This window comes from Rhodoferax fermentans, from assembly GCF_002017865.1.
In the GTDB taxonomy this organism is placed as follows: Bacteria; Pseudomonadota; Gammaproteobacteria; order Burkholderiales; family Burkholderiaceae_C; genus Rhodoferax; species Rhodoferax fermentans.
Genome location: NZ_MTJN01000002.1, coordinates 2,051,435 through 2,108,199 on the forward strand (window position 1 = coordinate 2,051,435; position 56,765 = coordinate 2,108,199).

The 56,765-nt window shown below is 61.1% G+C and carries 53 protein-coding genes (1 of these 53 cut by a window edge); 30 read left to right on the forward strand and 23 right to left on the reverse strand.

All coding sequences use genetic code 11. The features are described 5' to 3' along the window. Positions 1-92 precede the first annotated feature (92 nt). The 4 genes from RF819_RS09750 to RF819_RS09765 all read left to right on the forward strand — a co-directional run bounded on the left by RF819_RS09750 (position 93) and on the right by RF819_RS09765 (position 4,338). Complete coding sequence (locus RF819_RS09750) at positions 93-488, forward strand: MbcA/ParS/Xre antitoxin family protein (protein WP_078364805.1); 396 nt, start codon at positions 93-95, stop codon at positions 486-488. Beyond that, on the forward strand, positions 488-1,201 hold the full coding sequence (locus RF819_RS09755; protein WP_078364806.1) for an RES family NAD+ phosphorylase: 714 nt from the start codon (positions 488-490) through the stop codon (positions 1,199-1,201). The genes RF819_RS09750 and RF819_RS09755 overlap by 1 nt, the downstream gene beginning before the upstream one ends. A 119-nt stretch (positions 1,202-1,320) precedes the next feature. After that, on the forward strand, positions 1,321-2,976 hold the full coding sequence (locus RF819_RS09760; RefSeq protein WP_078364807.1) for a B12-binding domain-containing radical SAM protein: 1,656 nt from the start codon (positions 1,321-1,323) through the stop codon (positions 2,974-2,976). A 93-nt stretch (positions 2,977-3,069) separates the two neighbouring features. After that, positions 3,070-4,338: an ATP-binding protein gene (locus RF819_RS09765; RefSeq protein ID WP_078364808.1), complete on the forward strand. Its 1,269-nt coding sequence runs from the start codon at positions 3,070-3,072 to the stop codon at positions 4,336-4,338. Positions 4,339-4,416: 78 nt separating this feature from the next. Here RF819_RS09765 and deoA read toward each other — a convergent pair whose 3' ends face one another. From deoA to deoC, 3 genes are read right to left on the reverse strand one after another with little or no spacing between them, the layout of a single operon-like run. Next, entirely contained in the window at positions 4,417-5,736 is a 1,320-nt protein-coding gene (deoA, locus tag RF819_RS09770; protein WP_078364809.1) for a thymidine phosphorylase, read from the reverse strand. A gap of 24 nt (positions 5,737-5,760) precedes the next feature. After that, the gene (locus RF819_RS09775; protein WP_078364810.1) at positions 5,761-6,384 is read right to left on the reverse strand and encodes a YbhB/YbcL family Raf kinase inhibitor-like protein; all 624 of its coding nucleotides are present in this window, start codon (positions 6,382-6,384) and stop codon (positions 5,761-5,763) included. 28 nt (positions 6,385-6,412) lie between these two features. Further along, on the reverse strand, positions 6,413-7,213 hold the full coding sequence (gene deoC, locus RF819_RS09780; RefSeq protein WP_078366878.1) for a deoxyribose-phosphate aldolase: 801 nt from the start codon (positions 7,211-7,213) through the stop codon (positions 6,413-6,415). Positions 7,214-7,317: 104 nt separating this feature from the next. Here deoC and RF819_RS09785 point away from each other — a divergent pair, with 104 nt between their 5' ends. From RF819_RS09785 to RF819_RS09810, 6 genes are all read left to right on the forward strand, one after another. Further along, positions 7,318-8,319, forward strand: coding sequence for a LacI family DNA-binding transcriptional regulator (locus RF819_RS09785; RefSeq protein ID WP_078364811.1), 1,002 nt, complete (start codon positions 7,318-7,320; stop codon positions 8,317-8,319). A gap of 74 nt (positions 8,320-8,393) precedes the next feature. Next, on the forward strand, positions 8,394-9,404 hold the full coding sequence (locus RF819_RS09790; protein ID WP_078364812.1) for an ABC transporter substrate-binding protein: 1,011 nt from the start codon (positions 8,394-8,396) through the stop codon (positions 9,402-9,404). Between the two features lie 21 nt (positions 9,405-9,425). Then, positions 9,426-10,235, forward strand: a complete 810-nt coding sequence (locus RF819_RS09795) for an ABC transporter permease subunit (RefSeq protein WP_143541662.1) — start codon at positions 9,426-9,428, stop codon at positions 10,233-10,235. A gap of 4 nt (positions 10,236-10,239) precedes the next feature. Continuing rightward, positions 10,240-11,034, forward strand: coding sequence for an ABC transporter permease (locus RF819_RS09800; RefSeq protein WP_078366879.1), 795 nt, complete (start codon positions 10,240-10,242; stop codon positions 11,032-11,034). 163 nt (positions 11,035-11,197) lie between these two features. Beyond that, positions 11,198-12,256: an ABC transporter ATP-binding protein gene (locus tag RF819_RS09805; protein WP_078364814.1), complete on the forward strand. Its 1,059-nt coding sequence runs from the start codon at positions 11,198-11,200 to the stop codon at positions 12,254-12,256. A 6-nt stretch (positions 12,257-12,262) separates the two neighbouring features. Further along, positions 12,263-13,087, forward strand: a complete 825-nt coding sequence (locus RF819_RS09810) for a phosphodiesterase (protein WP_078364815.1) — start codon at positions 12,263-12,265, stop codon at positions 13,085-13,087. Positions 13,088-13,114: 27 nt separating this feature from the next. On the opposite strand, the gene RF819_RS09815 is transcribed toward RF819_RS09810, so the two are convergent. Together RF819_RS09815 and RF819_RS09820 are read right to left on the reverse strand one after the other, a co-directional pair. Beyond that, entirely contained in the window at positions 13,115-14,317 is a 1,203-nt protein-coding gene (locus RF819_RS09815; RefSeq protein ID WP_158081254.1) for an MFS transporter, read from the reverse strand. Positions 14,318-14,360: 43 nt separating this feature from the next. After that, positions 14,361-14,933 (reverse strand): helix-turn-helix domain-containing protein, encoded by a 573-nt coding sequence (locus RF819_RS09820; protein ID WP_158081255.1) that lies wholly within the window; start codon positions 14,931-14,933, stop codon positions 14,361-14,363. A gap of 384 nt (positions 14,934-15,317) precedes the next feature. Between RF819_RS09820 and RF819_RS09825 the strand changes: the two genes are divergently transcribed. Then, positions 15,318-15,719, forward strand: coding sequence for a bacteriohemerythrin (locus RF819_RS09825; protein WP_158081256.1), 402 nt, complete (start codon positions 15,318-15,320; stop codon positions 15,717-15,719). Positions 15,720-15,764: 45 nt separating this feature from the next. Here the strand turns inward: RF819_RS09825 and RF819_RS09830 are convergent, their stop codons facing one another. Then, positions 15,765-16,394 carry a TetR/AcrR family transcriptional regulator gene (locus tag RF819_RS09830; protein WP_078364819.1) on the reverse strand — a complete coding sequence of 210 codons (630 nt, stop codon included), beginning with the start codon at positions 16,392-16,394 and terminating at the stop codon, positions 15,765-15,767. Between the two features lie 156 nt (positions 16,395-16,550). On the opposite strand from RF819_RS09830, the gene RF819_RS09835 reads away from it, so the two are divergent. The 4 genes from RF819_RS09835 to RF819_RS09850 all read left to right on the forward strand — a co-directional run bounded on the left by RF819_RS09835 (position 16,551) and on the right by RF819_RS09850 (position 20,007). Continuing rightward, positions 16,551-17,399, forward strand: coding sequence for a DUF6920 family protein (locus RF819_RS09835; RefSeq protein ID WP_078364820.1), 849 nt, complete (start codon positions 16,551-16,553; stop codon positions 17,397-17,399). 106 nt (positions 17,400-17,505) lie between these two features. Next, complete coding sequence (locus tag RF819_RS09840) at positions 17,506-18,174, forward strand: ceramidase domain-containing protein (protein WP_078364821.1); 669 nt, start codon at positions 17,506-17,508, stop codon at positions 18,172-18,174. 185 nt (positions 18,175-18,359) lie between these two features. Continuing rightward, complete coding sequence (gene acuI, locus RF819_RS09845; RefSeq protein ID WP_078364822.1) at positions 18,360-19,346, forward strand: acrylyl-CoA reductase (NADPH); 987 nt, start codon at positions 18,360-18,362, stop codon at positions 19,344-19,346. A gap of 43 nt (positions 19,347-19,389) precedes the next feature. Then, positions 19,390-20,007 carry a hypothetical protein gene (locus RF819_RS09850; protein WP_158081257.1) on the forward strand — a complete coding sequence of 206 codons (618 nt, stop codon included), beginning with the start codon at positions 19,390-19,392 and terminating at the stop codon, positions 20,005-20,007. Positions 20,008-20,009: 2 nt separating this feature from the next. On the opposite strand, the gene RF819_RS09855 is transcribed toward RF819_RS09850, so the two are convergent. From RF819_RS09855 to RF819_RS09875, 5 genes are all read right to left on the reverse strand, one after another. After that, positions 20,010-20,543 carry an SLOG cluster 4 domain-containing protein gene (locus RF819_RS09855; RefSeq protein ID WP_242473028.1) on the reverse strand — a complete coding sequence of 178 codons (534 nt, stop codon included), beginning with the start codon at positions 20,541-20,543 and terminating at the stop codon, positions 20,010-20,012. Continuing rightward, positions 20,540-21,334 carry a purine-nucleoside phosphorylase gene (locus RF819_RS09860; protein ID WP_078364824.1) on the reverse strand — a complete coding sequence of 265 codons (795 nt, stop codon included), beginning with the start codon at positions 21,332-21,334 and terminating at the stop codon, positions 20,540-20,542. Before RF819_RS09860 ends, RF819_RS09855 begins: the two co-directional genes overlap by 4 nt. After that, positions 21,331-21,771 (reverse strand): cytidine deaminase, encoded by a 441-nt coding sequence (cdd, locus tag RF819_RS09865; protein ID WP_078364825.1) that lies wholly within the window; start codon positions 21,769-21,771, stop codon positions 21,331-21,333. The genes RF819_RS09860 and cdd overlap by 4 nt, the downstream gene beginning before the upstream one ends. 63 nt (positions 21,772-21,834) lie before the next feature. Beyond that, entirely contained in the window at positions 21,835-23,385 is a 1,551-nt protein-coding gene (locus tag RF819_RS09870) for an acetolactate synthase large subunit (protein WP_078366881.1), read from the reverse strand. Positions 23,386-23,465: 80 nt separating this feature from the next. Beyond that, on the reverse strand, positions 23,466-24,416 hold the full coding sequence (locus RF819_RS09875) for a LysR substrate-binding domain-containing protein (protein ID WP_078364826.1): 951 nt from the start codon (positions 24,414-24,416) through the stop codon (positions 23,466-23,468). A gap of 217 nt (positions 24,417-24,633) precedes the next feature. Between RF819_RS09875 and RF819_RS09880 the strand changes: the two genes are divergently transcribed. Further along, positions 24,634-25,044, forward strand: coding sequence for a hypothetical protein (locus tag RF819_RS09880; protein WP_078364827.1), 411 nt, complete (start codon positions 24,634-24,636; stop codon positions 25,042-25,044). A gap of 17 nt (positions 25,045-25,061) precedes the next feature. Here the strand turns inward: RF819_RS09880 and RF819_RS09885 are convergent, their stop codons facing one another. The 4 genes from RF819_RS09885 to RF819_RS09900 all read right to left on the reverse strand — a co-directional run bounded on the left by RF819_RS09885 (position 25,062) and on the right by RF819_RS09900 (position 29,221). Further along, positions 25,062-25,934 (reverse strand): ABC transporter permease, encoded by an 873-nt coding sequence (locus tag RF819_RS09885; RefSeq protein WP_078364828.1) that lies wholly within the window; start codon positions 25,932-25,934, stop codon positions 25,062-25,064. A gap of 91 nt (positions 25,935-26,025) precedes the next feature. Beyond that, positions 26,026-26,922 (reverse strand): ABC transporter permease, encoded by an 897-nt coding sequence (locus tag RF819_RS09890; RefSeq protein ID WP_078364829.1) that lies wholly within the window; start codon positions 26,920-26,922, stop codon positions 26,026-26,028. Next, positions 26,903-28,057, reverse strand: a complete 1,155-nt coding sequence (locus RF819_RS09895; RefSeq protein WP_338109567.1) for an ABC transporter ATP-binding protein — start codon at positions 28,055-28,057, stop codon at positions 26,903-26,905. The genes RF819_RS09890 and RF819_RS09895 overlap by 20 nt, the downstream gene beginning before the upstream one ends. Positions 28,058-28,153: 96 nt before the next feature. Continuing rightward, positions 28,154-29,221: an extracellular solute-binding protein gene (locus RF819_RS09900; protein ID WP_078364831.1), complete on the reverse strand. Its 1,068-nt coding sequence runs from the start codon at positions 29,219-29,221 to the stop codon at positions 28,154-28,156. Between the two features lie 210 nt (positions 29,222-29,431). Between RF819_RS09900 and RF819_RS09905 the strand changes: the two genes are divergently transcribed. The 3 genes from RF819_RS09905 to RF819_RS09915 all read left to right on the forward strand — a co-directional run bounded on the left by RF819_RS09905 (position 29,432) and on the right by RF819_RS09915 (position 32,837). Beyond that, positions 29,432-30,262, forward strand: coding sequence for a TIGR00266 family protein (locus RF819_RS09905; RefSeq protein ID WP_078364832.1), 831 nt, complete (start codon positions 29,432-29,434; stop codon positions 30,260-30,262). Between the two features lie 77 nt (positions 30,263-30,339). Continuing rightward, on the forward strand, positions 30,340-30,957 hold the full coding sequence (locus RF819_RS09910; RefSeq protein WP_078364833.1) for a ParA family protein: 618 nt from the start codon (positions 30,340-30,342) through the stop codon (positions 30,955-30,957). Between the two features lie 227 nt (positions 30,958-31,184). After that, on the forward strand, positions 31,185-32,837 hold the full coding sequence (locus tag RF819_RS09915; RefSeq protein ID WP_078364834.1) for a phospholipase D-like domain-containing protein: 1,653 nt from the start codon (positions 31,185-31,187) through the stop codon (positions 32,835-32,837). A gap of 365 nt (positions 32,838-33,202) precedes the next feature. On the opposite strand, the gene RF819_RS09920 is transcribed toward RF819_RS09915, so the two are convergent. The 3 genes from RF819_RS09920 to RF819_RS09930 form a co-directional block, all read right to left on the reverse strand. Beyond that, the gene (locus RF819_RS09920; protein ID WP_078364835.1) at positions 33,203-33,991 is read right to left on the reverse strand and encodes a 5'-3' exonuclease; all 789 of its coding nucleotides are present in this window, start codon (positions 33,989-33,991) and stop codon (positions 33,203-33,205) included. 49 nt (positions 33,992-34,040) lie between these two features. Further along, positions 34,041-36,638 (reverse strand): DEAD/DEAH box helicase, encoded by a 2,598-nt coding sequence (locus RF819_RS09925; protein ID WP_244899892.1) that lies wholly within the window; start codon positions 36,636-36,638, stop codon positions 34,041-34,043. 393 nt (positions 36,639-37,031) lie between these two features. After that, the gene (locus RF819_RS09930) at positions 37,032-40,007 is read right to left on the reverse strand and encodes a DNA topoisomerase III (protein WP_078364837.1); all 2,976 of its coding nucleotides are present in this window, start codon (positions 40,005-40,007) and stop codon (positions 37,032-37,034) included. A 55-nt stretch (positions 40,008-40,062) separates the two neighbouring features. Between RF819_RS09930 and RF819_RS09935 the strand changes: the two genes are divergently transcribed. From RF819_RS09935 to RF819_RS09945, 3 genes are read left to right on the forward strand one after another with little or no spacing between them, the layout of a single operon-like run. Continuing rightward, entirely contained in the window at positions 40,063-40,557 is a 495-nt protein-coding gene (locus RF819_RS09935; protein ID WP_078364838.1) for an SET domain-containing protein, read from the forward strand. 9 nt (positions 40,558-40,566) lie between these two features. After that, positions 40,567-41,397, forward strand: coding sequence for a biotin--[acetyl-CoA-carboxylase] ligase (locus RF819_RS09940; RefSeq protein ID WP_078364839.1), 831 nt, complete (start codon positions 40,567-40,569; stop codon positions 41,395-41,397). 8 nt (positions 41,398-41,405) lie between these two features. After that, positions 41,406-42,155, forward strand: a complete 750-nt coding sequence (locus RF819_RS09945; protein ID WP_078364840.1) for a hypothetical protein — start codon at positions 41,406-41,408, stop codon at positions 42,153-42,155. A 9-nt stretch (positions 42,156-42,164) separates the two neighbouring features. Here RF819_RS09945 and RF819_RS09950 read toward each other — a convergent pair whose 3' ends face one another. From RF819_RS09950 to RF819_RS09960, 3 genes are all read right to left on the reverse strand, one after another. Then, positions 42,165-43,622: a sensor histidine kinase gene (locus RF819_RS09950; protein WP_078364841.1), complete on the reverse strand. Its 1,458-nt coding sequence runs from the start codon at positions 43,620-43,622 to the stop codon at positions 42,165-42,167. A 142-nt stretch (positions 43,623-43,764) separates the two neighbouring features. Then, complete coding sequence (locus tag RF819_RS09955) at positions 43,765-44,439, reverse strand: response regulator (RefSeq protein ID WP_078364842.1); 675 nt, start codon at positions 44,437-44,439, stop codon at positions 43,765-43,767. Positions 44,440-44,509: 70 nt separating this feature from the next. Beyond that, entirely contained in the window at positions 44,510-44,983 is a 474-nt protein-coding gene (locus RF819_RS09960; RefSeq protein WP_078364843.1) for a MarR family winged helix-turn-helix transcriptional regulator, read from the reverse strand. 152 nt (positions 44,984-45,135) lie between these two features. On the opposite strand from RF819_RS09960, the gene recA reads away from it, so the two are divergent. Both recA and recX read left to right on the forward strand, forming a co-directional pair. Further along, positions 45,136-46,218 carry a recombinase RecA gene (gene recA, locus RF819_RS09965; RefSeq protein ID WP_078364844.1) on the forward strand — a complete coding sequence of 361 codons (1,083 nt, stop codon included), beginning with the start codon at positions 45,136-45,138 and terminating at the stop codon, positions 46,216-46,218. A 50-nt stretch (positions 46,219-46,268) separates the two neighbouring features. After that, positions 46,269-46,718 (forward strand): recombination regulator RecX, encoded by a 450-nt coding sequence (gene recX / locus RF819_RS09970; RefSeq protein WP_078364845.1) that lies wholly within the window; start codon positions 46,269-46,271, stop codon positions 46,716-46,718. Positions 46,719-46,747: 29 nt separating this feature from the next. Here recX and argC read toward each other — a convergent pair whose 3' ends face one another. Further along, positions 46,748-47,683, reverse strand: a complete 936-nt coding sequence (argC, locus tag RF819_RS09975; protein WP_078364846.1) for an N-acetyl-gamma-glutamyl-phosphate reductase — start codon at positions 47,681-47,683, stop codon at positions 46,748-46,750. Positions 47,684-47,835: 152 nt separating this feature from the next. On the opposite strand from argC, the gene sucC reads away from it, so the two are divergent. The 5 genes from sucC (at position 47,836) to RF819_RS10000 (ending at position 54,093) form a co-directional block, all read left to right on the forward strand. Beyond that, a complete protein-coding gene (gene sucC, locus RF819_RS09980; RefSeq protein ID WP_078364847.1) occupies positions 47,836-49,005 on the forward strand; it encodes an ADP-forming succinate--CoA ligase subunit beta in 1,170 nt (389 codons plus the stop codon). Positions 49,006-49,023: 18 nt separating this feature from the next. Continuing rightward, positions 49,024-49,917, forward strand: a complete 894-nt coding sequence (gene sucD, locus RF819_RS09985; protein ID WP_078364848.1) for a succinate--CoA ligase subunit alpha — start codon at positions 49,024-49,026, stop codon at positions 49,915-49,917. 240 nt (positions 49,918-50,157) lie between these two features. Beyond that, entirely contained in the window at positions 50,158-50,946 is a 789-nt protein-coding gene (locus RF819_RS09990; RefSeq protein WP_078366882.1) for a Stp1/IreP family PP2C-type Ser/Thr phosphatase, read from the forward strand. 58 nt (positions 50,947-51,004) lie between these two features. Then, on the forward strand, positions 51,005-51,640 hold the full coding sequence (locus tag RF819_RS09995) for an FHA domain-containing protein (RefSeq protein WP_078364849.1): 636 nt from the start codon (positions 51,005-51,007) through the stop codon (positions 51,638-51,640). A gap of 77 nt (positions 51,641-51,717) precedes the next feature. Further along, complete coding sequence (locus RF819_RS10000) at positions 51,718-54,093, forward strand: GspE/PulE family protein (protein WP_078364850.1); 2,376 nt, start codon at positions 51,718-51,720, stop codon at positions 54,091-54,093. A 128-nt stretch (positions 54,094-54,221) separates the two neighbouring features. On the opposite strand, the gene RF819_RS10005 is transcribed toward RF819_RS10000, so the two are convergent. Continuing rightward, positions 54,222-56,342 carry an acetyl-CoA hydrolase/transferase C-terminal domain-containing protein gene (locus RF819_RS10005; RefSeq protein WP_078364851.1) on the reverse strand — a complete coding sequence of 707 codons (2,121 nt, stop codon included), beginning with the start codon at positions 56,340-56,342 and terminating at the stop codon, positions 54,222-54,224. A gap of 144 nt (positions 56,343-56,486) precedes the next feature. On the opposite strand from RF819_RS10005, the gene RF819_RS10010 reads away from it, so the two are divergent. Next, positions 56,487-56,765, forward strand: the 5' end (the start) of a protein-coding gene (locus tag RF819_RS10010) for a M48 family metallopeptidase (RefSeq protein WP_078364852.1). 567 nt of this gene lie beyond the right edge of the window; the window shows 279 of its 846 coding nt (coding positions 1-279); it begins with the start codon at positions 56,487-56,489; its stop codon lies off the right edge, out of view.

A 56,765-nucleotide genomic window follows, 5' to 3' on the forward strand; every position in this document is an offset into this window, starting at 1 on the left:
CCATATTTGGTAACTATTCACACGATTAGTGTTTTAATAGTTCAAAAATATTGCTTCAACCATCCAATGACTAGCCGCACAGGAGCCCCCACATGACCGCTGTACTTGAGCCGCAGCCCGCTGTCTCGCAAGACCGGGGTGCGTTGGCCAAAATGGTGATGACTTTGCTGGACCACTGGGCCTTGCCCACCGAGGACCAGGCGGCGCTGCTGGGCATTGCGACCAGCAACCGAGCGGCCTTGACGCGCTACCGCAAGGGCGAGGCCATCGGCACCAGCCGGGACCAGTTTGAGCGTGTGGGTCATCTGCTGGGCATCCACAAGAACCTGCGTTTGTTGTTCCCGCAAAACCGCGAGCTGGCTTACCGCTGGATGTCGACCCGCAACAAGGCGTTTGACAACCTGACGCCGGTGGAGGTGGTGAAAGCCTGGGGTTTTGCCGGTTTGCTGATGGTGCGCGCCTATCTGGACCGTGCCCGCGGGGTGTGATGGATTCGCTGTTTGCCCACCTCACGCTGGCCGATGTGCACCGCAGCGTGATCCGCAATGTTGTGTCCATCGGCACATCCCAAGACCTGTTTGATGACTTGACCAGCAGCCCGGCTGAGTGGGCGATGGCGCAGCAGGTTGAAGACGAGGTCAAACCCCCGCTCTATGTGTCCAGAACCCCGGTCATCCACCGGCCGTTTGAAGATGCCGCCTGGGCCAACGCGATTGGCTGGCCCTTCAAGCACTGGCAACGCAGCCGGTTTTCTGACGGCTCGTTTGGCGTCTGGTACGGCTGTGACTCCGCCGAGACCTCGGTTTACGAGACCGCTTACCACTGGTTCAACGGGCTGCTGAGTGATGCTGGGTTTGAAAAAGAAAAGGTGGTGGGTGAGCGCAAGCTGTATGACGTGAGCTGTGATGCGGCGCTGCTGGACTTGCGGCCTTTGACTGCCCAACACCCCGGCTTGATGCACCCAACCGACTACAGCGCCACCCAGTCGGTCGGTGCCAGATTACACCGCGAAGGCCATCCCGGCTTGGTGACCACATCGGTGCGTTATGCACCTGGCACCAACTACGCGGTTTTGAACCCTGCTGTGTTGTCCAACCCGCGGCTTCACTGCCAACTGACCTATCGGCTTGATGGCCAACACATCGTCGTCGAGAAGCAGCCTGGCGTGATGTGGATGGACGTGGCGACGGCGGCGCTTTGACGCGTGGCACTGATTTTTGCACCCTACCCTTGAGCTGAGCCAGGCATCAATGCACCCTGCACACACTATTGGTTTGATAGTTACCTGCCCTTGTTTTATGAGGGCTAGGGATCACTTTGATGTTTAAAGCTGGCGCTGCCCCGCGCATTGTTCTGGCCACACTGAACGCGCGCTACATCCACGCCTCGCTGGGCCTGCGTTACCTGCTGGCCAACTTGGACCAGCACGGTGGTCCGGGCTTGCGTGCCCTGACCCAGCTGCGCGAGTACACGATTTCCCGGCCAGCTCAAGAGGTGGTGGCCGACCTGCTGGCCACGCTGGGCGAAACCAATGGCGCGGTGCAGATCATTGGGTTTGGGGTGTACATCTGGAACGTGACGCAAACGCTGGCGGTGTTGCACCTTCTCAAAGCGGCGCGGCCAGACATCAAGGTCGTGCTGGGCGGCCCCGAGGTCAGCCACGAGACAACTCAGCAACCCATCACCACCCTGGCCGACTTTGTCATCACCGGCTGGGGCGATGTGAGTTTTGCCAAGCTCTGCCGCGCGCTGATCCACGGCCCGCAGCCTTTGATGAAGATCATCGCCGGTGAACAGCCCAACCTGGCCGACATCAACCTGCCCTACGGCGAATACAGCGAAACCGATCTGGCGCACCGCCTGTTGTATGTGGAGGCCTCGCGCGGCTGCCCGTTCAAGTGTGAGTTCTGCCTGAGTTCACTCGACAAAACCGCCTGGGCGTTTGAACTGGACCGGGTGCTGGCAGCGCTGGAGGTGCTGTACCAACGCGGTGCGCGCAACTTCAAGTTTGTCGACCGCACCTTCAACCTCAAGGTGGAGCACTCGGTACGCATCCTGCAGTTTTTTCTGGATCACCTGCCCGCCGCAGGTGCCCCGGCCAACGAGCAGCTGTTTTTGCACTTTGAGGTGATCCCCGACCACCTGCCCGAGCGGCTCAAGGCCATGCTGCGGCAGTTTCCACCGGGCGTGCTGCAGCTCGAAGTGGGGGTGCAGAGCTTCAACGCCGAGGTGCAACACACCATCTCGCGCCGCCAGGACAACGCCGCGTCTGAAGCCAACCTGCGCTGGCTGCTGACCCACAGCCACGCGCACCTGCACGCCGACCTGATTTTTGGCCTGCCGGGTGAGACGCTGTACAGTTTTGCGGATGGGTTCGACCGCCTGCTGGCGATTGGCCCGCACGAGATCCAGCTCGGTGTGCTCAAACGCCTGCGCGGCGCGCCGGTGGCGCGGCACAGCGACGAGCATGGCATGGTCTACGACCCCGAGCCGCCCTACACCGTGTTGCACACCGGCGTGGTCGATGCCAGCACCGTGCAACGCTTCACGCGCCTGGTGCGCTACTGGGACTTGCTGGCCAACTCGGGGCGTTTTGCCCAGACGCTGGTTTTGCTGTTGCAGACACCGCCCGCCGCCGATGTGATTGGGGCCTTGGGTGGCACCGAGGCAGAGCAGGCCGCCGCGCAAACCTCGCCGTTCTGGCGGTTCTGGCTGCTGTCAGACTGGTTGTGGCAGCGCCTGGGCAGCACCCACAAACTGACGCCTGAGCTGCTGGTGGACACGTTGTTTGCCTACTTGAGCCAGAGCCTGCCCCCCGAATCCGTGCGCCAGGCCCTGTTGGCCGACTACCTCGGCAGCGGCGCCCGTGCCAACCCGCAGGTTTTGCAAGGCCTGCTGCCGCGTCAGGCACCTGCCGCCGCCAAGGCAGCACGCACGCTGGCGGCGCGGCAGGAGCGGCACCAAACCCAGAGTTGATTCCGGATTTCACGGAGCTATATTCCGAAATTTACGCTTTAACATTCCGAATTTAACGGCACCAAATTCCAAATTTGACGCTACCATGTGCGTATGAATACGGCATCTCTCTACCCCCGTTTGATCGAAACGCGCATGGCTGAGGCCTTGGCGGACACACCGGTTGTTTTGCTGGCAGGGCCACGTCAAGTCGGTAAAACCACTCTGGTGCGCCAACAAGCCCTTGCCATGGGCATGCGCTACCTGACGCTGGACGATGACTTGACGCTGCTGTCAGCCCGGCAAGACCCGACGGGCATGGTTCGCAGCTTGGACTTGGCTGTCATCGATGAAATCCAACGCGCGCCACAACTGCTGCTGGCCATCAAAAAAAGTGTGGATGAGGACCGCAGGGCCGGGCGCTTTTTGTTGACGGGCTCTGCCAACCTGATGACGCTGCCTGCGGTAGCCGACTCGCTGGCTGGCCGGATGGAAACCTTGTCCCTGTTGCCACTGTCTCAAAGTGAGTTGCACGGGAATGCTGCCAACTGGATTGATGCGGCATTTGCTGGCCAGGTGCTGACGGCTTCAACGGTGATGGTGGGGGATACATTGGTTGAGACAGTTCTGCGCGGCGGTTACCCCGAAGCCTTGTCTCGCTCGACCGAGCGACGGCGCACGGCGTGGGCGCGTCAATACACCGACGCATTGATCCAGCGGGATGTCCTAGACGTGGCTGGTATCGACAAACTCGCCGAGTTGCCGCGCTTTTTGCGCTGCCTGGCGCAAGTGTCTGGGCAAATGTGCAATTACTCCCAACTGGGTGCGCAGGTGGGCCTGGACAGCAAAACGGCTGCACGCTACACGGGCGTGTTTGAGCAGATGTATTTGCTCAAACGGGTTGACGTGTGGGCCAGAAACCGACTCAAACGCGTCATCAAAACCCCCAAGCTTCAGTTTCTTGACGCTGGCTTGCTGGCCACGCTGGCCGAGCTCGGTTTTGCCGAGGCACACCACAACCGTGCCCGGTTTGGGCATGTTCTGGAGACCTTTGTCTACAGCGAATTGCTCAAACACACCACAACCGCTGAGGGTGACTATCGACTGCTTTATTACCGCGACCTCGATCAAGTGGAAGTGGATGTGGTGATCGAAAACGCTGCCGGGCAATTGGTGGGTGTGGAGGTGAAAGCGGCAGCCACAGTCGATGAGCGCGATTTGCGTGGCTTGAAAAAACTAGCCAGCGCGGCAGGAGACCAATTCAAGATGGGTATCTTGCTCTACGACGGCACAGAGACCCTGCCTTTGGGTGACGGACTGTGGGCCGCCCCCTTATCTACGTTATGGGGCCAAACAAGCCCATTAGGCAGGCAAGGCAGATAACGCTGAAATCCTCCGATTTTTAGTTATTTTTATAGCATTTATCCCAATAAAACATTGGGCTACGGGTCATTTCGACTATCAGACCGTGATGTATTTGACCAGCACCGGCGCCAGCTCCGGTGCCGTGTCGCCGATGTGAATCAGGCTCAGCAAGGAAGCTCGTGCCCGCTCGGCAGAAGCCACGTCCGCGGCATGCACCACAGCCAGTGGCTCACCCGCCTGCACGGCTTGGCCGATCTGTGCGAAGTCTGAGAAACCGACACGCGGGTCCACGGTGTCGCTGGCCAGGCGCCTGCCGCCGCCGAGTTCGACCACCGCCAGGCCAATGTCGCGGGTGGCCATGCCGGTGACAAAACCGCTGCGTGGCGCGGGTACGGCCAGCGTGACCGGGGCGCTGGCCAGGTAATGGGTCGGGCGGTCCACAAAGTCGGCCGGGCCGCCCAAGGCAGTCACCATGCGAGAAAACTGATCTAGCCCTCGTCCACTCTGTAAAGCTTGGTCTATTTTTTGTAGCGCTTCGGCCTCGTCTGTCGCCAGGCCGCCCATCAGCAGCAGCTCGGCACTCAGACGCCGGGTCACTTCCAGCTGGCGCGGCTCGGTCGCCTGACCTTTGAGGAAGGCCACGGCTTCAAGCACTTCGAGCGCGTTGCCAGCGGTGTGACCCAGCACCTGGTTCATGTCGGTGATCCAGGCGCGCGTGGGCAAACCGGCGCCGCCAGCCACCTGCACCAGCGACTCGGCCAGAGTGCTGGCCATGTCGAGCGAGTCGGCAAAGGCGCCGTTGCCCACCTTCACGTCCATCACCAGGCCCTGCAGTCCGGCGGCGAGTTTTTTGGACAGGATGCTGGCGGTGATCAGCGGCACCGATTCCACCGTGGCGGTCACGTCGCGGATGGCGTAGAGCCGCCGGTCTGCCGGGGCCAAGTCTGCCGTCTGGCCAATGATGGCGCAGCCTGCGGCCTGCAAGGCGTGATGTAACGTGGCCACGTCGGGCGTGGCGTTGTAGCCGGGAATGCTGCCCAGTTTGTCGAGGGTGCCGCCGGTGTGGCCCAGGCCACGGCCCGAGATCATCGGCACCACACCACCACAGGCCGCCACCAGGGGGGCGAGCATCAAGCTGATCTTGTCACCCACACCACCACTGGAATGTTTGTCCAGGATCGGGCCATTGAGCTTGGCACTGGACCAGTCCATCACCAGGCCGGAATGCGTCATGGCCTGGGTCAGCGCCACGGTCTCGTCACGGCGCATCCCTTTAAGGAACATGGCCATGGCCAGCGCGGCGGCCTGGCCTTCGCTCCAGGAGCCATCGACCAGGCCCTTCACAAAGCTGTCAATGTGGGGGCGTGCCAGCGTGTGGCCGTCGCGTTTGATGCGGATGATTTCCTGGGCAAGCATGGGGGTTCCTGTGGGCGTGGGTGTTTAGCGACCGTAGGTGGCGGTGAAGCTGGCTTTGTCGAGCAGCAGGGCGCCCAGACCTTTGTTGAGCACAAAGGAATACAGCGATGGGCTGCCGGTCTTGGGGATACCACCGGCCTCGGCCAGATCATCCACCGCCAGCGCGTAGAGGGTGAAGATGTAGCGGTGCGGTTTGTCGGCCTCGGGTGGGCAGGGGCCACCGTAGTTGCCGTTGCCACCGGTGGCGCCGGTGTCGAGGTAGTCGGTGGCACCGCCATAAGCCGGAGCAGGCAGCTTGGCCGCTGCATTGCCCGCGCCCTGGGGCAAAGAGGTCAACGTGGGTGGCAGGTTGTAGACCGTCCAGTGCCAGAAGCCCGCGCCGGTGGGTGCGTCGGGGTCAAACACCTGCAGCGCGAGAGACTTGGTGCCCGGCGGCACGTTCTGCCATTCGAGCGCGGGCGACACATTGGCACCCTTGCAGCCAAAACCGTTCAAAACAAATTTGTTGTCAAAGGTGCCCATCGCCAGGTCCGGGCTGGACAACATAAACGGCGCCCTTTGCGCACTGGCCGGCCCGCCAGCCAGCCCCATGACCAGAGCGAGGGCACAAGGAACACGGAAGAACAGTGTGGCGCAGGGCAAGTTCATGGTGGGTCTCCTGGTGGGGTTGAACAACTCAGTAACCGCTGCTGGGCACGGCGGCGGGTGTGGCCGTGGGGTTCAGCACCGATTCGATGTGGCCAAAGATGCTGCTGGCGCCAATGCGAAAACGCTTCGGCGTCAAAGCCTCGGCGCCCAGAATCTGCTGTGTCAATGCTTCGTAAAAAATAGCATCTTGCACCGTTCGGATGCCGCCTGAGGGTTTAAAACCCACTTTGTCTCTGGCAGCAGGGCTGGCTGCAATGGCGTTCAACATGATTTGCGCCGCCTCAGGTGTGGCGTGGGTCGCGGTTTTGCCGGTGCTGGTTTTGAGGAAGTCGGCGCCAGCGGCCAGGGCCAACTGGCAGGCGCGTTCGATCAGCGCCGGGGTTTTGAGTTCGCCGGTCTCCAGGATCACCTTGAGCACCAGGCCCGGGCAGGCCTGGCGCACAGCTGTGAGCAGCCGGGTGACCGCTGCCTCATCCCCTGCCATCAACGCCCGGTAGGGCAGCACCACATCCACCTCTTGCGCACCGGCCTGCACGATTTGCAAGGTGTCACGCACGGCGGCATCCACATCGGTGTGGCCATGTGGAAAGTTGGCCACCGCCGCCACACCAATGTGGGCTGGCAACTGCGCGCGGGCAAAAGCCGCCAGGCGCGGCCAGACACAGACGGCCGCCACCGAGCCCATCGGCCCCTGCGCGCGTTGGCAGAGCTGGGCAATGTCAGCTTCGGTGTCGCCATCGTTGAGGCTGGTGAGGTCCAGGCAGGCCAAGGTCAGGCGCGCGCTGGCGGGCAGGTCAAGTGACCAAGGGAGTGTTTGTGGGGTATTCATGGTGGGAATGATACGTTTGACCTGCCACGGGAGGTCACCCTGCCTGTCATCAAAATTTAACAAGCCTTCGGTCTAATGAAAACGTTTTCATAACGAAAGATCTTGTGAGCATCAGAGAACTCGCAGCGCAGACCGGCGTCTCCATTTCCACCGTATCGCGGGTGTTTAACCTGCCTGACAAGGTGAATGCCGACACGCGCGCCCATGTGCTCCAGATGGCACAAGCCATGGGTTACCTGCCCAACGGCAGTGCCCGCAGCCTGCGCACCCAGCGCAGCCGGGTGATTGGTGTGGTGTTGCCAACGTTATTGAACCCGGTGTTTGCCGAATGCCTGGACGGTATCGCCCAAGCCGCCAGCGACGCGGGTTACGCCATCCTGCCCATGACCACCAACTACCAGCTGGCGCAAGAAGAGCAAGCGGTGCAGCAGCTTTTTGCCAGCAATGTGGACGGTTTGGTGCTGGTGGTCTCCAACCCCGCCACCTGCAGTGCCCTGCAGCGCTTGCGCACCGCTGGCCTGCCCTATGTGCTGGCCTACAACCGGCATGTGGATCACCCGTGTGTGTCAGTGGACAGCGAACTGGCTGTGCGCCAGGTGGTGGCGCGGCTGGTCGCCCTGGGGCACCGGCGCATCACCTTGATCAGCGGCAAGTTGGCGGCCTCAGACCGCGCCCAGCAGCGCCAGCGTGGTTTTTTTGCGGGTATGGCCGAGCACGGGCTGGATGGCTCACAGTGGCTGGAGGTGCCGTTTGTTGAAACTGCAGTCACAGAAATTACCGCCTTGCTGCAAGGCAGCCAGCGCCCGACCGCGCTGGTGTGCTCCAACGACCTGATTGCCATCCGCAGCATCCGCGCAGCGACATTGGCGGGCCTGCGGGTGCCGCAAGACATCAGCATCACCGGTTTTGACGGCATTGCTTTGGGTGAGGACCTGACCCCCATGCTCAGCACGGTGACCCAGCCCAACGCGGACATTGGCCGCTGCAGTGTGAAGCTGCTGCTGCAGGCTTTTGCCGATGGCGTGCCACCCGCCCCCAGCGCCAGCCTGTTGCTGGAGCAAGGTTTTCGTACCGGTGAATCCTGCGCCCCGGCGCCCCTGCCTTAGTCCCTATTTCCAACAAAAAGAAGCTGTTCTCTGTTCCCGTTCCAACCTCTCTCTTTTTTCCCATCGGAGTTTTTATGCGTCAATCTTTGAAAAACCTCACCCGTGCTGCCTTGCTGGCGCTGGGTCTCGTGGGCGCCAGCGCTTTTGCGCAGAACGCCATTTGTTACAACTGCCCGCCCGAGTGGGCCGACTGGGCCAGCCAGATCAAGGCAATCAAGGCCAAGACCGGCGTCACCGTGCCGCCGGACAACAAAAACTCAGGCCAATCGCTGGCGCAACTGGTGGCTGAGAAAGCCAGCCCGGTGGCCGATGTGACCTACCTGGGTGTGACCTTTGCCATCCAGGCGCAAAAAGAGGGTGTGGTGGCCGCCTACAAACCCGCGGGTTGGGCCGATATTCCCGATGGCCTGAAAGACCCGCAAGGTCACTGGTTCACCATCCATTCCGGCACCATGGGTTTCATGGTGAATGTGGACGCGCTCAAGGGCAAAGCCGTGCCCAAATCCTGGGCTGACCTGCTCAAACCCGACTACAAAGGCCTGATTGGTTACCTGGACCCGGCCTCGGCATTTGTGGGCTACGTGGGCGCCGTGGCGGTGAACCAGGCGCGTGGTGGCACGCTGGACAACTTCGGCCCCGGCATCGACTACTTCAAGGCGCTGCAAAAGAACGAACCCATCGTTCCGAAACAAACCGCCTACGCCCGGGTGTTGTCGGGTGAAATCGCCATCCTGCTGGACTACGACTTCAACGCTTACCGTGCCAAGTACAAAGACCAGGCCAATGTGCAGTTCGTGATTCCTGCCGAAGGCACGTTGGCGGTGCCTTATGTCATGAGCCAGGTGGCCAACGCGCCGCATGTCGACAACGCCCACAAGGTGCTGGACTTTGTGTTGTCCGACGAAGGTCAGGCGATCTGGGCCAATGCTTATCTGCGCCCGGTACGTGCCACGGCCATGCCCAAAGACATCCAGGCCCGTTTCCTGCCCGCCAGCGACTACGCCCGCGCCAAAACCGTGGACTACGGCAAGATGGCCGCGGTGCAAAAGGGCTTCTCTGACCGCTACCTGAAAGACGTGCAGTAAGTCTGTTTGGAGGCGCCCCGCATGACTTCCCCCTCTCGCCTGCTGGGCGCCTGCGCGGCGCCGGCCGTGGCTTTTTTTGCGGCTTTCTGGCTGCTGCCGGTGGTGCGCCTGTTCGCCCTGCCGGCAGACAAGGGCTGGGCCACCTATTTCGCGGTACTAACCGACAGCCGTTACCTGCACAGCCTGCTCAACACGCTGGGCCTGTCGTTGGTCGTGACCTTGGCCACGCTGCTGCTGGGTGGCCTGGTGGGCATCACGCTGGCGCGCTCGCGTTTTGCGGCCAAGCCGCTGCTGCTGTCTTTGCTGACATTGCCGCTGTCGTTCCCTGGCGTGATCATTGGCTTTTTCATCATCCTGCTTGGCGGTCGCCAGGGCCTGGTGGCTGATCTGACCGAGTGGCTGGGCCTGGGCCGCACCACCTTTGCCTATGGGTTGACTGGGCTGTTTCTGGGTTATCTGTATTTCTCGCTGCCGCGCGCGATTGCCACCTACACCGCCGCCGCCAGCACCATGGATGGACAGCTGGAAGAGGCCGCACGTTCGCTGGGAGCGTCTCGCTGGCGTGTTGCCAAAGATGTATGGATTCCCGAGCTAACCCAGACCACCATTGCTTGTGGCGCTATTGTTTTTGCTACATCGATGGGGGCCTTTGGCACCGCCTTCACCTTGGCCAGCAAGTTTGAGGTGCTGCCCATCACGCTCTACAACGAATTCACCAACTACGCCAACTTCGCGCTGGCCGCCAGCCTGTCGATCACGCTGGGCATCATCACCTGGCTGAGCCTGTTCCTGGCACGTCATGCGGCTGGCCCGGCTGCCGCAGGTGCATAAAACCATGGCCCACCCAAGACAACTCCCTTTTTTGCTGCCAGCCATCACCGCGCTGGTCAGCGTTTTTATGCTCGCGCCCATCGCCTTGTCGGTGCTGGCCGGGCTGGTCAACAACTACAGCACCGGCCTGGCCAGCGGGCTGACGCTGCGCTGGATCAGCGAGGTGCTGGACGTCTACGGCAGCACCGTGAGCGCGTCGCTGCTGCTGGCGCTGCTCAGCGTGGTCGGGTGCCTGCTGCTGGGCGTGCCTTGCGCTTACGCCCTGGCGCGCAGCAGATCACGCTGGGCACGGCTATTTGAGGAGCTGCTGACCCTGCCGGTGGCCGTGCCGGGCCTGGCCACCGCGCTGGCGCTGATCCTGGCCTACGGGCAGCTGCGCGACTTCCGCCAAAGTTTTGTCTTCATCCTGGTCGGTCACCTGGTGTTCACACTGCCGTTCATGGTGCGCACCGTGGGCGCGGCGTTCCGTCGGCATGAGTTACTGGCGCTGGAAGAGGCCGCACGTTCGCTGGGCGCCAACTTTGGCCAGCGCTTCATGGGGGTGCTGGTGCCTGCCGTGTTACCGGCCATCGTGGCAGGTAGCCTGATGGTGTTCACCTTGTCGGTGGGTGAATTTAACCTGACCTGGATGCTGCACACCCCCCTCACCCGCACCCTGCCGGTGGGTTTGGCCGACAGTTATGCGTCCATGCGCATTGAAATTGGCTCGGCCTACACGCTCGTCTTTTTATTGGTCATCCTGCCCGTGCTGTGGGGTTTGCAATGGCTTGGGCATCTCATAGAAAAACGCAATGGATAACAACTCAACTCTTAACGATGAACACAACGCATCCCTGGCCAGAAACCCGTGGAACCGGCTTTGCCGGGCCACTGGGTTTGCCCCCTGCAAGGGGGGTGGCGAAGACATGCGTACTCGGCTTTCCAAACCGAGTACGGGGCAGTGCGTAGCCTGGGGTGTGCCAATGAAACTTGAACGCACGCGCGTCGATGTGATCGACTGCGCCAAAACCTATCCAGACGGCACCCGCGGCCTGTTTTCCACCACCTTGACCATTGAGCCCGGTGAAGTGCTGGCCTTGCTCGGCCCATCGGGCTGCGGCAAAACCACCTTGTTGCGTCTGATCGCGGGGCTGGAAACGCCAGACACGGGCAGCCGCATTGTGTTTGGCGGTGAAGAGGTGACGGCGCTGCCCATTGAGCGACGCAAAATTGGCATGGTGTTCCAGAGTTATGCGCTGTTTCCGCACATGTCGGTCGAGGCCAATATCGGCTACGGTTTGCGCATCCACGGTGCCTCGGCAGACGAGCAGCGCCGTACCGTGGGTGAGTTGGTGGACATGGTTCGCCTGGGCGGGCTGGAGAAAAAACGCCCGGCCGAACTCTCCGGTGGCCAGCGCCAGCGTGTGGCCCTGGCGCGGGCGGTGGCCATGCGCCCGCGTGTTTTGCTGCTTGACGAGCCGCTGAGTGCGCTGGATGCCAAACTCAAAGAGTCACTGCGCGATGAACTCTCCGACCTGCTGCGCCGTCTGCACATCACCGCCATCCACGTCACCCACGACCAGCAGGAAGCCTTGGCGATTGCTGATCGCCTGGCCGTCATGCAGGCCGGGCGCATTGTGCAGGTGGGTGATGGCGAGACCTTGTACCGCCGCCCAGGCCATCCCTTTGTCGCGGCTTTTTTGGGCCGTGTGAACACCCTCCAGCGGGACACCCACGCGCTGGCGCGCAACCTGCTGCCACTCGGTGGTCTGATGCTGAAGTGCCCACCGGCACGGGCGGGTCAGCCTGTGTTGCTGGTGCGCCCGGAAGACATCCAGGTCGGCCCGGTGTTGGCCGACACCGGCCAGGCCGTGGTGCAGCGCCGCAGTTTTTTGGGGGACAGGGTGCAGCTCACGCTGGCGCTGGCCGATCAGGCCTTGCTGCAGGCCGAAGTGTTGCGGGACCACCCCGCCAAGGTTGGCGACACCGTGGGTATCCACATTGATGCCAACCGTTTGATGACCTGCGAAGAAAGCGTCTAACACCGTATGAGCACTCTTTTATTACAGCTCTCTGACCTGCACATTCGCGAACCCGGCCGCCTGGCTTATGGGCGGCTGGACACCGCGCCCTATTTGAGACAAGCGGTTGACAGCATCTTGCGCCTGCCGCAGCGGCCAGATGCCGTGGTGCTGACGGGTGATTTGACGGACTTTGGTCGTGCCGATGAATACACCCACTTGCGCAGTCTGCTTGGGCGACTCACCCTGCCGCTTTACCTGATGCCCGGTAACCACGACAACCGTGAGCAGCTGCGCCAGAGTTTTCCCGAACACAGCTACTTGGGCAGTACCGGTTTTGTGCAGTACAGCGTGGCCGTGGGTGATCTGCAACTGATCGCCCTCGACACACAGGTGGAAGGTGCCAGCCACGGCGGCCTGTGTGCCCAGCGCCTGCACTGGCTGGCCAACACACTCGACCAGCACCGCGACCGCCCGGTGGTGATTGCCATGCACCACCCGCCGTTTGCCACGCTGATTGGCCACATGGACGACATTGGCCTGCTGCAAGGTGCAGCCGAACTGGAAGCCCTGGTGGCGCAGCACCCAAATGTGGAGCGCATCATTTGCGGCCACCTGCACCGCAGCATTCAGGTGCGTTTTGGCGGCACACTGGCCATGACCGCACCCTCACCAGCGCACCAGGTCTGTCTGGACCTGGCGCCCAACGCGGTCTCGGCTTGGACGCTGGAGCCACCCGGCTTTGCGCTGCATGCATTGAGCGACAGTGGGCAGCTGATCAGCCACCTGGTGGCCAGCGGCCACTTTGACGGGCCGTACCCATTTCACGATGGCGGGCAACTGATCGACTGACAAGCCCACTATGTGCGCACCAACCCGTCAAAGCAGCGCACTTTTCGCCCCACGGCTCATCAGCATCAGACCACAGCCCAGCAACGCAAAACACACCACGGGCAGCACCATGCCCGGCCCACCGAAGGTTGAGATCACCAGGGCAAACAGAGGCGGTCCCAGCGTGGAGCCCAGATTGCCCATCTGTGCCACGGCCCCATTGGCGCGCGCCTGCACGGTGGGTTCATGGCTCAGGTAGGGAATCAAGGCAAAGGATGAGCCGCCCGCCAGACCCACGGTGTAGGTCAGCAACACCGCAACCGGCGCCATGCTGAGCCCCGAAATCAGACAGATACCCAAAGCCAGGCCGACCAACGCCATCGCTGTAAAAGCCCCCAGCACAAGCCGCCTTGGCGCGACCAGAGATTGCGCCAGCCAGCCCGCAGAAAAGGTCCCGCTGATAGCGGCAAAGGGCAAGATGATCGCCACCCATGTGCGATCAGCCCCGGCGTACTGGGGCACAAAAGTCAGCAAGGCAATGGCGGTGCTGGTGTAGCAAAAAAAGCACAGGCCAGGCAGGGCCGTCACCCAGTGTTGGTAGAGGCGCAGGTGCAGCATGGGCAAAGCGGCCAAGGTTGGCCAGGGCTGATCCTGTGCGGCGTCTTTCGGCAGCATGATCAGTACCAGCACAAACATCATCGCCAGCCCGGCAGCATGCACCCCAAAAAGGCCACTCAACTGAAAGTGCGCCAACACCCAGCCACCGCCCGCAGCGGTCAACGCAAACGCCACGGAAACAAAAGTGCTCCATAAACCCATGACCAGCGAATGGTGCCGCCGTGCACTTTGGCGAATGATCAGCACCGGGGCGGCCACCACCACCGCCAACTGGGAAAAGCCCTCGAACAAGCGCGTCAGCCACAACAACGGAAACGGTGGCATCAGTGCTTGCAACAAGGCAAGCACTGCACCCAGCCCCAAGCCCCATAGCAAGAGGCGTCGGTAGCCGATGGCGGGGGCACACAACCCGACGGTGACCCCCAAGATCAGGCCCACCGTGCCCACTGTCGACAAAATCCAGCCCATGGCTGTGGCCGTGGTGGCGTAAGTGGCCTGCAGGGTCTGAAAGGCAAAGGAAATTTTGGAGAACTGCATCGCTGCCAGCACGCCACATAACCACAAGGTGATGACCCTGGGCCAATGGGTGGCTGATGAGGCAGCAGGGACGGAATCGGTCTTTGTGCTGGGCATGTGCCAATGTTCGCGTTGCGTCACGGGTGCGTCAACGCATAACTTATGCGTCACTTTGCACGGTGGTGCAGAGGCGCCCGGGCAAACCATTGGCCAGCCAAACACGCTCCCAGACCATGACGCTGCGGTGGATCTGCAGGCCCACGGTCTGCGCGGTACGCACATGCACCACCACCGGTGCAGGGGCCTCCTGCTCCCACCAGCCATTCGGCCCGAGCTGCTGCTCTGCCTGGGCGATGTCCTCGGTGGCAAATTGCCAGAGCGAGGTATGCAGCAGACCGGTTTCGGGAACACCCCACACTTGCTGACGGGATGGGGACGCCGCCAGCAATCGGTGATCGACATCGGTAATCAAATGTGTGGGCAAAGCGCAATGCCGAACCAGCCGCTGCAAGGCAGCATCCTGTGCCGGTGCCAGAGCCAAGGCATGCAACAAGGCCTGAATGGTCTTCTCTGACGGCGTGATGCTGCCCTGCTCCCAGCGCGACACCGTGGCTTGGTTCACGCCCGCCATGGCGGCTACGGCTTCCTGCTTCAAGGCTTTGATGCGACGCAACCGCTTGAGCCGCTTGCCAAACGATGGCAGGGACGCAATAACTTGAATGGCATGCGACATGGCCAACCCTTTCTCAGGCTTGTTTAGCATGAGCCGCTGCCAGCCTGTGGCAAGAGCTCAGAGATCGAAGGATGCCGCCTGAGGGCTTGAACCCAACTTTGTCTCTGACTGCCGGGTTGGATGCCATCGCTTGGAGCAACCGACCCTTGCGCGCGCTGGCGGGCAGGCCAAGTGAGCAAGGTGGATGTTGCTGTCGTGTTCATGGTGGGAATGATACGTTTGCACCGGACACACCAAGCGGGAGTGTTACGGCCATCGGTTGGCACTTACCCAAGATGGCCGGTCGTAGAATGTTTGCTCGCCGTGACAAATGTTCAAACACAGCAGGCATCACGCGAACCAATCCCTCTGTCAGGCCTTGGTAGTTGACGCAGGAGAAGAATCGTGAAAGACCTCGTTTGGGACAAGATACTCAGCGTGGGGGTCACCGAGATTGATGAAGACCATCACAAGCTGATCCACATCTTCAACATCCTCAACCACGCCATTTCAGACGGCGAATCCAAGGAGTACCTGGCGGCCACCTTGGACGAGCTGGTCTACTGCACAGTCTGGCATTTCAGCCACGAAGAGCGCCTGATGCTCAAACACCGTTATCCAGAAGCGCAAGACCACAAGGCCGAACACCAGGAACTGATCCAGAGCGCCAAGGAGCTGCAACAACTGCTGCTCCAACCAGGCGTCTCTTTCGCCGAGGAACATGTGTTGTTTCTGGAGCAATGGTTAACCAAACACATCCTCACGGCGGATGGGCGCCTGGGAACGTTTTTGTCGCGGGTGATGTAGGCGTCTTGCTGCGCCGCGCCAAGACTGGTTCGGGCCCGCCGCGCTTCAGGACGAATGGCGGCCCGGCGCCGCACCGTACAGTTTGCAGGTCAGCGCAAAGGCGCGTTCTGATCGGCGACCAATTTCTGTCTCGTCGCACGGCGGCATCCGGCCCAGCGCCTGCCTCAACTGCGCCTCACCAAACAGCAAGGCGACATAAGTCTGCGCCGCATCGTCCGGCAACACGTCGGGCGCAAAGGTCTGCGTCTGAACCAGACGCGCCATCAGGGCACAGATCAGGGGGTAGATGCTGCCCCGACCGACATCATCGATGGCCTGGGCCAGCACCCCGGTTTCGGCAGCGTCGATCACAGCGGCTCGGTTCATGATGATCGCGTGTTGGTCGGTGGTGAAACGCAGCAGGGTCGGCCCAAGCTCGGCCAATGCCTGCAGCGGATCGTGGCCCTCGCGCAGACCGAGTTCAAGTTGTTCCCGAACCACGCGGCCGTTCTCTTCGATGATGCCGCGAAACAACTCCTGCTTGTTGCGATACCAGGCATACAAGGTCTGGTTGGAGGCCTGCGCGCGCTTGGCGATCAGCAGCATGCTGGTCTTGCGATAGCCCAGTTCCTTGAGCAAGTCAAAGGCTGCGGCCTCAATCTGGGCACGGCGATCGCTGCGGTCGTTCTCGTTCATGGCAGGGGTTGAACCTTTCTGGCGCTTGATTCTGCTCTCTTGACAGCCGAGTGTACACACATGTACATTCTCAACACATCACGTGTACACGTGTGTACTACTACCCATTCGGCCCCATGGTACAGACCCATACCCTGCGTACAGAAAGAGATCACCATGAACAAGTTCATCAGGATCATCGGCCTCATATCCCTGGTATTTGTTTTGTCAGGCGTCACCTACGTCGCACTGCAGTCCAGCAGGACCGAAAGCGACATTGCCACATTCGAGGCACGTGTTGCGGCCATCGGTCAGCGCAGCCCGGCGCCCACCTATGACCCGGCACGGCTTCAAAGCCTGCCCGCGCCTGTGCAGCGTTATGTCAGGTTCACGTTCAAGGGCACAGCACCGGGATATGCCGTGGTGCGCCTGTCTGCATCCGGTGAGTTCCGCCGTCCACGCACGGAGGGTTTCAACGCCACCACGGCCCAGCAAGTGATTGCCACGGGTGTGCCCGCGCTGATGTTCTCGGCCACAACGCCGGTCATACCCGGCGTCTGGGCCCGGGCCTACGATTTTTTCGCCGAGGGCGAGATGGCGATGAAGGCCAAGATCCTGTCCACACTCACCGTCGTTGACGAGAAGCAGACGCCACAGCTCAACCAGATCTCCCTGCGCCGCTGGCTGCTGGAAAGTGCGCTGTATCCGGCTGCGCTGTTGCCGGGTGGTCCGGTGACCTGGGAGGCCATTGACGATCACAGCGCCCGCGCGGTGGTGGCGTGGCACAGCTTGCGAGCGTCGATGGTTGCCCACTTTGCCGACGATGGCCAGATGACGCACATGGTCGCCGAAGCGGATGGTGACCTCTCCACGCCCTACCATGGTTCAGGCGAGCACGTGGCCCGCTCCAACTATCGGCTGATCGGCCACCAGATGATCCCCATGGCGTTCACGATCTCCCGCATGGCGGGCGGCAAGCTCTATCCCTTCTGGAAGGGCCAGGTCGACAACATCACCTTCGAGTAGCGGTGACAACTCCGGGAGCTCTTTCGCGACAGCTGCAGGTGGCGCATTGGCTTTTTTGCCACAGCCTGTTCATGTTTCCTTGATCCAGCGTTGCTAGACTCAAGCCATGACCTCGTGGTTTGAATCTGTCGACATCTACTGCGAGCGGCTGGGCCCCGGCTTCTGGGCCGAACCGGCCAACGCGCTGTCCAACCTGGCCTTTGTCGCTGCAGGTCTGTGGTTCTATGGGCAAGCGCACCGGTTGCAGTCAGACAGGTGGGTCAAGGTCTTGGCGCTGTGGGTGGTGGCCATCGGCATCGGCTCGTTTCTGTTCCATACCTTTGCCAATCACATCACCGAACTGCTTGATGTGGTGCCCATTTGGAGCTTCGTTGCCGTCTACATCGTCTTTGCCTTGCGCCGCATGTTTGGCTTCTCCTGGGTCAGGGTGCTGCGGGTGCTGGCCGTCACCCTGGTTGTGGTTGGGGTGATGGTCAATCTGTTCATGGGCAACAACGATGGAGCCTTGAACGGGTCACTGCAATACCTGCCGGCCTTGATCGCATTGGTGGTGTTCAGCGTCGCACTGAAGTCCAGTCAGAAGGACGGTGCGGGTTATGTCGTGGCTGCCACGGCCACGTTTCTGGTGTCGCTGGCATTCAGAACCCTTGACCGCGATCTGTGCCCAAGCTGGTCCCTGGGCACGCATTTTCTCTGGCATGTGTTCAACGCACTGATGCTTGCTTTCCTGCTGGCAGCGGCACTTCGGCATCGCCGCGCCGGTTTGGGTGGCTGAGGACATGGCCCCAGAATCACCCGAAAAGCTGTTCATTGCAGCGAACCGGGCAAGCCCCAACTGGCACACGCCTGATCGACCCGTTGACCGTCATGGCACGGCAATGGCTGACAGCGGAGAACCACCGCCTGTCCAAGCCCGTGCCTGCACAATAGCGCCCTATCTCGACACAAGGAAAGCACAGCATGTTCAAAGGCATTCTCATCACCAAAGGCGACGCGGGCTATTTGGCTCAGCTTCAGTCCATCGACGATTCGGTGTTGCCCGAAGGTGATGTCCAGGTGCAGGTGGCCTGGTCCACCCTCAATTACAAGGATGGCCTGGCCATCACCGGCAAGTCGCCCGTGGTGCGTCGTTTCCCAATGGTTCCGGGCATCGACTTTGCAGGCACCGTCACCCACAGCAGCCATGCTGCCTGGAAGGTCGGTGACAAGGTGGTCCTCAATGGTTGGGGTGTGGGTGAAACCCATTGTGGTGGTCTGGCCCAGGTGGCGCGGGTCAAGGGTGACTGGTTGGTGCCTTTGCCCGCCGCCTTCACCGAGCGCCAGGCCATGGCCATTGGCACCGCCGGTTACACCGCGATGCTGTGTGTGTTGGCGCTGGAGCGTCATGGCATCAAACCCGCCGATGGCGAGATTCTGGTCACCGGTGCCAACGGGGGTGTGGGCAGTGTGGCCATCGCTTTGCTGGCCAAACTGGGCTACACCGTGGTGGCATCTACCGGGCGTCTGGCGGAATCGGACTACCTCAAAACATTGGGCGCAGCCCAAGTCATGGACCGTGCTGAGCTGTCGGCGCCGGGCAAAGCCATTGGCAAGGAGCGCTGGGCCGGTGTCATCGACACCGTAGGCAGCCACACCCTGGCCAATGCCTGCGCCACCACCAAGTACAACGGCGCCGTGGCGGCCTGCGGGCTGGCCGGTGGCATGGACTTCCCGGCCACGGTGGCGCCCTTTATCTTGCGCGGTGTCACGCTCTATGGCATTGACAGCGTGATGGCGCCGCTGGCTGTGCGCCTGCAAGCCTGGGAGCGCCTGGCGCGTGACCTGGATGTGAGCAAGCTGGAAGCCATGACACGTGAGATCAGACTGGACCAGGCCATCGATGTCGCTGCTGAACTGCTGCAGGGTCAGGTGCGCGGGCGCGTGGTGGTGGATGTGGCGGGCAGCTGAGACAACTGGACGGATCGCGTTTTGCTCAAGCTCAATGGCCCGTATGAACCCACAAAAACGTCTTAGCCTCGGTTTGATCGGTCTGGCCTGCCTGCTGGCCCTGCCAGCTTTGGCACAACTGCCCCAGCGCAACCTGATTGTGGATGTGCGGCAGGTCGAAGCGGGCAGTGACGGAGGTTACTCGGTCAGCACCAAATCGCGTGAGGCGCTGATGACGGCGCAAACGGTCAGCGTGCGTAATGGCGAAAAAGCCAGCTTCCATGTGTCCAAGTCCATGCCGATGCAGTGGGTGCAATCGGTCTCGGTGCAAAGCGCTTCGATGGCGGCGCCCGGCGTGTCTGCGTCCAACACGGGTGGTGGTGTAACCAATGGTCTGGTGTGGCTGGAAGCGGGTCAGAGCCTGCAGGTGCAGCCGCATTGGCCTGGTGGCAAACAGCCGGTGCGCCTGGAGATCGACGTGCAGTCGACCAGTGTGGGCCACCGCACCGGAGCCGAGCTGCCTGACCAGAGCAAAAGCCAGCTGGTCACCACGGTGAATGCACCGCTGGGCCAATGGGTCACCGTGGCCATCAGTGGCAGTGCCTCACAAGCCGGGGTGTACAGCAGCCAGACCGCCGCCAACAGCCAGCGTCTGCTGCAGATTCGGGTGCTGGCGCCCTGAAACTAGGTTGGCACCAGGCCCAGCTCGCGTAACTGGGCTTCCAGCTCGGCCACAGAACCCCAGGGCAGGATGGGGGAGTTTTGCCGTTCGTCCGGCGGGTTGTCGGGCAAGTCGTTGGACCAGCCTCCACAACCCACCAGCGGCAGCAAAGGCCGCTTGTGTAACCAGGCCAGGCAGACTTCCGAAATCGTGCCAGCGCGCCCGCCAATCACGATGCAGGCGTCGCCAGCCAGCGCCATCAACAGGTTGCGCGCGTCCCCCATGCCACAAGGGATGACCACGGTGGCCGGCCAGTCTGGCGCAGGCATTTGGTCCGGCGGCACGATGCTGAGCACTAGCCCACCCGCGCCAATCGCCCGCTCAGCCGCCACCCGGGTCGCCGGGCTGCCACAACCGCTGACCACGGTGATGCCCAACTGCGCCAGCAGCGCCCCGGCCTGGGCCGCGAGTTCATAAGCGGCAGAGCCGGGCTCGGCGCTACCCAGCACACAGACTTGGGGACGGCGGATGGAGGGGGTCATCAACGGGATACTCATGGCAAGGCCGCAATGATGTCCGCCAGCAAACGGCTGGCTTTGGCACTGCCTTCTTGCGCCTGCTCCAAGGTGTGGGCGTGGCTCAGCTGTTCGGTGGACAGGCCAGCGCCGTAGTTGGTGATGAAGGACAGCGCCAGCACACGCAAGCCCAGGTAACGCGCCAGGATGGTCTCGGGCACGGTGCTCATGCCCACCGCGTCGGCACCCAGGCCTTGCACCAGGCGGATCTCGGCCGGGGTTTCAAACTGCGGGCCCAGCAGCCAGGCGTAGACACCTTCAAAAAGTGTAGCGCCTTGCCCTTTTGCAATAAGGGCTGCATGCTGTTTTAGCTCTGGATCATAGGCATCCACCATATTCACAAAACGCTGGTTGCCGGTGAGGCCGACCAGGGGTGAGCGTTGCGGCAAATTGATATGGTCGCTGACCAGCATCAGGCTTTGCGGTGGCATGTCCAGCCGCAGACTGCCTGCGGCGTTGGTTTGCACAAGGGTGTGGCAACCCAGCGCCTGCAGCACCTGCAGCGGCAGCGCCATGCCGTCGACTGCGCCGGTCTCATAACCGTGTTTGCGCCCGCTCATCACGGCCACCGCCTGGTTGCCAATCTTGCCCAGCCACAACATGGCGCTGTGGCCGGCCACGGTGGGCTGCGGGAAACCTTCCAGCTCGCTGTAGGGGATCTGGATGGCGTCTGTGATGTGTTCGGTGAGTCCGCCCCAGCCTGAACCCAACACCACCGCGATGCGGGGTTGTAATTGCCCGGCGCGGGCCTGAATGGTGCTCAGCGCGTTCATGCTTGGGCTCCCAGGTGATCGGGCCCAAAACCTTCTGGCAGCAACTGGACCAGGGTGTAGCTTGGGCCGGTGGTTTCGTCATTGGCGCAATAAATGGGCAGATCTGGCGCACCAAATTCACGCAATTTTTGCCTGCAGCCCCCGCAGGGCGTGGTCCAGGCGCTCTTGTGTTTGCCACCATTGCCAACCACCAGCACGGCGCGGGCGCGGGTGCTGCCCGCCAGCACCATCGCGCTCAGGGCAGAGGCTTCGGCGCAGACGCCTTCGGGGTAAGCGGCGTTTTCAACATTGCAGCCCGCGTGGATGCGGCCCAGGTCGTCCAGCACGGCAGCGCCAACGGGATAGCGGGAATACGGCGCATAGGCCTGGCGCTGGGCAGCGCGGGCGGCAGACAGCAGGGCCTGCTGCTGGGATTCGGTCAGGGTTGTTAAATGCATGGGGCTACTGTACTGAGAAAACAGCTGCAAAGCGCGCCCCCGGTGGCAGTCCGCCAGGGCGCATCACACCGGGCAAACGACTTCGATCAGGTGCGGACCGGGCTTGGCCATGGCCGCACGCAAGCTGGCCACAAAACCGTCCACATCGGTGACCCGATCCGCGGGCACACCATGGCCTTCGGACAGCTTGACCCAGTCGAGCTGGGGCTGCTCCACGTCGAGCATACGCAGGGCGTTGCGGCCAACCTGGGTCACCCCCACGTTGGCCAGTTCACCACGCAGGATCTGGTAACCCCGGTTGGCAAACACGATGGTGACCACATGCAGCTGCTCGCGCGCCATGGTCCACAGCGCCTGCAAGGTGTACATGGCCGAGCCGTCGCCCGTGAGCACAAACACCGGGCGCTGCGGGCAGGCCAGGGCCGCACCCACCGCGTTGGGCAGGCCAAAGCCGATGGCGCCGCCGGTGGTGTGTAACCAGTCGTGGGGGCGGGCCTGTTGTGTGGGTGGCATGAAAAAACGGGCCAGGGTGATGCTCTCATCCACCACGATGGCGTTCTCGGGCAACAGGTGCGCAAACGCCTGCCCGATCAGCGCCATGTCCATCGGGCCACTGGGCAAGGCGGGCAGGGCTTGCGGCCAGCAGTCATAGGGGTCGGTGGTGGTGATGCCCAGACACTCGGCCAGCGTGTTCAGGGTGTAACCCACATCCATGCCGCGGCTGCACAGGTCAAACACCGCGGTGTTGGGGGCTTCGGGCAGGCTGGGTTTGCCGGGGTAGGCAAAGAAGTTGGTGGGCCGCTGAGCCCCGGCCAGCACCATGTGCCGCACGTCTTTGAGCACCGCCGCGTTGTCATCCACGCCGTAAGCCAGTCGCTCAAAGGCCACGGCACCGGCGCCGCGACGGATGCGGGCGGCCAGGTAAGGTGCCATCAGGCGGGCACCGGTTTTTTTGACGATCTGCGCGGCCAGCACACCCAGGTCGCCATGCAGGGTGGGGCCGTCCACCATCAGGGCGGCACCCGGCAACTGCAGCGTGTGGGCAGCAGCCTGGATGCGAGCCAGGTCAGGGCGGATCAGTGGCGACGGTGGCACCGGTTCCGCAGGCCCCGTGGCCTCCTGCCAGGCGGTGTTGGCAGGCAGCACCAGGGTGGCCAGCTGGCCGTTGTGGGACCGCGCCGCCGCCATGGCCTGTGCACCGTCAGGGGCCACACTGGTCGCGTCGGGGCTGGCGCGGGTCCAATGGGCGATGCTGCGGCTCAGGCCGGGGATGTCACCCTTCAAAGGGCTCTCGTAGGCCATGTGGTGGGTAGCGTGGTCACCCACAATGGTCAACATGCCGGACCCCGCCTTGCGCGCGGTATGGAGGTTGGCAAACCCGTTGCCCAGGCCGGGTGCCAGGTGCAGCAGCGTGGCGGCGATGTTGCCGCTCATGCGGAAATAGCCGTCGGCCGCGCCGGTGGCACCACCTTCAAACAGGCAGAGCACACAACGCATGCCGGGATGTGCGTCCAGCGCCGCGACAAAGTGCATTTCAGAAGTGCCGGGATTGGCAAAACAGACGTTCACACCACCCGAGAGCAGGGTTTGGACCAGAGATTCAGCACCATTCACAGCGAGCACTCCTCTTGAAGACTTCTGCAACGATCTGCTTCAAAGTATCGCACCGTCAGCGCTCACTCAAGAGATCAAAACTAGCTCGGTTTTTGGTCGATTTCTTCTCTCAGCCACTGCTGAAACGCCAGCACCACCGGCTGGGTGGTGGCGGTTTTGGCAGACACCAGGTGGTAGGCGTAATACGAGGGCAAACTGGTGGCAAACGGGATCACCAGCCGAGCGCTGGCCACGTCGGCCTCGATCAGCTGTTTCTGGACCAGCGCCACACCCTGGCCGTCCAAAGCAGCTTCAATGGTCAGGATGGCGTTGGAAAACCGCAGGCCACGCGCCACATCCACACCGCTGACACCAGCCTTCTGCAGCCAGCTTTGCCAACTCGGCATGGAGACCACCTCGCGGGTCGAGTCGTCGTGGATCAGCACATGCCGGCTCAGGTCCTGTGGCTGCTGCAGCGCCAGCTCACCCACAGACAGGCTGGGGCGGCAGGCCACCACAAAGTCCGGGGTGAACAGGTGTTCAACCTGGTAAGCCGGGTAGCGCCCGTTACCAAACCGAATCGCCACCTCGCTGGTTTCGCTGCGTGGGTCGATCAACTGACCGGACTGGGCCAGCACCGCGTCGGGTTCATCGATGTTGCCAATCAGGCTGGTGATGCGCACCAGCACCTCGGGGTGGGCCGCAGAAAACCGGCCCAGCCGGGGAATCAGCCAGCGTGCCGCAAAGGCAGGTGGGGCCGTCACATGCAGCGCACGCTGCGCGTGGTGCTGGGTGAGTTCCACCCCGGCGGCAAACTGGTCCAGCCCGGCGCGGATCTTGGGGTACATGGCCTGCGCGTCGTCGGTCAAGGTCAGTGCGTTGGGGCCGCGCTGGAACAGTGCCACACCCAGGTAAGACTCCAGCTTCTTGATCTGCTGGCTGACCGCCGCCGGGGTGACGTTCAACTCGGCTGCGGCCTTGGCAAAGCTGAGGTGACGCACCGCTGCCTCAAAGGTGCGAAAGGTGGACAGGGCGGGGAGTCGGTAAACCACGGTGGGGGCCGAGCCGGTGGGCGGCAGGCTAAATAAAACTATGGGTGAGCATCATAAATGATAGTTTGCTGCGGTGCAGCAACAGCACTACATTCGGCCATCGTATTCGCTTACCAGCCGTTCCTTGCGTGGTGCTGACGGCTAACCCATACAACCCGTTGCCCTTGTGCTTGACCTGTTCAGACAAGGCAACTTCGCCCTTTGCCAGGAGTTCGTCATGAACGCATTTGTGAATTTGAAACCCATGCTCACCCCAGTGGTGGCTGAACGTGCCTGGCTGGCATGGCCAGAGATCCTGGAGCGCCAGCAAGCGCTGGACACCCCGACCTGGATGGCCGACTGGCTGGAGGCAGCCCATCAGCCTTTGGGCGTGTCGGCAGACGACAGCGAGGTCGACACTTGGCCAGAGACGACCGAAAACCAAGAACCCATCCAGACCCCCAACTGGCAGGCGGAGTGGCTGGACTGGATGGACAGCGGTTCTGCGGCCAAACCAGTCACCCAGGCCACAACAGCACACACGGTGTGCCCGTTCAACACGGCCAGGAACACAAGCGCAGCACCCAAAAATAACCTGCCATGGCTGCTCTCACATCCGCCAGTCACTCAACTGAACAAAGCGGCCTGAACCGCACTTGATGCCCCTCAGTGGGTGTTGTTGGAGGTGCCGGGCTTGTTGCCCCGCATCATGGTCAGCGCCAGCACGGCCGAGGCCACCATCAGCAGCAGGCTCACCGCATTGAGCACCGGCGTGGCGCCTTCACGCATGCGGCCGTACATCATCACGGTCAGTGGTGAGTCGGAGCCGACCAGCATCAGCGTGGTGTTGAAGTTCTCAAAACTCATCAAAAACGAGATCGCCGCTGAGCCGATCAGCGCCGGTTTCAGGTACGGCAGGGTGATGGTCCACAACACCGCCAGGCGCGACGCACCGAGGTTGTAGGCCGCCTCTTCCAGGGTGATGTCAAAGCGTTTCAGGCGCGCGGTGATGGTCAGCGTAGCAATCGACACGATGTACGAAAACTGCCCCAGCACCACCAGCGGCAAGCCGGGACGCAAAAACTCCAGCTCCAGGCCCCACAGGTCGTCGGCCAAATTCGCAATGCGGCTGGCAAAGGCCAGGATCGAGATGCCCAGAATCACCCCCGGAATCACCAGAGGCGCCAGCATCAGCAGGCTCAGAGCCTGTTTGCCACGAAACTGCGTGCGCTCAATCAAAAACGCGTTGGCGGTGCCGACCAACACGGACAAGATAGTGACCCAGCAGGCGACCACCACACTGGTCCACAGGCTGCCGAGCATCGCCGCGTCGGCAAACAGGCCGGTGCGCCCCGAACCGTCATGGCCGACAAACCAGTCCAGCGTGAAGCCGCGCCAGGGTGGCGCCGGGTAAGGTGCGTCGTTGAAGGCGAACACCGCTACTACCACCAGCGGCAAAAACAGAAACGCAAAAAACGCCAGGCCATACACCACGGTGCTGGCCCGCAACCACAGCGGGCGGGGCAGGGAGGCAATCACGCGGCACCTCCATCAGTTTGCAAGCCAAATTGGCCTCTAGCCCTTTTGTATAAAGGGCTGACAGCTATTGATTTGAAAGTGGCCAAGGTCATCATGAGCGTTGCATCACTTCGCCAAATTTCTGGCCACTGAGTTTCAAACCCGCCCAGACGATGGCTGTTGACAAGGCCAGCAGCAAAAAGCCAAAAGCCGCACCCTGCTCCCAGTTAAACCGCGTGATGAACTGGGTGTAGATCTGCTCGGTGAACCACTGCGAGTTTTTGCCACCCAAAAGCGTGGGCGTGAGGTAGTTGCCCAGGGTCAGCATAAACACCACGATACAACCCGCCACAATGCCGGGCGCCGCATGCGGGATGACGATCTGGCGCAGGATCGACCAGCCGTTGCCGCCCAGGTCATAAGCCGCTTCGATCAGCGAGTCGTCCAAACTCTCCAGCGCGCTGATCAGCGGGATCACCATGAACAACATCGAGGTGTAGACCAGCCCGACCAGGATGGTGGCGTCGTGGTAGAGCAGCTCCACTGGCGCTGGTGTCACACCCAGCCAGACCAGTAGCGCGGGCAACACGCCCGACTCGCGCAGCAGAATCATCCAGCCCAGCGTGCGCACGGTTTCGCTGACCCAGAACGGGATCAGGCACATCACAAATAACATCGATTTGGTGTGACCACGCACCAGCTTGGCAATCGTCCAGGCAATCGGGAAGGCCATCAAGAGTGTCAAAGCCGTGGCCACGATCGACATCAGCGCGGTGCGCATGAAGGTGTGCCAGTACAGCGGCTCTTCAAAAAAGGTGCGGAACTGCGCCAGACTCGGCTCGTAGACACGTGGTGCCACGCGGGCACGCATCGACAACATGCCCAGCTCCACATGTGGCAACACAATCAGCCCAAGCAGCCACAACAAAGCCGGGGCCAGCAAAAGCATCAGCATCAGCCGCGCGACATGGCGCGACTGCCGGGTGGGGTCAGCTGAAGACATGTTCATTGGCCGTGGTGCCTGCGGCAAAACACACGGCGCGTTGCGGATCAAAACCAAAAAACACGGTTTCACCGACTGCCAGGTCGGCAAACTCACCGGTCTGTGGCAAGGCGATGCGGAACTCGGTGTTTGACTGGACTTCGGTCAACAACACCGCCGAGTTGGCGCCATCAAACAACAAGCTGTCGACCCGGGCGTTAAAACTGGGCAAACCTGCATCCGTCAGCAGCGCAGCCTGGCGCGCCAGCCGGGCGACTTCGGGCCGCACAAAGGCCTCCACCGCGTCACCGCGGGTGATCTGGCCAATGGCGCGTGCCGGCATCATCAGGCCCTGGGCACTGGTGACCGTAACCGTGGTGCCATTCACCTCGGTGGCGCGGCCAGCCAAGCGGTTGTTAGCGCCCACAAACCCCGCCACAAACGGCGTCTGTGGTTCGTAATACAGCTGTTGCGGTGTGCCCACCTGCTCAAAACGGCCATGGTTCATCACCGCCACATGGTCAGACAACACCAGCGCCTCGGACTGGTCGTGGGTGATGTAGACAAAGGTGGTGCCAAAGGCGGCTTGGAGCTGCTTAAGCTCGATCTTCATGTGTTCGCGCAGCTTCAAATCGAGCGCGCCGAGTGGTTCGTCAAGCAACAGCAAGGTTGGCTCCAGCACCAGGCTGCGGGCAATCGCCACACGTTGCTTCTGCCCGCCCGAGAGCTGGTCGACCCGCTTGTTCTGCGCACCGGGCAGGCTCACGCGCTCCAGCATGTCACCCACACGGCGTTTGATTTCGTCTTTGGCCACACCCCGGCGCGCCAGGCCGTAACCCACGTTGTCTCCCACACTCATCATCGGGAACAGCGCCAGGTGCTGGAACACCATGTTCACCGGGCGTTTGTTGGGCGGCACACCGTTCATCGGTTTGCCGCCGATCAGGATCTCACCCGAGTCCGGGCTCAAAAAGCCGGCAATCATGCGCAACAGCGTGGTTTTGCCGCAGCCTGACGGCCCCAGGATCGAGAAGAAACTGCCACGCGCCACCGAGAAGGACAAATCGTCCACCGCACGGAAGGCCCCGTAGTGCTTGGCGACGCGGGTGGCTTGCAGGTCAGGCTGCGCAGCCGGGTTGGCGTGTAGAGGGGAAGGTGTCAAGACAGGTCCAACGCACATCCAGATCCAAATAGGACCCTGCCACACCGGGGATGTCCGGCCTGGCAGGGTGTGCGGGCGTGGCCCGCTGAGACAACTTCAGTTGGCGGCCTTGATGCGGTCGAGCACCTTGCCTTCGATGTCCTCAATGCCAGCGGGCACGGCCGGGTACCACTTGATGTTCTTGAGCGCGGCTTCGGGGAAGCTGGTCGCAAACTGGGCCTTGAGCTTGGCGTCCATCAGCTGGTCTGCACCCTTGGATGCGGTGAAGTTACCCGCCGAGCCAGCCACCTTGGCGGCGATTTCGGGGCGCATGTTGAAGTTGATCCAGGCGTAGGCCGCAGCGTCGTTCTTGCCTTTGGCGGGAATCGCAAAGGTGTCGATCCAGCCCAGGGCACCGGCTTTGGGTGCGAGAAACTGGATTTCAGGTTTTTCGTTGTTGAGCTTCCAGCCGCCTGTGTCCCACATCATGGCGCCGACAATTTCGCCAGCACGCATGCCGTTGAGCAGTTGGTCCTTGTTGTCCCAGTAGAACTTGACGTTGGGTTTGCAGGCTGTCAGGGTCTTGCCCACCTCGTCCATCAGTTCGGTGTAGGCCTTGGGGTTGCTGTACAGCGCAAACGGGTCTTTGCCCGAGGCAAAAGCAAAAGCCAGCAGGGTTGGGCGTTTCAGGCGGTAGGCCACCTTGCCCTTGAACTCGGCCTTGCACAGGTCGGTGTAGTTCTCCATCTTGGCCAGTTTGGTGTTGACCACCAGGCCGTCGGTGCCCCAGATGTGCGGCAGGCCATACACCTTGCCGGCCACCGTGGTGTTGATCTTGGTGGCATCTAACATGCTGGGGATGAACAGCTCGGTCTTGAGCTTGCTCAGGTCCATCGGCTTGTAGATGCCAAATTCGGTTTGCGGGCCGGCAATGCGGTCTTGCGATGGCTGGGCCAGGTCAAACCCGGCGCCACCGGTGGCGCGCAGCTTGGAGATCATTTCTTCGTTGTTGGACAGGGTGAGTTCGACCTTGTAGCCGGTTTCCTTCTCAAACTGGGCCACCACATCCGCGGGCGCATAGTCGGCCCAGGTCAGCAAACGCAGGGTTTTCTCCTGGGCTTGGGCCAGGCCAACACAGCCCAGCGCGATCACAGCAGCAGCAACAAACGTGTAGCGGATTTTCATGGATGAGTCCTTTGGGTTGATAGGTGAAACTCAGGCCAGGTGGCATGCACATCCTGTGCCAGCACGCCAGAATACGACACTTTAATGACATTTTGGTGTCCGCGCGAGGTCATTCTCGCCCCTGCACCAGATAGGGTGGCGCTGTCAAAAAATCTTGCTATCGTTGCGCCCGGGCAGGCCGGGTGGCGCTGCTGTTTCAAGGAGTGAAAAATGGCGATGGATGTGGTGGACTACGAGATTTTTGGCAACGAAATGCAGTACGTCGAGGTGGAACTCGACCCCGGTGAGGCGGCCGTGGGTGAGGCCGGTGTCATGATGTACATGCAGGCCGGTATCCAGATGGACACCGTGTTTGGCGACGGTGCCCAGCAAGGTGGCCTGTTTGGCAAGCTGATGGGCGCTGGCAAGCGCCTGCTGACCGGTGAGAGCCTGTTCACCACCGTGTTCCAGAACACCGCCTCCAGCAAACAGCGCGTGGCCTTTGCCGCACCCTACCCCGGCAAGATTGTGCCGATCGACTTAAGTGCACTGGGTGGCACGCTGCTGTGCCAGAAAGATTCGTTTTTGTGCGCTGCCAAGGGGGTGTCCCTGGGTATTGCCTTCCAGCAGAAGCTGGGCGTGGGCCTGTTTGGCGGTGAAGGCTTCATCATGCAAAAGCTCGACGGCGACGGCATGGCCTTCATCCACGCCGGTGGCACGCTGATGGAGCGCACCCTGGCCCCAGGCGAAACCCTGCGCGTGGACACCGGCTGTGTGGTGGCGTATCAGCCGTCGGTGGACTTTGACATCCAGTACGTGGGCAAGATCAAATCGGCGCTGTTTGGCGGCGAAGGCCTGTTTTTTGCCACCTTGCGCGGCCCGGGCAAGATCTGGCTGCAGTCGCTGCCGCTCTCAAGGCTGGCCAACCGCATCATCGCCTCGGCACCGGCTGCGGGTGGGCGCTCGTCAGAGCAGGGTTCGGTGCTCGGGGGTGCGGCCCTGGGTGGCACCTTGCTGGGTGGTGGCCTGCTTGGCGGCCTGCTGGGTGGCGAGGACGAATAAACGCCAAGGTTTCAAAGCATTTTTGGCCTCTAGCCCTTTTACACAAAGGGCTGGTAGCTATTTAACCAGGAGCATCTATGCCAGTGATTGTTGTGGCCAACCCCAAGGGAGGCGTGGGCAAATCCACACTCTCAACCCAGATCGCGGGCTACTTCGCCTCACGTGGCCAGTCGGTCATGCTGGGCGACGCCGACCGGCAGTTGTCGAGCAAACTCTGGCTGTCCTTGCGACCCGACAGCGCCCGGCCCATCACCAGCTGGGAGGTGGACCGCGACGACATCGCCAAACCGCCCAAAGGCACAACCCATGTGGTGCTGGACACCCCGGCCGGGCTGCATGGCAAACGCCTCAAGGACGTTCTGAAACTCGCACACAAGGTGGTGGTGCCATTACAAGCCAGCGTGTTCGACATCTTTGCCACCAAGGACTTCCTGGACGAACTGGCGCAAAGCAGCAAGGCCGCCAAAACCCAGATCGGCATCGTGGGCATGCGGGTGGACGAGCGCACCCGCGCCGCCGAACAATTGCGCACTTTTGTCGAATCGACCGGCCTGCCGGTGCTGGGTTATGTGCGCAACACCCAGAACTACGTCCAACTCGCCGCCCGTGGCCTGACCGTGTTTGACCTGGCGCCCGAGCGTGTGGCACGCGATCTGGCGCAGTGGCAGCCGATTTGTGAGTGGCTGGATCAGTAGTTGTCGGGTGGGTTGCAGCGGTCAGCCAGCGCCACGACCATTTTGTTCATGGTCCATCCAGTCTGAGAAAGCTTGCTTGTCCCGACCGTTGGGTGGTTTCAAGGCAGCGCAAGCCGACGTTCGAGGTAAGCTCCCAATTCTGGCGGCAGCCAGTAAAGGTGGATCGAGTACATGGATGCCGCAGAGAAGTCGCGCGGAGTGATACCGAGTAACCTCATTGGAGTGCCATGACCAGTCTCATTTATCACAACCCCTCCAATTTGCCTGGGCAATTCTCCCCTTTTGATGAGGCGGTTTTGCAAGTTTGCAGATCCGGCGCCATTGGAATTGTCAGCCCCTATATCGGCGTTGACTATCTTCTAAGGATTATTGGCGCAAGCGAATCCTGGCGATTGGTGTCGGACGTTGAAGCCTGGCTGTCTTCTCTTTCCATCCGGGCACGACCCAAGGCGTGGCAATTCATTCGAGAAAATCTAGATCGAATTCATCATTGCTCGGCAATTCATGCCAAGGCCGTAATCGGAACGAAAGAGGCAATGTTGGGGTCGGCTAACTTGACCATCACAGGAATGCTGAACCGGACGGAAATGGGCATCCTGATTGATGACATCGACATGGTTGCAGAGTTGAGTGCGTGGTTTAACAGTCTTTGGCAACAAACACTGCCCCCCATTGCAGACGAGGCAAGCGCTTTTATCCAGTGGCTGGACGAAGACGCAAGACGCTCGCCCATGCACCGTGATAAGTTTTCTCTATCTGCTTCTGGCACCAGAATTCGAGCGCGTCTTGCCGAGATTCCTGTGCAAGCGACGCAGGAGGCCAAAGTTGAGGCTATCCATCTTGAAGCTGTCGCTCAAGTTCTTGTCATACAGGATCGCAGGCACTACGAGTCTTTGGGGGGGGCGGTGGAGGCAGGAATCGATGAAATGGCGGGCGATGGATTCACCTTGCGCCAGATGGTTAATCGAGTTCACCAATCGTTTCCGGAAGCGACCATACGCGAGACCTATTTCGCTGTTCTGGGGCACTGCGCCAACCATGTTCGTTCGGTGTTCTCGGAAAACACCCGAAACAGGCTGATATTGGTAGATGGCTTGTTCCTTCAGTCGACGAAGGAGTCGGTTCTCCCGGCTCTTGAGGTCTTCGACACTTTTCTCGCTTACCTGGTACGCCATTTCGACTTCGTTCAAACTCGAGACCTACCGGACGAAGAGCAAATCCAAGTGACCACCGGCGTTCGCGGTCTAGATCAAATAATCTTGGTTTCAGAGTTGCTTGATTGCGGATTTCTTGAACTGGAGGATATTGCTGGCCGCCAGCCGCAATACAACCTGTCCGAGAGTTTCGAGTGGAGTGACCGCTACACGTTATTCGCACGGGCTCAACACGCCTGGAAAATCAAGAAAGACAGAGAACCGCTCGCTGACAAATCTAAGCATTGGAATTCGCGTGATGTGAATCAGAGCTTTGGCGCTTCCCGCGATTCATTCCATCGTGCTGAGGGAGGTTCGCTTTCGGAATTCTTGCGGGCAGAGAGTGCGAAGGAAGCTGTTGCTGAGCGTGCACGCAAGGAACAACGCGCGATTGATCGCCAGCTTCGCCATGATGGGGTTGACAAAATTCTCGCGCATCTTCTTTCCACATTGCTGTCTGGACAGAGGCTGTCGGCAACAAAGGCCACAATCGACGATTTGGCCGCCGCTCTGGGAGTGAAATCCAAATGGGTGCAGCAGGTTCTTCGTGGGGAAGAGTTGGACATACCAAAAATTGTCGTGATCTCCAATGGGGCGATTTCAATAAACCCAGCCCTTGACTGGAAGGATCTCTCGAACTTCACGCTGGCGCAACGCTTTTGCAAGACTGCCCTTGGTCTGAATTGATTGTTCGATTAGTTCAATTTGAGGTTGACGGTCTGAATTTAGGACGACTGTGTACTTGGGAACTACAGTTGCCGGCGCTGGTACCGACTTACAGTCCATGCGCTCTCGCGGACGAAGCCGCGTTTGGGACGTTTCTTAGCTATCTCTCGTCACTGTAACAAGGTCGCAGCCTAGGTTGAGTTCTACGCTAAGAAATATTCGGTCGCGCCTCGGCGTGACGCCCAACAGTGCAGTCAACCGCTACGCCATTGCGAGTAACTGCAATTAGTAATTTCTGCTGCCGCTTCCAGCCTGTAACGGGCACCCAATTGACAGCATGACCGAACATTGGGCACGCTCTTCCAATTTGTCTTTCATTTGGGCAACTATTCACCGTGGGACACGCCCGAATTCTGTGCCAACATCTTCCAGGTCAGTCCGAGCGGCACATCGGTCTTGAACGATACCAACTTTCTGGACAGCCTTGCCATCTCAACACCTTTGCGCAGATTGGCGCCAACTTGGCCTGTGACTTTGTCGGCATTTGAGATCACCCGCTCCAGATGGCCATTGATGCGAAGCAGTTCTGCGGCGGTCTTGGCACCGACCTTGCTCACACCCGGCACACCGTCCACAGCATCACCCATCAGGGCCAGCAGATCGCCCATCTGGGATGGCTTGACACCAAACTTCTCAATCACATAAGCCTGGTCACGCCAAATGCCCTTGAAGTGATCGTAGATACAGACTTGGTCACTGAGCAGCTGCAAGAAGTCCTTGTCGGTCGACAAAATGGTGACCTGGTCCGGGCTGGCCAGACACCATTTCTCCACCAAGGTGGCAATGGCATCGTCCGCTTCGATACCCTCAATGGCAATCCAGTGCAAACCCAGGTGCTGGAGTTCCTGTTTGATGGTCTGCAAGCCCTCTCGCAGCAGAGACGGCATGGGTTTCCTGTTGGCTTGGTAGGGTGCATAGAGTTCATGCTTCCAGGTCCGACCGCCATGGTCAAACACCGCCACAGCATGGCTTGGCCGGTGCGTCTTGAGGGCGCGCTTGAATGAGGCCAGGCTGGAGGTGATGGTGTCCGCCACCTTGACCTCACTGTCCTCACCGGGAACAGCCTCGTGGATGCGCCGGATGATGTTCAACGCATCAATGATCAGAAGCGGCATCTTGTGTGCAAGCTTTTTGAAAACATTCTCATGGTGTGAAGTGTAGGTATCAAGCCCGACGCCCGCTTTGCCCCCAGCGCCGCGCAGCTTCTTCGGGCGTTTGCGAAGTGGCCACCAAGAACCCCAGCGGTGATAACAAGGCCTGCAGATCGGCTTCGTCAAATTTGAGCGCACCCGCAGCATCGTGTCCCAGCACGCTGTTGGCCAGTGCCTGTTTGCGGGCCTGAAGTTCAAGCATGCGTTCCTCGATGCTGCCTTGCACCACCAGCTTGTACACGAATACCGGCTGGTCCTGGCCGATACGGTGGGCGCGAGCAGTCGCTTGTTCCTCCACGGCGGGGTTCCACCAGGGATCCAAATGGATCACGGTGTCAGCAGCAGTCAAGTTCAATCCGATGCCACCCGCCTTCAGGCTGAGCAACAGCACGGGTGCTTCTTGTGCCTGAAACCGCTGCACCACGCTGCCACGTTCCTTTGCGGGTGTTTTGCCAGTCAGTCTGAGAAACGGCAACGACAGCATCTGCAGTTGTTCTGCAACCAAGTCCAGTAGCTCGGTGAACTGTGAGAACACCAGCACACGACGGCCTTCTTCCACCAGCGCGGGCAGCATGTCTGCCAGCAGTTCCAGCTTGGCGCGCTCCATAGTGGGGCATGCCTTGTTGCCTTTGACCAGGTGTGGGTCACAACAGACTTGGCGTAGCTTGAGCAGCGCATCCAGAATGCTGATCTGAGCGGCGTTGAAATCCTGGCGTTGCAGCACCCTGCGCACGTGTTTGTCGGCCGCTACGCGCACGCTCTCGTACAGCTCACGCTGTTGGCCCTGCAATTGCACCCACTTGATGATGTCCGTGCGAGGTGGCAGTTCGCTGGCCACGTCCTGCTTGCGCCGGCGCAGGATGAAGGGGCGCACGCGCTGGGCTAACAAGGCAGCGCGCACCGTTTCGCCGTTCTCTTCAATCGGTTTGCGCCAGTTGGCTGCAAATTGGCGCGAGTCGCCCAAAAAGCCGGGCATGAGCCAGTCAAATTGCGCCCACAACTCGCTAAGATGGTTTTCCATGGGCGTGCCGGTCAGGCACAGGCTGTGCCGGGTTTGCAATCGACGCAGGGCGCGGGCGCTGCGACTACCGGCGTTCTTCACCATCTGCGCCTCGTCCAAAATCACCAGGTGAAAGCACTGCGCAGCCAGCGCATCCACGTCGCGCCACAGCAGTGCGTAGGTGGTCAGCACCAGATCGTGATCTGACATATGAGCAAACAAAGCCTCACGCTGCGGCCCTTGAAGGGTGAGCAGGCGCAGATCGGGCGCCATGCGCCGGCACTCGGCCTGCCAGTTGAAGATCAACGAGGTGGGAAGCACCACCAGCACCGGTAGGTCAAGTCGCCCCGCGTGTTTTTCTGTCAGCACATGGGCCAAGGCCTGGGCGGTTTTGCCCAAGCCCATATCGTCGGCCAGGATGCCGCCCAGGTTGTTCGCACGCAGGTATTGCAACCAGGCCAGTCCCTCAAGCTGGTAGGGGCGTAGTTGCACTTGCAGGCCTTGCGGTGCCGTCACGGATTGAGGTGTACCGATCGCCTTCAAGCGTTTGGCCAAGCTGGTCAAGCCTGCCTCACCCTCCAGTTGCCAGGTGTTGTGCGGACCCACGCGGTGGGTGTCAAGCAGGCTGGCACGCAAGGCGTCGAGCCGACGTGCTTCCCAGGCCCCCAAGTGCAGCGAGCTCTGGTGTTGGTTGCGTGTCGGGTCGGTCAGGAGATCGACCATGGCGCCGATGATGGCTTTGAGGGGTGCGGCCGGGGCATCGATGCGCTTGCCACCCGGCGCGCGCAAGGACACGATCGCCAGGTCGTCAATGGCCGCGAATTGCGTCGCGTTGAGCCAGCGGGCGTCGCGGCGCAGCAGGTCGGCCAGCATGGGGACCAGGTCCAGCGTCTGGCCGTCGATCTCGATGCCCAGGCTCAGCAGCCAGGCCCCCTCACGCTCAGGGAGTTGCAGCTTGTCGACACCACGCGCGGGCTTGATCAGACGGCTGTCAAGTTCCCTGCCGCGTATGTCACCGGTCTCGGGGCTCACCAACAGCTTCCAGCGTTGCACTGGCACGCTTTCGTGCGCAAAGCCGGGCTGCACCACCACCGACCAGCCTTTGGCCTGCAGTTGCGGTATCTGGTCGGCCCAGAAGTCGCCAAAGAACTCTTCTTGTGGCAGTGTCCATACCGCGCCCAGCACCGGGCTGTGAGCACGACTGCGCCATTGGAAGGTGTTTTCTGCCAAGGGGACAAAACCCATCTCCCACACAAGGTCCATGGCATCGGCTTCGGCGGCCAGATCGCGCTGCATGTGCACCACCGGGCCGCCGGTGTCGAACAGTTCCACTATGGCAGGCGCACGGTTGTTGAGGATGGAGGTGGGCGCGGGCGTTTGCCAGCGATCCCCGGCTTGCGTCTGATAGGTCCAGTCGAACTGGGCCAGGGTCACACTGTCCCCACGCGGGCCGAGTTTGCCTTGGGGCTTGAGGCCCAGCAGCCCATGGCCACGGTCCAGCGTTTGCAAGCTAATGCGGGGGCGGAAGTGGCCAATGACGCTGTTGCCATCGGATGCCATCACAGGCGAGGGTTCAGCCGCAGCCGGCGGGTCCATCCGAAGGATGGCCATGACGCGACTCGCGTCTGCATCGGCCAGGGTAGGGAGCGTCTTTAAAGTGACTGCATCTGCCTTGCTCCGCAGCGCGTGCACCCACATGGCGACGGTGCGATCAGGTGCGTCAGCGCGGCGAGGTTGGTTCTGTGGGCTGTGGCGAGAGGGGGGCATGCGGGAATTGTGCCGCGTGACGACGTGGCCTGAGGACACATGCCAAAGGTTTGAGACCGACTCGAGTAAGCATTGCCGCAACCTCCGCACTCCTGGTTGAGCAACGCGTTGCGCTCTACAGTTGATAGCGGTAAGTTGCCGTCACCACTGGGCGTAGTGCCCAAACTGTTGTCATACACCGGGCGAGTTGGGCGTGTGGCACTTGTCAGGCACCACATCCACATTTTTCGCGACTCTTTAGCCCAAGTGTTTGCCCACAATGCCCGCCAGCTCAAACATGCTGACCTGCGGCTGGCCAAACACGGCGAGTAACTTGGCGTCGGCGTTGATGGCGCGTTTGTTGGTGGCGTCTTGCAGGTTGTTGGCCTTGATGTAGTCCCACAGCTTTTTGATGACCTGGGCGCGGGCAATCGGTTCAGCGCCAATCACAGCAGCCAGTGCGGCGCTGGGGGTCGAGCCCGCACCAGCGGTTGGTGCTTTGCGCGGGGTTTTGGCGGCGGTCTTTTTGGCAGCGGGTTTAGCAGCTTTTGTGCCTGCAGCCCTTTTATCACCTGGGCTAGCTGCTGCTTTTTTACTAGCAACGGCGGCGCGTGTCAGCGGTGCGGCAGCGGTTTTGCGTGGCGGGAACTTGCTGGGGGCAAACTCGAAGTTCACTTTGTCGGCGGTGGCGTCCCAGACCAGCATGGCCTTGAAGTTGCGCCGGGTGCGCATGGACACAAACTTGTCGAGCAGATCGGTCTTGCCTGTGCTCAGAAGCTTGCCCATCTGCTCGCGCTCAATAGGCTGCTGCAGGATGATTTGGCCGGTTTTGAAGTCGCAACTCGGTGTGGGTTGCGCGTCGGTGGGCACCGATTTTTCACACACGTAGTTCTTGCCGTGTTCAAACACCGCTGCGCCACATTTGGGGCACGCGCCCAGGCTGGTTTGTTCACCAAAGTCGACCAGCTCGCCGGTTTCCTCACCCTTTTTGTCGTCGCCAAAGTCGAATTCGAGTTTGTAGTTTTTGGCCTCTTCGTCAAACTTGATGACCATCTCGGCGGTGAAGGGCCAACCAGCCTTGGAGCGGAAGCCGTCGAGCGGGCCAATCTTTTTGTCGCGCAAAAATTGCTCGACCTCGGCCAGCTCAAAGGTGCGGCCAGCCGGGGTTTTGCCAAACGAGAAGCCGCAGCCTTCGCTGTGGCCGTCTGCGCCGGTGCAGGCGTAGCGGCGGTAGTTTTCCTTGACCACACCGCCGCAGTTGGGACACGTTGAACTGAGCGTGGCGTAGTTGCCAGGCACGGTGTCGCGGTCGTACTCCTTGGCTTTTTTGACGATGTGTTCGGTCATCGCGGCGATTTCGGCCATGAAGGCGGTGCGGCTCAGTTTGCCTTGCTCCATCTGGCTGAGTTTGTATTCCCACTCGCCGGTGAGTTCGGCCTTGGAGAGTTCTTCCACACCCAGGCCGCGCAGCAGCGTCATCAGCTGGAAGGCTTTGGCGGTGGGGATCAGCTCACGGCCTTCGCGCAGCATGTATTTCTCGGAGATCAAACCTTCAATGATGCTGGCGCGCGTGGCGGGTGTGCCCAAGCCTTTTTCCTGCATGGCTTCGCGTAACTCGTCGTCTTCCACGGTTTTGCCGGCGCTTTCCATCGCGCCGAGCAAGGTGGCTTCAGAGTAACGTGCCGGTGGCCGGGTTTTTAAACCTTTGGGTTCGACCGATTCGGTTTTGACCTTTTCGCCGGGCGCGACCGGCACCAGGCTCTGGCCTTTGTCGCCGTCTTTGGCATCGGCCACTTCGTCAGCGGCTTCCTTGCCGTAGATGGCCAGCCAGCCCGGTTTGACCAGCACCTTGCCTTCGGTTTTGAAGTGGTGCTCCAGCGCCTTGGAGATGCGGGTGGTGACCTGGTATTCGGCACTCGGGAAAAACACCGCCATGAACCGTTTGACCACCAGGTCATACAGTTTTTGCTCTGCTTCTGATAGCCCGCTGGGCGCTTGCAACGTAGGGATGATGGCAAAGTGATCACTGACCTTGCTGTTGTCGAAGATGCGCTTGCTGGGCCGGATGTAGTTGTTGTTCAGCGCGGTGAGCGCGTGCGGCGCCAGGTGGCGCATGCCGGAGTTGGCCAGCATCTCAAAGGTCTGTTTGACCACCGGCACATAGTCTTCGGGCAGGGCGCGTGAATCGGTACGCGGGTAGGTCAGGGCCTTGTGGCGCTCGTACAGGCTTTGCGCAATCGACAGCGTGGTCTTGGCGGAAAAGCCGAACTTGCCATTGGCTTCGCGCTGCAAACTGGTCAAATCAAACAGCAGCGGGCTGGCCTGCGTGGTGGGTTTGCTTTCTTCGGTGACGGTGGCGTGTTGGCCACGCACCGCATCGGCAATGGCTTGCGCTTCTTGCTGGCTCCAGACGCGATCTGCTTTTTTCTCGGCGTCTTCAGCGTCCTTTTTCCAGGCCGGGTTGAACCACTTGGCCGGGTAGCTGCCAGCCTGGGCGGCAAAGGACGCATGGACTTCCCAGTAGTCGCGCGAGACAAAACCACGGATCAGTTCTTCGCGCTCCACCACCACCGACAGCGTCGGGGTCTGGACACGACCGACGGTGGTCAAGAAGAAGCCACCGTCACGCGAGTTGAAGGCGGTCATGGCGCGGGTGCCATTGATGCCAACCAACCAGTCGGCCTCAGAGCGGCAACGCGCGGCGTCGGCCAGGGGTTGCATCTGTTTGTCGCTGCGCAGCGCGTTGAAGCCGTCGCGGATGGCTTGGGGGGTCATCGACTGCAGCCACAGCCGGCTGACCGGTTTGCCCAGCGGCTTGGCGCCACCGGCGTATTGTTCGATCAGGCGAAAGATCAGTTCCCCCTCGCGGCCCGCGTCACAGGCGTTGATGAGTTGACCCACGTCTTTGCGTTTGGCCAGCTTGACCACCGCGTTCAGGCGGGTCTTGGTCTTGTCGACCGGTTTGAGTTCAAAGTGCGGCGGGATCACCGGCAGATGCGCAAAACTCCATTTGCCGCGTTTGACGTCGTAGGCCTCGGGCGCCTGGATTTCGACCAGGTGGCCCACCGCGCTGGAGACCACATAACTGTCGTTTTCAAAATGTTCGTCGTGTTTCTCGAACTTGCCCGCCACCGGGGTGAGTGCACGCACGATGTCTTGTGCCACCGAGGGCTTTTCTGCAATGACCAGTGTTTTGCCTGCCACTGCTGTTTTAGTGTTTTCTGCGATAGTCATCTGAATACAATCCCTGTTCCTCGCGGGCGCACACGCGCACCCATACGAGTTCACGATACCAAATTTTTTAACCGTGTCGAAAAAATCACCCGCTACCTCCCGCCGCATCCAGGTGCGCCGCTCCGGCATCCATGGCCGGGGTGTTTATGCACTGCAGGACATCGCCGAGGGTGAAACCATCATCGAGTATGTGGGCGAGATCATCACCTGGGAAGAAGCCCAGGCGCGCCACCCGCACGACCCGGCGAATCCGAACCACACCTTTTATTTTCATGTGAATGAAACCCGGGTGATCGACGGCGGGGTCAACGGCAACTCTTCACGCTGGATCAACCACTCCTGCGACGGCAACTGCGAGGCCGACGAAGACAAGGGCCGCATTTTCATCAAGGCGCTGCGCAATATCACCGCCGGTGAAGAGCTGCACTACGACTACGGCCTGATCATCGACGAGCGTTACACGCCCAAACTCAAGGCCGAGTACCCGTGCTGGTGTGGCGCCAAAAACTGCCGTGGCACCCTGCTGGCCCCCAAACGCAAGCGCAAGTAGCGCCACCCCATGACACTACCCGCCCTGACGCCCTGGCCCAGCGAAGCCCTCTGGCAAGCTGTGGAGCCCCAGTTGCCGGGTTTCAGCGTGGAGGTGTTGCCCGAGATCGACTCCACCAACGCCGAGCTGATGCGCCGACTGCGCGCTGGTGTGGAAGACCCCGTGCTCTTGATTGCAGAGCACCAGACCGCCGGGCGCGGTCGCATGGCACGCCCCTGGCACAGCAGCCCGGGTGCAGCTGGCAGCGCTGGCCCGGGCACGCTGATGTTGTCTCTGGGCCTGCCCTTGGCCCCCAAGGACTGGTCGGGCCTGTCGCTGGCCGTGGGCTGGAGCCTGGCCAACAGCCTGCATCCCGAGATCCGCCTGAAATGGCCCAATGACCTGTGGTGGCAGGGTCGCAAACTGGCAGGCATCCTGATCGAGACCGCCAACACCCGGCAAGCGGCCTTGTCTGGTAGCCGTTATGTGGTGATTGGCATCGGCCTCAATATCCAACGCCCCGAGGTGGCTGGCTTGTCGACCGAACCGGCCGGGCTGGCCGAGCTGGTGCCCGGCATCAGCGCGATGTTGGCCTTGACCCAGATACTGCCCCCCTTGGTGCAGACCCTGCGTGCGTTTGAGCAGCAGGGTTTTGCGGCCTTTCAGGCACGTTTTAATGCCCGTGATGCGCTGGCTCAGACGCCGGTGACCCTGAGTGACGGCCAACACGGTGTGGCCATGGGGGTGGACCCGGTGGGGGCCTTGCTGCTGCAAACCGGTCAGGGTCTGCAGCGGGTGACCAGTGCCGAGGTCAGTGTGCGGCGGGCCGCTGCCCCGGCAAACCCTGCCAGCGGTCACTAGGAGCGGCTATGTGGCGCCTGATGGTTCTGCTGCTGGTGTTGCTGAACCTGGGTGTTTTCGCCCGGGGGCAAGGCTGGTTGCTGGCCTACGGCTTGGGCCCGACGCAGCAACACGAGCCGCAACGCCTGGCCCAGCAGATTCACCCTGAGGCGCTGGTGGTGCTGACGGACAAGGCAGATGCAGCCCAAGTCGCTGCATCCGCACCAGAGCCCGCCCCTGCGTCAACCTCCGCCGAGCCGGTGGCCAGCAGCTGCTGGCAAAGCGGTGAACTGAATGAAGCGCAGGTCGACACACTGCGCCCGCTGCTCGCTGCCAAATTGCCGCCAGAGGCCTGGGTGCTGGACGAGAGTCGGCTGCCCGCACGCTGGATGGTCTACATGGGCCCCTACAACCAGGCGACGGAGCTGGCCAAAAAACGTGAGCAGCTCACTGACTTGAAGGTCAAGTTTTTTGTTTTGAGCAACACCGCACTGTCACCGGGCTTCTCACTGGGTGTGTTTTCCACGGAAGAGTCGGCCAAAACCGGTTTGCAAGACCTGGTCAAACGCGGGGTGCGTTCGGCCCGGGTGATACAGGAGCGCCAGGCCAGCGTGACCTACCACCTGCGCCTGCCCAGCATCAGCGCGGCCAACCAGGCGGCGCTGGACAGCCTGCAGGCCGCACTGCCCGGCAAACCGCTGGTGCTTTGCCCACAGCCGCTCACCCCACCTGAGCAGGCTGCGGCGTCGGCACCCAGCGCTGCCACATCCCAGCCCTGACGGCTGGCCTCAGGCCGGTGGCAGCTCATCGGGCAGAGTCGCGGTGAAAGTGACCACAAAACGGGCGCCGGGCGGTGTGTGGCCCGGCAGGGTGTCTTCCAGGCTGACCTTGGCACCGTGTTTTTGGGCAATCTCCAGAACAATCGGCAGACCCAGGCCCGAGCCATCGACATCGGTGCCCAAGGCGCGGTAAAACGGCTGGAAGATCAGTTCACGCTCTGACTCCGGAATGCCCGGGCCAGAGTCCTCGACCTGCAGCACCAGCAAACGGCCCACCGGGTCGGTCAAGACCCTTGCGGTGATCATGCCCGGTGACGCCAGGCTGGACGGGGTGTAGTTGATGGCGTTGTCCACCAGGTTGCGGATCATCTCCTTGAGCAGGGTGACGTTGCCCAACATGGTGCAGCCTGGTGTGCCGGGCTGAGCACCTTCGTAGCCCAGGTCAATGTGTTTTTCCAGCGCCCGCGGCACACTGTCGCGCACCACCGACATACAGACCTCCGCCAGGTCACACAGGGCGCGTGGCATGGCCGAGCCGCTGCTCTCGGCCCGCGCCAGCGACAACAACTGGTTGACGCTGTGGGTGGCACGGATGCTGGCGCGGCCAATCTGGCGCAGAGAGTGTTTGAGGTCCTCGGCGCTGGCGCCCTCACGCTGGGCCAGGTCGGCCTGCATACGCAGCCCCGCCAGCGGGGTTTTGAGCTGGTGTGCCGCGTCGGCGAGGAAACGTTTCTGGGTGGCAATCGAGTCGGTCAGACGCAACAGCAGGTCGTTGACCGAGTCCACCAGGGGCGACACCTCCAGCGGCACCGCCTGGGCATCGATCGGGCTCAGGTCATCGGGTCGGCGCGCGCGGATACGTTCTTCGAGCTGATTAAGCGGCTGGATGGCTTGTACCAGGGCCAGCCAGACCAGCAGCACCGCCAGTGGCAGGATGACAAACTGCGGCAGCATCACCCCTTTGACAATTTCGGTGGCCAGCACCGAGCGTTTTTCCAGTGTCTCGGCGACTTGCACCAAGGCCAGGTCGCCGTTGCGGGTGGGCAGCTTGACCCAGATGTAAGCCACCTTGATGTCAAAACCCTGGATCACATCGTCGCGGATGCGGACTTCATCAGGCACCACCTTCTCTTCGGCCGAGGGCGCAGGCAGATCAGCTTCACCACTGAGCAGCTCGCTGCGCGGCCCGATCACCTGGTAATACACGGTGTCGGAGTCATCGGCGCGCAACAGTTCACGCGCCGGGCGTGGCAGCACAAATTCGGGTTTGTTGCCACGCATGGTGATGAGTTGCGCCATGGCCCGGGCGTTGTACTCCAGCGCCCGGTCAAACGGCTTGCCCGCGATGTTTTGCGCCACCAGCCAGGTCAGCACCAGACTCACCGGCCACAGCAGCAGCAGTGGCGTGAGCATCCAGTCCAGGATTTCGCCAAACAGGGAACGCTGTTCGCGCTGAAAAACGTTCACGGTTGGGTTGACTTGGTTCGCTGTGCGCTGGCGAAGTCGCCTTTAGCCCGCTGGTTTTGCCGCCGGGCCGCCCCAAGGCAAAACGCGGCCCCCTCGGGGGGCAGAGAGCTACACGTAGTGAGCGAACGTGGGGGCGACATGACTACCCGGGGATTTTTTCGAGGCAGTAGCCCAGGCCGCGCACGGTGGCGATGCGGATCGGGCCTTTTTCGATCTTTTTGCGCAGACGGTGGATGTAGACCTCGATGGCGTTGTTGCTGACCTCTTCACCCCATTCACACAGGCGCTCGACCAGCTGGTCCTTGCTGACCAGGCGCCCGGCGCGTTGCAGCAGCACCTCCAGCAGACCCAGCTCCCGCGCTGACAGCTCGACCATCACGCCGTCAATGGTGGCCACGCGGCCGCCCTGGTCGTAGATCAGCGGACCGTGTTTGATGGTGCTGCTGGCCGCACCCATGCCACGTCGGCTCAGGGCACGCACGCGGGCTTCGAGCTCCTGCAGGCTGAAGGGTTTGGCCATGTAGTCGTCGGCGCCGTAGTCCAGGCCTTTGACCCGTTCTTCCACACTGTCAGCGGCGGTCAGGATCAGCACCGGCAGCGAGGAGCCGCGCGCGCGCAGTTTTTTGAGCACCTCGAGTCCGTGCATTTTGGGCAGGCCCAGGTCCAGGATCAGCAGGTCGAACTCGGTGTTGGTCATCAGTGCCGCATCGGCCTCGGTGCCGCTGGCCACATGGTCCACCGCTGCTCCCGAACTGCGCAGGGTACGCAGCAAACCGTCGGCCAATACTTGATCATCCTCGGCTATCAAAATTCGCATGGCTGTTTCCTCGTGATGGCCGCTGGGGCCTGTGGGGTTACGGGCTGTCTCGCGTTCTTTTCAGGACATTTTAGGCCGCGTATGCTTCCAGTCCGATAGCAATCACGGTGGCCACCTCCGACCCGACGGCGGCGCGTAATTCGGCCTCGGCCTGGGTTACCGCTTCTTCAAAAGCCTGCAGCCAAGCCAGCCCGGTGGGTGTGAATACCACGCGGCGCGCACGCGCATCTTGTGAGTCGTCCTGGCGCTGCACCAGGCCCCAGGCGGCACACTGGTCTACCAGCTTGCCCATCGCCTGTTTGCTGACACCAGCACGCTGCGCCAGCTCGGTCAAGCGCGAACCCTGCAGCGCCAGATGCCGCGTGATGTGGATGTGGGAGGCAGTCAAACTGCCGCGCGCCGCCAAGTTGCTGAGTGCCAGCGGCACCCGGTCGTTGCGCGCCATCAGCTGCAACACACGCGCATCAAAACGCTGCAGCGCCAGCGCCAGCCAGTGACCCAGATGCGCCTGGCGCCAGCCGGTGTCTGAGGGTAAAGTGTCCATGACTTAAATAGTAAACCAAATTGACTATAAATTGTCTTTTCTATTTTTAACAGCGCTTGTAAACTACTGTTCAAGCATCCAGCCTGTAGTTATTGACAGAGGATGCGCAAGCTTTCCCACCCGCCCACTTGTTGACACCTCAGGAGACCGCCATGGACGCACCCGCCAAAACACTCACCCCCGCCAACGCCGAAAAAGCCAAAGCCCTGCAAGTGGCGCTGGCACAGATCGAGAAACAGTTTGGCAAGGGCACCATCATGCGTCTGGGTGAAGGCGAGGTGATCGAAGACATCCAGGTGGTGTCCACCGGCTCCCTCGGGCTGGACATTGCGCTCGGTGTTGGTGGCCTGCCGCGTGGGCGCGTCGTCGAAATCTACGGCCCGGAATCCAGCGGCAAAACCACGCTGACCTTGCAGGTGATCGCCGAGATGCAAAAAACCGGCGGCCAATGTGCGTTTGTGGATGCCGAACACGCGCTCGACATCCAGTACGCCCAGAACCTCGGTGTCAACCTGCAAGACCTGCTGATCAGCCAGCCCGACACCGGTGAACAAGCGCTGGAGATTGTCGACAGCCTGGTGCGCTCCGGCGCGGTCGACCTGATCGTGGTCGACTCGGTGGCGGCCCTGACCCCCAAGGCTGAGTTGGAAGGCGAAATGGGTGACAGCCTGCCCGGCTTACAAGCCCGCTTGATGAGCCAGGCGCTGCGCAAACTCACCGCCCACATCAAAAAAACCAACTGCATGGTCATTTTCATCAACCAGATTCGTATGAAGATTGGTGTGATGTTTGGCTCGCCTGAGACCACCACCGGCGGCAACGCACTCAAGTTCTACGCCTCGGTGCGGTTGGACATCCGCCGCACCGGCACCATCAAGAAGGGTGAGGAATCGATCGGCAACGAAACCAAGGTCAAGGTCGTCAAGAACAAGGTCTCGCCTCCGTTCAAGACCGCCGAGTTCGACATCATGTTTGGCCAAGGCATCAGCCGCGAGGGCGAAATCATCGACATGGGCGTCACCGCCAACATCCTCGACAAGTCCGGCGCCTGGTACGCCTACAACGGTGAAAAAATCGGCCAAGGTCGCGACAACGCGCGCGAGTTTCTGAAGGAAAACACCGATCTCGCCCGCGAAATCGAAAACAAGGTGCGCGCGTCTCTGGGCATCCCGCTGCTGGCGGGCTCCGAGCCGGCCGATGCTGCAGCCAAGGCTGCCAGCAAAAAGGCGGTCTAGCCCTTATTCAATAAGGGCATATAGCTTCATTTTTAATAGTAATGTGCTGAATGGGCTTTGCCACACCCTCCCTCAAAGGGCGCGCTCTGCGCCTGCTTAGCGGCCGTGAACACTCGCGGCTGGAGCTGGAGCGCAAGTTGGCGCCGTTTGAGGAAGAGCCCGGCAGCCTGGCCGCCGCGCTCGATGACTTGCAGGCCAAGGGTTTCATCAGTGAGCAGCGGGTGCTGGAGTCGGTGGTGAACCGCCGCGCCAGCAAACTGGGCGCCTCACGCATCAAGCAGGAGTTGCAAGCCAAGGGGCTCGACCCGCAGGCGGTGGCAGATGCTGTTCAGGCTTTGCGCGCCACCGAGTTGGCGCGGGCCCGCGAGGTCTGGCGCAAAAAATTCGGCCAAGCGCCGCAAGACGCGAGCGCGCGCGCCAAACAAGTGCGCTTTCTGGTCAGTCGTGGTTTTGGTGGTGACACCATCCGCCGGGTGGTGTCGGGCGCCGATCTGGATTGACCGCCGTCACGAGTCAAGCAGCCGGGGGTTTACAAATCCAGCATCAGCTTGAGGTTCTGCACCGCTGCGCCGCTGGCGCCTTTGCCCAGGTTGTCCAACCGCGCCACCAGCAGCGCGTGGCGGAAGTTATCACTGCTGTCTTGGTTGCCAAACACCCGCAGCTCCATGGCGTCGCTGCCGTCGAGTGCCACCGCGTCGAGTTTGCTGTCTGAGCCGGCGGGCACCACGCTGACCCATTCGCTGCCCGCATAGTGGCTGGCCAGTGCCTCATGCAAGTCGGCGACACTGGGCTGACCGGGCAACAGGTCCAGATGTAACGGAATCTGCACCAGCATGCCCTGTTTGAAGTTGCCGACCGAGGGCACAAACAGCGGGCGACGTGTCAGACCGGTGTTGGCCAGAATTTCCGGGATGTGTTTGTGTTTGAGGCCCAGCGCGTACAACTCATAAGCCGGGGCCTTGCCCTGTTCGTAGGCTTCGATCATGGGGCGACCGCCACCCGAATAACCACTCACCGCAGGCAGGCATAGCGGGAAGTCCGCCGGGATCAGCCCGGCATCCACCAGCGGACGGATCAGGGCAATGGCGCCGGTGGCATAACAACCCGGGTTGGCCACGCGCCGCGCCGCCCGGATCGCTTCGCGCTGGCCAGCACACAGTTCAGCAAAACCGTAGACCCAGCCAGGTGCGGTGCGGTGGGCGGTGGAGGCGTCGATGACCTTAGGGCCTTCTTGGCCTGTAGCCCTTTCAATATCTGCGATCATTGATACAGATTCAATAGCAGCCTCGTCGTGCAGGCACAGCACCACCAAGTCCACTTCGGCCATCAGCGCACGTTTGGCGGCGGCGTCCTTGCGCAACTCGGGCGCGATGCTGAGCAGCTCGATGCCGTCCAGATGCTGCAAACGTTCGCGAATCTGCAGTCCGGTGGTGCCGGCCTCGCCGTCGATGAAGATTTTGTGCATGGTGAATAAAAACGCCAGGTCTTGTAAGACTGGCTAAAGAATGAATCAATTCAACATGATACAGTCCGCGACGCATCACCCAGCGTCGGTAAACCGTTGACCACAAACGGCTTTCAGGTGCACTATCAACTTCCGTTCCCGAGAGAGACCTCATGAAAATTCACGAGTACCAAGGCAAGGACATCTTGCGCCAAGCTGGTGTGCCAGTGCCACGTGGCATTGCGGCATTCACTGTTCAAGAAGCGGTCGAAGCCGCGCAAAAACTCGGCGGCCCCGTCTGGGTGGTCAAGGCCCAGATCCACGCTGGTGGGCGTGGCAAGGGCGGCGGCGTGAAGCTGGCGCGCTCGATTGACGATGTGAAAAAACTCGCCGGCGAGATCCTGGGCATGCAGCTGGTGACACACCAGACCGGCCCCGAAGGTCAAAAAGTGCGCCGCCTGCTGATTGAAGACGGCGCCGACATCAAAAAGGAATACTACGTCTCGGCGGTGACCGACCGTGCCAGCCAACGCGTGGCCATGATCGTCTCCAGCGAAGGCGGCATGGACATCGAAGAGGTGGCCCACAGCACGCCCGAGAAAATCGTCACCGAGATCGTCGACCCGGCCACCGGCCTGACGGTCGAGCAGGCCACCAAGCTGGCCAACGCCATTGGTGTGCCCGCAGGCTCGGTCGCGCAGGCGGTGGATGTGCTGCAAAAGGTGTATCAGGTCTACATGGACACCGACGCATCCTTGGTCGAAATCAACCCGATGATCCTGGAAGGCAATGGCGGCATCAAAGCCATCGACGCCAAGTTCAACTTTGACGCCAACGCGCTGTACCGCCACCCGGAAATTGTGGCCTACCGCGATCTGGACGAAGAAGACCCGGCCGAGGTCGAAGCCAGCAAGTTTGACCTGGCCTACATCAGCCTGGACGGCGACATTGGCTGCCTGGTCAACGGTGCCGGTCTGGCCATGGCCACCATGGACACCATCAAGCTGTTTGGCGCTGAACCCGCCAACTTCCTCGACGTGGGTGGCGGTGCCACCCCCGAGAAAGTCACCGAAGCCTTCAAGATCATGCTCAAAAACCCCAAGGTCAAGGCCATCCTGGTCAACATCTTTGGCGGCATCATGAAGTGCGACACCATCGCCACCGGCATCATCACCGCCTGCAAGGCGGTCAACCTGTCGGTACCGCTGGTGGTGCGCATGAAGGGCACCAACGAAGAAATGGGCAAAAAGATGCTGGCCGAGTCGGGCCTGCCAATCATCAGCGCCGACACCATGGCCGACGCGGCCCAGAAAGTGGTCGCTGCCGTCAAAGCCGCAGCCTGAGACTGAATAGGAAACACCATGTCCATCCTCATCAATAAAGACACCAAGGTCATCACCCAGGGCATCACCGGCAAGACCGGTCAGTTCCACACCGAAAAGTGCCAGGAATACGCCAATGGCAAACATTGTTTTGCCGCCGGGGTGAACCCGAAAAAGGCCGGCGAATCCATCTTCGGCATCCCGATTTACGCCTCCGTCAAGGAAGCGGCCCAGGAAACCGGATCCACCGTGTCGGTGATCTACGTGCCGCCCGCAGGCGCCGCTGCCGCCATCTGGGAGGCTGTGGAAGCCGATCTGGACCTGGCGATCTGTATCACCGAAGGCATTCCGGTGCGTGACATGCTCGAAGTGCGCAACAAGATGAAGGCCAAAGAGGCTGCTGGCGGCAAAAAGACTTTGTTGCTTGGCCCCAACTGCCCGGGTCTGATCACGCCCGACGAGATCAAGATCGGCATCATGCCCGGTCACATCCACCGCAAGGGCCGCATCGGTGTGGTCAGTCGCTCCGGCACACTGACTTATGAAGCGGTGGCGCAGTTGACCGAAATCGGCCTGGGTCAATCCAGCGCGGTGGGTATTGGTGGTGACCCGATCAATGGTCTGAAACACATCGACATCATGAAGGCCTTCAACGACGACCCGGACACCGACGCGGTGATCATGATCGGCGAAATTGGTGGCCCCGACGAAGCCGAAGCCGCACGCTGGTGCAAGCTCAACATGAAAAAACCGATCGTGGGCTTCATCGCCGGTGTCACCGCACCTGCTGGCAAACGCATGGGCCACGCTGGCGCCTTGATCTCAGGTGGTGCCGACACCGCCGAGGCCAAGCTGGCTGTGATGGAAGAGTGTGGCTTCAAGGTCACACGCAACCCGTCTGAAATGGCCAAATTGCTCAAAGCTTTGCTGTAAACCAGTTGCGGGTGCTGGCGACCTGTGGCCGCCGCAACTGCTCGACAAAGCGTTCAAGCCCGGGTGGTTTGAACGCTTTTTTTATACCCCCCGGGCCAACACCCGGATGGCCTGCAGGTGTACCGCACATTCAGGGCAAAATGTGACGTTAGGCCTTCACACTGCCACCATGGTGGTCGTGACGCACATTCAGGAACCGCCAATCAAGGACAGGCTGGACAGGAACATTGACGATTCATGATGCATTACAGTTTTCACGCACTGACCGACGCCGGCCTGGTCAGGGCCAATAACGAGGACGCCCTGGCCTTTGACACCGATCTGGGCGTGGCGGTCCTGGCAGACGGCATGGGTGGCTACAACGCCGGTGAAGTGGCCAGCAGCATGGCGGTGCAGCTGGTCACCTCCGAGCTGGTGCGCTGGTTATCGGCCGAAGACAGGCACCACAGCCCGTCGCAGGTGGCCAGGATGCTTGAAACCTGCTTTGACGAGGCCAATATGGCCATTCTGAACGCGGCCAATGCCAACCCACAGTACGCCGGCATGGGGACCACACTGGTGGCAGCTGTGTTTCATGGCGGGAAACTGGTTCTGGGACATGTCGGTGACTCGCGTTGTTACCGCCTGCGTGACGGGGTGCTGACCCAGATCACCAAAGACCACTCGATGCTGCAGGAACAGGTGGACGCGGGTTACCTGACGCAAGAGCAAGCCGCGTATGCCCCCGGCAAGAACCTGTTGACCCGGGCGCTCGGTGTGGAGGACGTGGTGCGGGTCGAAATTCACGAACACCCGGTCCAGGATGGCGATCTGTACGTGATGTGCACCGATGGCCTGACCGACATGTTGACCGACAAGGACATCCTGTCCAGCCTGAACAACCACAATAACCTGACTTTGGTGGCTACCGAGTTGGTGGCCCGCGCCAACCTCAATGGGGGACGCGACAACATTTCGGTCTTGTTGGCGCAGGCTGGCCAGGCGCCGGAAAAATCCGGTTTAATCTCACGCTTGTTCGGCAAGCCCTGATACAGAAGGGTGCTGTGCCCGGTTCAAACCCATATACTGCGTTGTACAGGAGAGAATCATGTCCCACATAACGGTGATGATGGACGGCGTCGTCCACAGTGAAGTCACTCTGACGAAGGACCGGACAAGCATTGGGCGCAGGCCGTACAACGACGTCGTGATTGAGAACCTGACCGTCAGCGGCGAACACGCGGTGCTGATCAAAACCGGCGATCAGGTGGCGGTCGAAGACCTGCACAGCACCAACGGCACCTACATCAACGGCAAGGCCGTCAAGCGGCAAGTCCTGCAGCACGGTGATGTCATGGAAATGGGCAAATACAAGATCCGGTTTGACGCTGCAGGGGCTGACGACGCCTATGAGCGCACCATGATGCACAGGCCACAGGCGCCTGCGCCGATGCCTGTTGCCCCCACGGCTGCGGTTCCAGAGCTCAAAGGTGCCATCAAGGTGCTGACCGGTGCCGCTGCGGGGCGCGAGATGGCCCTGACCAAAGTGGTCACCACGGTCGGCAAACCCGGGGTCTCGGTCGCCGCCATCACCCAACGCCGTCACAACTACTTTGTGCACCACGTCGAAGGTCAAGACCGCCTGACCCTCAATGGCAACACCGTGGGTGAGGAGCCGATTGTGCTCAAACATGGTGACCGGATCTTGCTGGCGGGCACAGAAATGCAATTCCTCCAGAGCTGACCCATGGGACGACTGGCCCGCTACCCGGGTTGGTTACCGTCCCAGGAACCCCCGGCTCCGTTTGAGATCACACCGCCATGAACACCGGCCTCAAAATCCACCACGTTGACCGCAGTGGCATGACGTTTGAAGCACTTTTTTACAAGCAGCTTCAGCATGTGACAGCCCGTATCCACGAGACCGACAACATCGAGCAGATCATGCTCGAAGCCAGCCAGGACATCTGCAAGCTGTTTGATGCCGACCGTTTGACCCTGTATGTGGTCAACGAGGACAACACCGCCATCATCTCCAAGGTCAAGACCGGGCTCAACAGCAGCCGCGACCTGAAACTGCCGATCTCCCCGCAGAGCATTGCCGGCTATGTGGCCTACAGCCACATGCTGGTCAACCTGCCCGATGTGTATGACGATGAGTCGCTCAAGACCATCCACCCCGCTTTGTCATTTTTGAAAGAGGTGGACAAACGCTCTGGCTACCGCACCCGGCAGATGATGGTGGCGCCGATTCTGGAGGGTGAGGCCCTCTACGGCGTCCTGCAAGTCATCAATAACAAGAGCAACAAACCCTTTGGTGATCTGGAGATTGAGGGTATTTCGCAGTTGTGCAAAACCCTGGCCACAGCGATCCGCCACCGCATCCATGGCACCGAGGAAGGTGTGCGGCGCATGGTGACCAAATACGACGGGCTGGTCTCTGACGGTGTGATGACCGCCAGTGAGCTGCAGCAATGCCTGCAGGACGCGCGCGCGCAGGGGCTCACGGCGGAAAGCCTGCTGTTGAGCCAGTACCAGGTACGCGCCGCGCAGATCGGGCCGTCGCTGGCCAAGTTTTTTGGTGTGCCTTATGAACCCTGGACCGAAGGGCGCATCCGTGCAGAGGCCTTGCACGGCGCCCTCAAGCGCGAGTTCATTGAAGAACAGGGCTGGATTCCGCTGGAGGACTCACCCGACGGGTTGGTCATCATGTGCCTGGACCCGGAGGCGGTGCGCAGTTCACGCATCGTGCAGCAGGTGTTTCCGCGGTTCACCAGTTTCTCGTACCGGGTCACCACCCACACCGAGTTTCGCGACACCCTGGGACAGATTTTTGGCATCGAGGTCACCGGCGGCAGCATCAGCGAGATGTTGGCCGACATGGACAGTGGCCCGATGGATGACGAGGGTGGCCTCAGCGACGCGCTGGAATCGGCCGCGGCCGACAACGAATTGGTCAAGTTTGTCAACAAGGTGATCATCGACGCGCACCACCAGGGGGCCTCGGACATCCACATCGAGCCGATGCCGGGCAAGTTCAAGACCGGTATCCGCTTTCGCATTGATGGCTCGCTGCAGCCCTACATCGAGGTGCCGGCGCATTTCCGCCAGGCCATGGTCACCCGCCTGAAAATCATGTGTGACCTTGACATCTCCGAGCGCCGCAAGCCGCAAGACGGCAAGATCAAGTTCAAGAAGTACGGCCCACTCGACATCGAACTGCGGGTGGCCACCATCCCCTCAGCCGGTGGGGTGGAAGACGTGGTGATGCGGATTCTGGCAGCCGGTGAACCAATTCCGCTGGACAAGCTCGGCCTGACCAGCCACAACATGGCGCGCGTGATCCAGACGATTGAGAAGCCCTACGGCCTGTTTTATGTGTGTGGCCCCACCGGTTCGGGCAAAACCACCACCTTGCACTCGATCCTGAAACACCTGAACAAACCCGACACCAAGATCTGGACCGCCGAGGACCCGGTCGAAATCACCCAGAAAGGCTTGCGCCAGGTGCAGATCAACCGCAAGGCCGGCATCGACTTTGCGCTGATCATGCGGGCATTTTTGCGGGCCGACCCCGACATCATCATGGTCGGTGAGTCGCGCGACAAGGAAACTGTGGCCATGGGGGTGGAGGCCTCACTCACCGGGCACCTGGTGTTTTCCACCCTGCACACCAACTCGGCACCCGAGTCCATCACCCGGCTGCTGGACATGGGCATGGACCCGTTCAACTTTGCCGATGCGCTCTTGGGCATCCTGGCGCAGCGGCTGGCCAAAAAGCTGTGTATCTGCAAGGAAAGTTATGTGCCCGACGCCGAGGAGCTGCGCCTGTTTGCCATGGAGTACGCCGAGGAATTGCGCCACTCGGCCGCCTGGTCCAACGATTACGAGGGCGCGCTGACCCGGCTGATCGACGGTTGGAAGCAGTTGTACGCCGACAACGGCCAGCTGCACTTTTACCGCCATGTGGGCTGTGACAAGTGCAACCAGACCGGCTACAAAGGCCGCGTCGGTTTACATGAGTTGCTGATTGCCGACGACGGCATCAAGAAACAAATCCAGGAACGCGCCCGCGTCGCCGAGGTGTTTGCCACGGCGGTGGAAGGTGGCATGCGCACCCTGAAAATGGACGGCATGGAAAAAGTCATGATGGGCCTGACCGACCTCAAGATGGTGCGCTCGGTCTGTATCAAATAAGCTCCATGCACCGCTGGCTTGGGTGCAGTGGGCAGATGCCCGGCCTGTTGATCTTCCTGTGTCTATATGGGAAATTGGCCGCCAGCCCTTATACGAAAAGGGCTAACAGCTATTCTTTTTGATAAGCATCACAGATTGTTGGCAAACAGGCGGCGCATCACGCGGTCTTTGAAGCTGTGCACCTCGTCGAGCCCCAGGCGCGCCAGATAAGCGGGTGGCGCCTCTTTGCCCTCCCACAGGCTTTTGACCGCCATCGTGACCAGTTCCGCCGGGTGGTGGCTGGCGTGTTTCATCTTCTTCAAAGCCCGCACCATGTGCAGTTCGTCTTCGGTCAGGTCGGTGCCAAAGGGGAAGTCGGGCAACAGCCCGGCCTCAGACCAGGGTTTGATCTTGGCGGCGATCACCTCGGGCAGGTTGTGGCGGTAACACTCGGGGATTTCGTAATCGGCTTCGAGTTTGCCGTGGGCCTTGGCTTGTTTGACCAGCTCGTCCTGGAAGCGTGAGTCGGCAATCGCAATCAGGCGTTTGACCACCTCGCCGTCCGACTGCCCGCGCAACTCGGCGATGCCGTATTCGGTGATCACCACATCACGCAAATGCCGCGGAATGGTGACGCTGCCGTAGTTCCAGACGATGCTGCTTTTGAGGCCATGTTTATTGTCATGGGTGGCGCGCAACATCATGATCAGGCGCGCGTCCGCCAGCGCGTGGGACATCGCGACAAAGTTGTATTGGCCACCCACCCCACTGACCACCTGACCCGACTCCAGCGTGTCGCTGGCCGCCGCCCCCAGCAGGGTCACCACCATGGTGGTGTTCATGAAACTGGCCTTGCGCCGCTGGGCACGTTTGAGCGCATCGTTGCCATAGAGCTGGTTGATGAAGTCGATGCGTGTCATGTCGATCTTGGCCAGATCCTGCGGCGCCATGGTGCGCAGGCGCTCGTAGAAGTCGCGCGGCCCCAGGAAAAACCCGCCGGTCATGTACATCCCATGGAGCAGGTGGGTGCCCAACATGTGCTGGCTCACCAGTGCAAAGCTGGACGGCTCGCGGATCTGGTTGCTGCACTGGTGGCTGCCACAGCGCAGTTGCTGGCCATGCAGCACCACCTCGGCACGCAGGATGCCATAGTGTTTGAGGAAGTCCAGGTCCTCCTCGGAGAGTGGGGAGCGGATGCGCCCGGCATCCAGCAAGGCCTGCAGCATGTGAGGCGTGACGCAGTTGTCCGGGATCTCACCGCTGTTGAGCAGCTGTTGCAACACCGCATCGTCATACACCTCGCGGCGAATGATGCCGGCCTCGATCAGGCGCAAAAAGGCGTTGACCAGCATCTCCGAGCAGCCATACAGCCCGATGTCAAAACGCCCAAGCTCCCGTCCGGCCAGCCCGCCCGGGCAGATCGACGCCAGAATGCGCCGGTACTCCGGCCCATGGCGGTCCCGCACGATCAGCGATTGGCCAATCGCATCCCCGAGTGAACCAATGCCAATCTGCAAGGTGCCACCGTCTTGCACCAGACTCGATGCATGTAAACCAATGGCGTAGTCGGCGGGGCTGACCTTGTTGTTGGGCGGCGCAAACACATCATGGGTGCCCGCCGGGTCGGTCACCACCACATCAAAAAAATCGGGGCTGATCTCGGCGCCATTGGGCATGAAGGGCGTCTTGTGGTTGATGACACCGACCGTGATGACCGGTTGTCCGCTGGCGCGCACACTCTCAACCACCGCCTGGGTGATATCGGGGTTGCTTGAGAGGCTCAGGCGCAGACTTTCCCCCTCGCCCTTGGCAGCTACCGCTTGCGCCACCACATTCATGCCTTGCACCGCCATGTCACGCGCAGCAAAGGTGTAGTTGGTGGAAATATGGCCCATCTGCGCGGCGACGTTGCCAAGGTAGTCGCCGGTTTTCATGAAAAATTCCTGCACCTCGATGTTGGGGGGCAGCTGGTTGGCGCGCAGGTCCTTGACGTAGTCCAGGTCCGGGTAGTCACCAAACACCCGTTCGACCAGGGGTTGCAGAAAGTTCTTCTCCAGCTCACTGTGGCCGACCGGTTTCTCCAGTGACAAGGCGGTGATGATGCGCAACTGGCGCGCCGGGCTGGCCTTGATGCGCTGGTACAGCGCATTGACCAGCGGGTTGGGTTTGCCCACACCCAGCGGAATACCCAGCACAATCGGCCCGGCAACGGCGTCCAGAATATGGTCCACACAGGCGTCCATCGACGCAACAAACAGGGGGGCGGTCATCAAATGTCTCCTAGGCCTTAGGCGCAAATGGTTTTTATGTGGCTTGAATTTTCGCGCCTTGAGCCACAATTGCACAGACAAAATTGCGAATCTGAGGGCCTCACTCTACAGAAGGGCCATGTCAGTTGACAGGACAAATCAACCATGAATAACCACCATAGCTGCTACTTTTGCGCGCAGCGGCGATTGCTGCTGCAAGGTGCCGCCCTGACACTGGCTGTGCCGGGCGCAGGGCTGCAGCAGGCGTTGGCCGAAGGGGTGGATGTGGGCCGCAACTCGGTGTTCACCAAGCTGGTGCCTGCCGAAACCATCGAAAAATCGGCCGCCCAGCAGTACGCGCAGATGCTGCAACAGGCCGCCGCGCAGAATGCTCTGGCGGGCAAGGACAACCCCCAGCTGCGCCGCCTGCGCAGCATGGCCCAG

Excerpts from the sequence above, each read along its gene's own strand:
- RF819_RS09750 (WP_078364805.1), top strand. The coding sequence starts at position 93 with ATGACCGCTGTACTTGAGCCGCAGCCCGCTGTCTCGCAAGACCGGGGT.
- RF819_RS09755 (WP_078364806.1), top strand. The coding sequence starts at position 488 with ATGGATTCGCTGTTTGCCCACCTCACGCTGGCCGATGTGCACCGCAGC.
- RF819_RS09760 (WP_078364807.1), top strand. The coding sequence starts at position 1,321 with ATGTTTAAAGCTGGCGCTGCCCCGCGCATTGTTCTGGCCACACTGAAC.
- RF819_RS09765 (WP_078364808.1), top strand. The coding sequence starts at position 3,070 with ATGAATACGGCATCTCTCTACCCCCGTTTGATCGAAACGCGCATGGCT.
- deoA (WP_078364809.1), bottom strand. The coding sequence starts at position 5,736 with ATGCTTGCCCAGGAAATCATCCGCATCAAACGCGACGGCCACACGCTG.
- RF819_RS09775 (WP_078364810.1), bottom strand. The coding sequence starts at position 6,384 with ATGAACTTGCCCTGCGCCACACTGTTCTTCCGTGTTCCTTGTGCCCTC.
- deoC (WP_078366878.1), bottom strand. The coding sequence starts at position 7,213 with ATGAATACCCCACAAACACTCCCTTGGTCACTTGACCTGCCCGCCAGC.
- RF819_RS09790 (WP_078364812.1), top strand. The coding sequence starts at position 8,394 with ATGCGTCAATCTTTGAAAAACCTCACCCGTGCTGCCTTGCTGGCGCTG.
- RF819_RS09795 (WP_143541662.1), top strand. The coding sequence starts at position 9,426 with ATGACTTCCCCCTCTCGCCTGCTGGGCGCCTGCGCGGCGCCGGCCGTG.
- RF819_RS09800 (WP_078366879.1), top strand. The coding sequence starts at position 10,240 with ATGGCCCACCCAAGACAACTCCCTTTTTTGCTGCCAGCCATCACCGCG.
- RF819_RS09805 (WP_078364814.1), top strand. The coding sequence starts at position 11,198 with ATGAAACTTGAACGCACGCGCGTCGATGTGATCGACTGCGCCAAAACC.
- RF819_RS09810 (WP_078364815.1), top strand. The coding sequence starts at position 12,263 with ATGAGCACTCTTTTATTACAGCTCTCTGACCTGCACATTCGCGAACCC.
- RF819_RS09815 (WP_158081254.1), bottom strand. The coding sequence starts at position 14,317 with ATGCCCAGCACAAAGACCGATTCCGTCCCTGCTGCCTCATCAGCCACC.
- RF819_RS09820 (WP_158081255.1), bottom strand. The coding sequence starts at position 14,933 with ATGTCGCATGCCATTCAAGTTATTGCGTCCCTGCCATCGTTTGGCAAG.
- RF819_RS09830 (WP_078364819.1), bottom strand. The coding sequence starts at position 16,394 with ATGAACGAGAACGACCGCAGCGATCGCCGTGCCCAGATTGAGGCCGCA.
- RF819_RS09835 (WP_078364820.1), top strand. The coding sequence starts at position 16,551 with ATGAACAAGTTCATCAGGATCATCGGCCTCATATCCCTGGTATTTGTT.
- RF819_RS09840 (WP_078364821.1), top strand. The coding sequence starts at position 17,506 with ATGACCTCGTGGTTTGAATCTGTCGACATCTACTGCGAGCGGCTGGGC.
- acuI (WP_078364822.1), top strand. The coding sequence starts at position 18,360 with ATGTTCAAAGGCATTCTCATCACCAAAGGCGACGCGGGCTATTTGGCT.
- RF819_RS09850 (WP_158081257.1), top strand. The coding sequence starts at position 19,390 with ATGAACCCACAAAAACGTCTTAGCCTCGGTTTGATCGGTCTGGCCTGC.
- RF819_RS09855 (WP_242473028.1), bottom strand. The coding sequence starts at position 20,543 with ATGAGTATCCCGTTGATGACCCCCTCCATCCGCCGTCCCCAAGTCTGT.
- RF819_RS09860 (WP_078364824.1), bottom strand. The coding sequence starts at position 21,334 with ATGAACGCGCTGAGCACCATTCAGGCCCGCGCCGGGCAATTACAACCC.
- cdd (WP_078364825.1), bottom strand. The coding sequence starts at position 21,771 with ATGCATTTAACAACCCTGACCGAATCCCAGCAGCAGGCCCTGCTGTCT.
- RF819_RS09880 (WP_078364827.1), top strand. The coding sequence starts at position 24,634 with ATGAACGCATTTGTGAATTTGAAACCCATGCTCACCCCAGTGGTGGCT.
- RF819_RS09890 (WP_078364829.1), bottom strand. The coding sequence starts at position 26,922 with ATGAACATGTCTTCAGCTGACCCCACCCGGCAGTCGCGCCATGTCGCG.
- RF819_RS09900 (WP_078364831.1), bottom strand. The coding sequence starts at position 29,221 with ATGAAAATCCGCTACACGTTTGTTGCTGCTGCTGTGATCGCGCTGGGC.
- RF819_RS09905 (WP_078364832.1), top strand. The coding sequence starts at position 29,432 with ATGGCGATGGATGTGGTGGACTACGAGATTTTTGGCAACGAAATGCAG.
- RF819_RS09910 (WP_078364833.1), top strand. The coding sequence starts at position 30,340 with ATGCCAGTGATTGTTGTGGCCAACCCCAAGGGAGGCGTGGGCAAATCC.
- RF819_RS09915 (WP_078364834.1), top strand. The coding sequence starts at position 31,185 with ATGACCAGTCTCATTTATCACAACCCCTCCAATTTGCCTGGGCAATTC.
- RF819_RS09920 (WP_078364835.1), bottom strand. The coding sequence starts at position 33,991 with ATGCCGCTTCTGATCATTGATGCGTTGAACATCATCCGGCGCATCCAC.
- RF819_RS09925 (WP_244899892.1), bottom strand. The coding sequence starts at position 36,638 with ATGGCCATCCTTCGGATGGACCCGCCGGCTGCGGCTGAACCCTCGCCT.
- RF819_RS09930 (WP_078364837.1), bottom strand. The coding sequence starts at position 40,007 with ATGACTATCGCAGAAAACACTAAAACAGCAGTGGCAGGCAAAACACTG.
- RF819_RS09940 (WP_078364839.1), top strand. The coding sequence starts at position 40,567 with ATGACACTACCCGCCCTGACGCCCTGGCCCAGCGAAGCCCTCTGGCAA.
- RF819_RS09945 (WP_078364840.1), top strand. The coding sequence starts at position 41,406 with ATGTGGCGCCTGATGGTTCTGCTGCTGGTGTTGCTGAACCTGGGTGTT.
- RF819_RS09955 (WP_078364842.1), bottom strand. The coding sequence starts at position 44,439 with ATGCGAATTTTGATAGCCGAGGATGATCAAGTATTGGCCGACGGTTTG.
- RF819_RS09960 (WP_078364843.1), bottom strand. The coding sequence starts at position 44,983 with ATGGACACTTTACCCTCAGACACCGGCTGGCGCCAGGCGCATCTGGGT.
- recA (WP_078364844.1), top strand. The coding sequence starts at position 45,136 with ATGGACGCACCCGCCAAAACACTCACCCCCGCCAACGCCGAAAAAGCC.
- recX (WP_078364845.1), top strand. The coding sequence starts at position 46,269 with ATGGGCTTTGCCACACCCTCCCTCAAAGGGCGCGCTCTGCGCCTGCTT.
- argC (WP_078364846.1), bottom strand. The coding sequence starts at position 47,683 with ATGCACAAAATCTTCATCGACGGCGAGGCCGGCACCACCGGACTGCAG.
- sucC (WP_078364847.1), top strand. The coding sequence starts at position 47,836 with ATGAAAATTCACGAGTACCAAGGCAAGGACATCTTGCGCCAAGCTGGT.
- sucD (WP_078364848.1), top strand. The coding sequence starts at position 49,024 with ATGTCCATCCTCATCAATAAAGACACCAAGGTCATCACCCAGGGCATC.
- RF819_RS09990 (WP_078366882.1), top strand. The coding sequence starts at position 50,158 with ATGCATTACAGTTTTCACGCACTGACCGACGCCGGCCTGGTCAGGGCC.
- RF819_RS09995 (WP_078364849.1), top strand. The coding sequence starts at position 51,005 with ATGTCCCACATAACGGTGATGATGGACGGCGTCGTCCACAGTGAAGTC.
- RF819_RS10000 (WP_078364850.1), top strand. The coding sequence starts at position 51,718 with ATGAACACCGGCCTCAAAATCCACCACGTTGACCGCAGTGGCATGACG.
- RF819_RS10005 (WP_078364851.1), bottom strand. The coding sequence starts at position 56,342 with ATGACCGCCCCCCTGTTTGTTGCGTCGATGGACGCCTGTGTGGACCAT.